We start from the raw sequence: 55061 nt of genomic DNA on the forward strand, positions 1-55061 counted from the left end.
CGCCGACCTTGGGCAATTTCTTCGCCGAGTGGTGTCAAAAACTTCGCATTACTTGGTAAAGCTATATGCCGTCTTCACGCCGGAATTTTTAGGCCTTTTTAGATAACAAAAAACACCTACGCCTTCCAGTGTTATGCTTTAAGCGACCAAACTAAAAGATAAACGAGGTAGGAATAGATGTCTCAACTAGATAGTACACTCAAATTGCTTGGAATTACAGATACAAATATTCATGCACAAGATGTTCGCGAAGAGTTTCACGGCAAGGGCTCGGGTCGTAAGAAATACTTGGTGGTGCACGCTGATCTGACCTATATGCTCACAAAGTGTCCGCGGTGCGGATTTTCTGATCTCCACAAGAATGGACATAAACTCACCCGTATCCACGTTGAAGGGCCTTCAGACCAACCGGTTATCCTTGAGTTGAACAAGCAGCGCTGGCGTTGCGCACATTGTCACCGCACCTGCACAGCGACGACTTCTGTTGTCAAAGCCAATCACTCAATAGGAAACAAATTGGCGATGCACGCACTTAAGCTTTCAGGAAGATCACTGACCCTGACGAATACAGCACTTCTCACGGGAATCTCTACGACCTCGGTTCAACGAATCCTGACCGCCAACATTCATCCGCACGCCAGCCGGAATCTCCCAGTGAATCTTTGTTTCGATGAGTTCCGTTCAACCAAGTCGGCGATGTCTTTCATTTGTATTGACGCCGATACTCACAAGGCCGTCAAAGTCCTCGGTGGACGGCTTAATAAGGACATCAAGGAGTTCTTCATTAATCAGTATAGCGTCACGCAACGCGCGGCCGTTAAGCGCGTTGTGATGGATATGAATGCCGCATACCAGCTGATTGTTCATGAGCTCTTCCCAAATGCCGAGATCGTCATCGACCGCTTCCACATCGTGCAAATGATCGGGCGTGCGATGGACCAGATCCGTGTTTCGGTGCTCAAGCAATTAGATGGGAAGTCCCGCGAGTACAAGGTGTTTAAGTCGCTTTGGCGTCTATTCCATTTGGCCCATCCCGACGCCAAGAAGTCGCGCTATTTGTTCGGCCTCAATGAATACTCGACCCAACAAAATGCCATCGATCTTGGGACCGCGGTATCACCAGAATTCAAAGCTGCCTACGAGACTTACCTTGCCATCCATGAAGCGTTGATGGGTGGTCATCCTCGTGTCCTCAAACGACTGATCACTGAGTACCAGCCAAATAGTTCTGTCATGGACACTGCCATCGCCACCTTGCGAAAGAATCTTCAATGGATCATTAACGCCGCCAAGTCTCCATACTCCAACGGCCCAATCAAAGACATCAACCGCAAGATCAAGGAGCTTAAACGTACCTGTTATGGCTTCGCCAACCAAGCCAACATGTTCGTTCGGATCTATCAGCTCGTCGCCTAAGACTCCTGAAACAAAGTCCCAGTTCCAGCCATTCGTCGAAACGCCTTCACCATTGAGTTCTCCTCAGCTTCTTAAACAATTAAACAATAAAAAGGCCTCCCATGGTCGGGGAGACCTTCAAAGGATAAAAACTATCCTTCAACACCAGTTGACAAATTTCCTGTTTTTGACAATATTATTTGTCCCGAATTTCTGTGTGCCTTGCCACATTTCAATCAAATCCACACAGCCTGAACTCATTACAATCGCCAGGCTGTGAATGGGTAAGCATCGAAGTCAAGTACTACATGATACTTTTATTCTTGGCTTTGATAGCTAAATGTAACGTCAGAACAGCTGGCGACCCGAACGAGTTCATAGTACAACGCAGCTAAGTCACGATCCTTCAACGTCTGGAGATAATCGTTCAAGGCATCGGCCCTGAGGGTTGTCAACTTACCGGCCAAATCATTTTTGAAATCGTAGCCGTTAATTGGGCGCTTGATTCGCTCGTCAAGCATTGATGCCATCGCAGTTTCAGCTGCTTCCGAAGTGGTTCGCGGCAAGTCAACCAAGCTACCGTCTCTAATCGTACATGCTATCTGAACGCCACGATCAATGACAATAATTCGGTGTTTCCTTTGGGCGGGTATAATCTCCGTGTCTCCTGAAACGGAGAGCCTTGCCTGGTTGGTTTTTGCATCCACGTGCAGCGTTGATATCACTCGCTTATCACCGTCATCCTCAACCATTTCAAAAGTATTATCTGCACCTGGATATACCCACCAATCAATTGTGCCTGGTAAGGCAGTACCGAAGTCTTCGGATTGATCAGCCCCAACCATTGGAATGATTGCCCCTGCCCGAACAAAGACCGGGTATTCCTCCAACCGACGATTAACGATCATTTCCGTATTACCTGGATAGTGCCATCCTGTTGTCATATCACGCCAATCGCCTTCCGGAAACCACATCTCTGCGGTGCCGTATTGTAAGGCTACCGATTCAGGTGCAGTTATTGGCATGACCATCATCTGGGTTCCAAATCGGTACTGGTTACGATACTGGTAGGCACGATCATCGCGTGGATAAGTGTAATACATCGGTTCAATCAGTGGGCTACCCTGCTCATGAGCTCGTACGTTCATCGTGTAAAGGTATGGAACTAAGCGATGCCGAAGTCGCAAGAACTCGGTCATTATCTGTTGGTAGCGCGAATCATATTTCCACGGCTCTTTGCCAGAGTATCGATTATTTGAACTGTGCAATCGGTTGATTGGGCTGAAGACCCCAAGCTGCATCCAGCGTGTCGTAAGCTCAGCATCCCGGACTCCGCCCATGTGACCACCAATGTCGTGACTCCACCAACCATAGCCAATATTGGAGGCAGTTGCAGTGAAATATGGTTGAAATGCCAAGGATCGCCAGCTGATAATTGTATCACCGGAAAAGCCGATTGGATAACGATGACTACCCGGACCAGCGTACCGGGAGAGTATCAACCCCTTAGCATGGTGCAATTGATGATCTAAATAATGGTAGTGGTTAAGTAACCATAGCGGGTCAACACCTGCAGAGCGTGACACAGTCCCTTGTTGCCAATCGATCCACCAGAAATCAACCCCTTCTTCTTCAAGTGGACGATGCACCAATTCAAAATAGGCACGTCGGAAATTAAGGTTCATCAAATCAAAAGACGCAGGTTCACCCTTCGACTGATCCAACTTTAACGCCTTGGCTACCGTCTGATACGCCGCTTCAAAAGGCCGAATTCCTTCAGCTGGGTGCACGTTGAGACTGGTTTGTAACCTCAGCGTGTGTAATTTAGTCAGGAAACGCTCCGGATCTGGGAATAACTGCTTATTCCACGTATAGCCCGTCCAGCTGCTCCCGTATTGCTTAGGTGTATCCGTCAGATGCCAGTCCATGTCGATCATGCCAACGGATAGCGGAATCTGTTCGGCGCGGAACCGCTCCATCAGCTTCAGGTAACTCGCCTCAGTATACGGCCAGTAGCGACTCCACCAGTTGCCCAAGGTAAACCGCGGCAGCAGCGGCGTTGCGCCGCTCAGCCGATAAAAATCATGCAGCGCTGTCTTGTAGTGATGGTTGTAGCCAAAGAAATACAGATCTGTTGACTGAGTCGCCTTGGCGCTCAAGGTCTGGTCGTCAGCCAACAGCATAGTCTCGGAGTCATCCAGCAGCGCGAACCCGTCCCGGGAAATGATGCCATCCTGCAGCGGGGTCTCACCGTCACAGCCGTCCAACGTCCGGGCGGTCCCTTTCAACGTGTTCGGGTGATCGCCGTACCGATACGTCCCGCCGTAACGCTCGTCAGCCGGGGTCATCTGGATCACCAAGCCGCTCGGCGAGAAGGGCTGCTTGTCATAGAAAAGATGCAGTTCCTTCGTGATGATCTCAAGCTGGTCGGCTTTGTCGATCACCGTGTAGTCAAAGACTGGAAAACTCCGGTTGGTGACCTGAATCGTGCGCTGGTCAACGAACTGGCCCTGCGTTGAATATTCCAAGCGCAGCAAGCCATCGGTCAAGGCGGTGATGCGATAGTGGCCATCCGTCAATACGTTGTTTTTCATTTTCATCCCTCACTCGGTTAGTTTCGAGGCGATTCCCACTCTAGTCAAAAGCAGGCCCTCAAAAGGACCCACTTTTGCCCATCAAAGCATCGTCTACGCCTTCACCTCAACCACGAATGCCTCATACGGCCGCAACTGCCGCTCGCCGCCAGTCAGCGCGGTGTCCGCATAATTGCTGATGATCAGCCGTTCAGCCTGATCCGTCAACGTGAACGCATTCGACTTTGCTGAGACGTTGGCAACAATCATCCACCGGCGGTTTTGGTCCGTCCGGTAATAGGCAAACACGTCATCGGCGGTGTCTTCAAGCAAGGTATAATCGCCCCAAACCACCAAGTTATTCTGCTTACGCAAGGCAATCAGCTGCTGATATGTGGCCCAAACCGAATCCGGATCAGCCACCTCGTCCGCCACGTTATACTGCACGTGGTTAGGGTTGATGTGCAGCCACGGCTTGCCGGTGGTGAAGCCCGCCCCGTCAGCACTATCCCACTGCATTGGCGTGCGCGCGTTGTCGCGCCCTTTGACATTAATGGAGTGGATCACATCCGCCGGGTTATAACCCGCCTCAACCCGTTCGTTGTAGAGATTGATGCTTTCAATATCGTCAATTTCTGCAACCGAAGTGATCGGGTAGTTCGTCATACCGATTTCTTCACCTTGATAGATGTACGGCGTCCCCTTCATCATGTGCAGCAGGATCGCAAATAACTTCGCACTCTGATCATGATAATTCTGATCATCCCCCCAGCGCGAGACGATGCGCGGTAAGTCGTGATTGTTCCAGAACAAGCTGTTCCACCCCTGATCACCTAACGCCGTCTGCCACTTGGAAAGCACCCGTTTCAAGTCAGGAACTGCCAGCGGTTGGAGGTCCCACTTATCCTTACCCGGCTGCTGGTCAAGCCCGCTGTGCTCGAATTGGAACACCATCGACAGTTCGTGCCGCGCAGGGTCTGAGAACAGCTTAGCAATCTCAGGTGTTGCACCCCAAGTCTCGCCTACGGTCATCAAGTCTTGACCCTTGCCGCCGAAGGTCGTCTGATTCATCTCCTGCAGGTAGTCGTGGAGCTTCGGCCCGTTGCCCGTGATCATCTTATCGGGCTCCTTGCCGATCAGATCGATCACATCCATGCGGAACCCGCCGATCCCCTTGGCAATCCAGAAGTTCATCATGTCATAGACGGCGTGTCGAACCGCTGGATTGGCCCAATTCAGATCTGGCTGTTTCGGGCTGAACAGATGCAGATAGTACTGGCCAACCGTTGGGTCATATGTCCAAGCTGGACCGCTAAACGTCGAACGCAGACCGTTCGGTACATCCTGTCCTTCAACTGGATCGCGCCAGACGTAAAAATCGTGATACGGTGCATCTTTGGCTTTTCGGCCCTCCACGAACCAGCGATGCTCATCGCTGGTGTGGTTCACGACCAGATCCATCACGATCCGGATCCCGCGCGCCTTGGCTTCCGCAATCAGTCGTTCCATATCCGCCATTGTGCCGAATTCCGGCAAGATCGCTTCGTAATCCGAGATGTCGTACCCATTGTCATCGTTAGGCGACGCGTAGACCGGGCTAAGCCAGATGCCTCCGATACCCAACTGCTGCAGGTAGTCTAGGCGTGAGATGATCCCTGGGATATCACCGATTCCATCCCCATTGCTGTCTTGAAAGGAGCGCGGGTAGATCTGATACATGACAACGTTTTGCCACCATTTTCCAGTAGTCATTCAATTACCTCTTTTTTATTCAATGCGCAGTATTGCTGTTTATCCAAAACGAATTTTTGCTGAATATGACCAACATGTACCCGGATCTCACGGTAGAACGCTACCGCATCCCCGGCATGGGTGACCGTTACCGCCGCAACCCCTGCAGACACAGTAATCTGGTAGAGGTTATACGCGCCATCACGGTAGGCGAAGCTGCTACCGTCATCTTGATAGTGGCGGTACGTCCCATGATCGCCAAAACACCGAAAGTCCATCTCCTGATCTGGCGCGTCGGTCAGATACTCCTGCTTCGGCCCCATCGGTACCATTGTCCCCACTCGGCCGAAGAGCGGTAACGCATCAAGTGGAACTTCGACTCGGATCTCCTGACCGCCGGCCAAGTGCTCACCGGTCCAAAAATCGATCCACTCCCCCGCCGGTAAATAAACCAGGCGGCTGGTTTTACCCTTCTCCAGCACCGGGGCGACCATTAGCGCATCACCGACCATATACTGGTCGCCGATCTCGACCACGGCTGGGTCTTGATCGAAGGCATACACTAGCGGCCGCATCACCGGTTCCCCGGTCTGCTCACCGGTGGCAAACAGATCGTACAGGTACGGAATCAAGCGGTAACGCAATTCGAGATACTTGCGGTAAACCGACAGTGTCGGTTCACCAAAGGACCAAGGCTCCTGCCGCCGATTCCCCATTGCGCTGTGGTTGCGCAATAACGGGCTGAAGATCGCACCTTCGATCCACCGAATCAGCAACTCAGGTGTCGTATCCGCCCCGAAGCCGCCGATATCCGTTCCGGCGAAGCTGAACCCACTCAGCGCCAGGTTGCACAGCTGCGGCACCATCATCTGAAGGTGCACCCAGAGGCTCTGATTATCCCCTGTCCACACCGTCGCATAGCGTTGCGTGCCAGCATAGGCGGCCCGTGTAATTACGAACGGGCGCCGACCAGTTTGCTGCTGCAACCCTTCATAGGTCGCCCGTGCCATGTTATGGCCAAATAAATTATGCATCTTCGCATGTGTGCTTTGCTTCGCCTCATCGGTAAAGACAAGATCATCTGGCAACGGCCCGTCGAATCCTGCCGGCTCGTTCATATCGTTCCAGATGCCGTCCACTCCGATGGCAGTCAAGCGTGTATGGTAGTCTCCCCACCATTGACGCACTCGGGGAGCGCCAAAGTCAGGATAAACCGCTTGCCCTGGCCAGACGCGGTTCGTGTACACTTGCCCCACCGGTGTTTTGACAAAACAATCGTTACCGACGCCATCGTCATAAACCGAGTAACCCGGTTCGGCTTTTACGCCTGGATCAATGATTGTCACGAGCTTGAAGCCCTGTTGATGGAGTGCCTTAACAAACGTTGCCGGTTGCGGATAGCGGATTGAGTTCCAGGTGAATACCCGATAACCGTCCATGTAATCAATGTCTAGATGTAACACATCACAAGGCAGGTGATATCGCCGCATATTGTTTGCAATCTCGCCCACTTCAGCGGCGTCCTGCCAGCCGAACCGCGACTGCTGATAGCCCAGCGTCCAGCGCTGCGGTAGCGGGGTTGGCCCGGTCAGCTGCGCATACTGCTGAACAACACTGGCCAACGTCGGCCCACCGATCACATAGTAATCCAGCGGCCCCTCCGCCACAGAATAGTAGTAATACCCCGAATTCTCTTTTCCGAGGTCAAAGTGACTCCGGGCAGCATTGTCGAAGAACAAGCCATATGGCCGGCCCTCGCGCAGACCGTAGAGAATCGGTACTGACTTATACAACTTGGTGTAATGCTCCAGATGCGGTGACGCGTCATCCGTGTTCCAATTGTCATACTCATAGCCGCGCTTATCGATAAACCCGGTTTTATCGCCTAAGCCATAAAAATGTTCGTCCGGCGAAAGCGCCTTAATGACCTGAGATGATACCGCATTGACGGCACTATCACGTCCTGCATGGCCTTCTTCCTCTAGGACGGAATGGCTGTCTTCTGGCAGATCTAGGTTCAACGGAACCCGTTGCCCGCGATAATCGAGCACGAGCGCCAGGTCATTCGCGTCATACACATCGACATGCCCTGAAGCATCAATATGTAAGTGCAATGCTGACGTCTGAAGGCGCACGCCGCCAGCATTGTCACGATCAACGGTGAACGGCGCCTGACTTGGCGTTGCAATCACCGCATGAGACGTCAACGATAACGCCTCGGGTGCACAGACCCGAATGATCTGCGCGGAAAAAACCTGCAAGCTAACGGCGGGGTGCGCCGTAAAGTCGATGTGAACCGTCTGATCGGCTGTCGTTATCGCTTTGATTGTCATATCAACCCTCATCACTGCTTTGTGAGCACCGCCCGTGCCAAAGTCTTCACGTAAACATGGTAGACCCAGGCGCCAACGAGGCTAGGACCGGCAAGGCACACGAGCGGAAACATTGGTGTGTGAAAACTCACCACCAGAAGTACGGCCGAACCACCACCAACAAGCAATGCGATAATCCCGTTACTGAGCGTCATCAAGACTCCATTTTTGAGATAGTCTTGCCACGTCTGCTCTCGCAGCGTCACAAAGGTTAAACTCATCAGGTAGGCAACGCAGACCAGAACGCATAACAGCAAGTGAACTCCCATCAAGAATACTGAATGGTGACTGTAATATAGGGCCGCATTCAACACTATTGCAAGCATCACTGCTGCCACAGCACTCACCTTGACCGTCATCCGATAGCTCTGCCGTACTGTTCGCCAGCTACGTTGCCAAATATGATTCGGTACCGACTCATCTGCTTCACTGAAGGTAGCCAGGGTACGAAACACTGCGACCATCGCCGGCGATAGGACAAATGGTAGCAGCGCCAAGGCAACCAATACTAGTGACCGTATCTCATCCATTGATCGTGCATACGATAAGGCCAATGCGACAAACAGGTACGGCCAACCAAGCACAATCCATTGCACACTCGCGACCATATACCGATAGAAAAAACGAACCAGCCCATCCGTTAGCTTCACCAAGTTCATTTCGTTACTCCTTCACGGACCCAATCGTCATCCCAGTGACAAAGTACTTCTGCAGGAATGGATAGATCAGTAGCAATGGTACCGTTGAAACCACAATCTTTGCCGCATTTAGCGTTTTGTTGGAGATCGATGTCAATGCGTGCAGTTGAGAAACATCTGTAACTTTCGTGATATCAATATTGAGCTGCTGAATATAGGTCTGCAGCGGGTAGTTCGCCGCACGATTCATGTACAGCAGTCCACTGAAGTAATCGTTCCAATGGCCAACAATCGCAAACAGTGACACCGTGGCTAGACCTGGCAACGACAGTGGTAAGTAAATCTTCAACAAAACGGTCATCTTTGAGGCCCCATCCATGATTGCGGCTTCCTCAAGGGCATTTGGTAGCCCTTTGAAGAAGTTCATCATCAGAATAACGTTGAAGATTGGCACTGCACCTGGTAGCACCAGCGCCCAGATCGTGTCCATCAGGCCTAAGCTCTTGATCACGATAAAGGATGGAATCATCCCACCGTTAAATAACATTGCAAAGATAATCAAGTTCATATAAACGTTACGCGCATGGAAGTCCCGCTTGTTCTTAGATAGCGGATACGCCATCAAAACAATCAAGACTAAGTTAATTAACGTACCAAGCACAACCCGTTCAATAGAAATCCCGAATGACAGCCAGAACTGGTGATCCTCTAAAATCATTCGATATGAGCTGAGATTAAAGTGAACTGGAATCAGTCCGACTTGGTTTGCCGCCGCCGATGCACTGTCACTAAACGAGATTGCAACCATATTCACCAGTGGGAGCAGGCAAGAGGCGGTCAGTGCCAAGACAATCAGCCAGATAAAGAAATTAGCAACTTTATTCGTATGCTTCTTCACGCTGCATACCTCCTAGAAAATCTGCATGTTGGCGAACTTCTTGGACGCCTCGTTGGCTGAGATCATCAATGTGGCACCAACCAAGGACTTCAATAGTCCAATCGCCGTACCAAGACTATATTGTTGTCCCAACAATCCAACGCGATAAACATACGTATCGATGATATCGCCAGTCTGATAAACAATCGGGTTATACATGTTGAAGATCTGATCGAACCCGGCGTTCAAGATGTTGCTCAGGTTTAACGCCGTCATCATCATGATGGTCGGAAGCATCCCCGGAAGGGTCACATGTAGTAGTTGACTCCACCGACTGGCACCATCCATTTCGGCTGCTTCATATAGCCCTGGATCGATTCCAGTCAGCGCAGCAAGATAAATAATCGAACCGTAACCAAATCCTTTCCAGACATCGGATCCAATCATGATTGAACGGAACCAATCATTACTTCCCATAAAAAGGATTGGCTTAACCCCAAAGGTCTGCAAGAACGTATTAACTGGGCCATGGTAATCAAACAGGTTGATGACCACCGTTGCTAGCACAACCCAGGACAGAAAGTTAGGCAGGTAAACGACAGTTTGAATCGTTCGCTTAGCCCAGTTGACTCGAATTTCGTTCAGCAGTAGGGCAAAGACCACTGGCACAATCGTGTTAAAAACGATCTTCCAGCCGGCAATAATCACCGTGTTCGCGAGAATCTGCATGCTGTCCGGAATCTGGAACATATACTTAAAATTAGCGAGGCCAACCCAGTCAGAGCCAAGAATGCCTTTTGCTGGGATGTAATTTTGAAAAGCCATTACGATCCCCGCCATTGGCACGAAGCTAAATACTAACAGGAACAGCATTCCCGGGAGCATCATGAGGTGATACATGAGTTGGGAGTCTTTATGTTGCTTGTTTTGAGTGCGTGCTAATTGCATTGTCTCTCCCCTTCCGCCTAGCGTTGTGACCCGTTCTCAGCACTAGTTCTGTGACTTAATCTCCTGTTTGACCTCTTTGGTAATTTCATCGCCACCAAGTTTGTGCCAGCTCTTAACAAAGTCATCGAACTTATCAACGCTCTCTTGGTTCGTCACAATCTTCAAGAAGGTGGCATCTTCCATCTTGCTCAAGTTAGCCCACTTCTGTTTCATAGTTGCGGTTTGGCCAAAGAAGACAGGGTGAACTTCTTCAATCTTGGACAACGTATCTTTCATCTTACCGGTAGAGACATCGCGAGTGATGTGGCCACTCCAAGCGTTGTTATCAGCGTTAGCAGGGTCTGCGTTATAGGCCTTGATCTTCTTATAGTTCTGGTAATCGTCTAGAATCAGCGTCTTAGGATCTTTCTTTCCATTGATTGCTTTCATGATATTATCATGCATGTCGGTCGTTGCTGTCGCGTAGTTAATCAGCAGATCAACTGGCTTGCCACCATCGTAACCCTTCAGACCGTAGTTAACGATTGGCTTGTATGCGTAATCTTTATAAACCAGCTTGTCGTTCAAAAGACTAGCAATTTTTGCTAGGAGTTCAGGGTGCTTGAACCCTTTGCGTACAACGAAGTATGAACCAGCTGTGTTCTGAGTGTACGCCTTGACCTTACCGTATTTGTCGGTGATGACATACGGTTGCCAGTCAGCCTTTGGGTTATTCTTGTAAGCATCGGTCAGCGGATAGTCCCCAGACCACCACGGCCCAAAGAACGCACCACATTGACCGCTGGTAATGACAGATTCAATCTTGTCTCGCACGCTCATCTGCGGATCAATCAAGCCCTTCTTAAACCAGCCTTGCAGGTAACCCAACGCCTTCTTAGTTTCTGGCGTCGTAGATCCATAAACGACCTTGCCGTCTTGCTTAATCCACTGACGTGGGAAGGAGTTGAACTTGGACATCACGTCATCAGCTTGGAATAAAGAGGCATAACTGCCACCGACCGTCTTGGACAGTCCCAGGCCAATGGTCTTGCCCTTACCGTTGTTACCGGGATCCTTGGCCACAAACTGTTCAAGAATGTTTTCAACATCATCGATATTCTTTGGCGCCGCAAGTCCCAACTTATCCATCCAGTCCTTGCGTACCCACAGCATGGTTGGTAGGTTGTTCGTTTGTGTCGTTGGCAGCGCCATCAACTTGCCGTTGAAAGTAGCCTGTTTCAGTGGCCGCCCTCCGTACGAGTCGTACATCTTCTTGATCGACTTAGTGGTACTGGTCTTATATACCGTAGACAGGTCCTGGATCAGGTCGTTGTCCACCAACTGCTGAAGCTGGCTTTGATTGACTGCCATAATGTCAGGTAGGTCACCCGTTGAGATCGCCATCGCAACTTTCTGATCGTAGTTATCGCCGTTTTCAGCCTCAAACTTATCAACACTGACCGCGTTCAGATTCTTCTTAATGTAACGGGTATAGACATTATTTTCGTAACTATCACCTTTAGGTAATTTCGGTGCACCAGGAATTGATTTACCTACAGTATACTTAACAGTATTCTTGTACTTTGCGAATGGCTTCTTTTCTGCGGCAGTAGCCGCAACGTTATCTTTATCAGAACTCGACTCGCCTTTGCTCATGCATGCGGTTAATAATAGAGGTACTGCGCATAATAATATCGTTGAAGCAATTATCTTTGCATTAATCTTCATCACTGTTCTCCCCCTGCAATTCACATGTTTTAATTTTCCATCAGCGTAAACGTTTACGTTGATGCTAAAAAATTTCCTATACTGATCGTCGTTCAAAAATACGATGCTTTAAAATTTCCGACTCAATCACCTGTCCAGAGTCGATTGCTGTCGTGAGCTTCTGAACGGCCTTGGCGCCCATTTGGAAAAAAGGTTGACTGACCGCTGTCAACGCTGGATTTGCCATTTCAGCAACGCGCGTATTATCGTACCCAATCACAGCAATATCGTCTGGCACACGTAATCCTAGATCCCCTGCCGTGTTCATAATTCCTAGTGCAGTATCATCAGAAACTGCAAAAACCGCATCCGGCCGATGCACGAGTCGAAAGAACGCGTGCATTGCTTCAATTCCGGACTCGAAAGAAAAGGTTCCAGAATGAATCCACTCGGATTCAACTGGTAGATTGTGATCCAGCATTGCTTGGCGATAACCCGCCACCCGTGGCAAGCCTGCTATTGTGTCTTGCATATTAGGACCTGCAATCGCAACCGCACGGTGTCCGTGTTTAATTAGGTAGGTGGTTGCGTCGTAAGCAGCAGTCTGATCATCCACCTTGATATAAGGAATCCCACTATTACTCTTCGTTGAGACGAGAACAACTGGAAATACCAAATTTTGAATTTGATTTTCTACCGCCTCATCCAACGATATCGAAGCAATGATGAGCCCTTCGACCCGACGTTCCGCCATTAAGCTGACACAGTCCATCAAATTTGTTCCGTCTTCACCTGCGTGCGTAATAATTACGCTATAATTATTACGGCTCGCGACAGTTTCGATTCCTTCCACAATATCACCGTAAAAAAGTGTAGGAGCGTTGGGCATGATTAAGCCGATAATTCGAGCTGAACTCTTCTTCAAGCTTGCCGCCATTTTGTTGCGATAGTAATTAATTTCACGAGCCGCGCTCTCGATTTTTTCTCTGGTCTCTTCGCTGTACCCCCCTTGGTTGTTAAGTACGCGTGAAACAGTTGCGATCGATACACCTGTCATCGTAGCAACATCTTTAATCGTTGGCATATTCGGCCTCCATGTAAACGTTTACTCAGCTAATATAGCACACGTGTTTACGAGCGGCAATAGTAAGCGCGTAAAAAGCCGAAAAAAGCCAAGCATTTAGTTAATCGCTTTCGGCATTTGCCACACAAGTCAATCAAAGCGAGCTAGCCGGCACAAACAACTTAGCGCAACTCGCAGCCCTCATTCAAGCAACCCAAACTGCCATTAACCAAATGCAGTCAGCAGCCAGTCAAACCAGTACTGCTACCAGCGAAAATGTTGCCAAAGCAGCCGCCGAGCTCAACCTGACACCCAATCAAATGAAGGCCTTAACGGATGCAGTGACCAACACTTATACAGCCAGCAACAATCGCCAGCAAGCTGGCTTGGAACCCCTTCTGAATAAACTGCAAAGTGCTCTGAACTCACTGCAAACCGCTACGAGCCATCAAGATCAAACAGCAAGCACCGTTAGCAGCGCCTTATCCCAGCTCACTAACGCTTCAAGCCAGCTTGCACAAGGTAACGCCCGGCTATCAAGTGCTTCTGAAACCCAGCTTGCGCCCGGTGCCGTTTCTCTAGCCACTGGTTCAGCCACACTGAATAGCGGGATCAATCGCCTTGAGGCTGCGCAAAGAAATTGGACGCCGGACTGGAAACATTATCTGCTAGTGGGCCAACCCTTGTCAGCGGTAATCAGCAGCTATCCGCAGGGGCTCAGAAATTGCTCGCAGGCGGACAAAAGCTTTCTACCGCAGATAACCAGCTTACCGCGGGTATTACAACAATTTCTAAAGGTAACCAGCAGCTTTCTACTCGCCTAGCCAACGGCACTAAACAACTGCCGAAATTACACTTTACCAGCGCGACGGCACACACGATCGCCAGCCCAACCAAGGTCACCGATCACAATCGCGATTCAGTGCCAAATAACGGCACAGCAATGATGCCGTATATGGCCGGTGTTGCTTTATACGTTAGCGGCATGGTCTTAAACATGTTACTGGACACCGTCACACCAAGGAAAAAGCCCAAGCGAGTCGTTGATTGGTGGGCAAGTAAAGCGGTTATGATCAACGGCACTGCAATCGCCGCGGCAACAGTTGAGTTACTGACGCTAATCGGTATTGCTGGCTTACGGCCAACTAACATTTTTTCCACTTGGATAACACTATCGTTAGCCAACCTAGCGATGACCAATATGACTACTTGGCTTAATCTTTCAATAGGAAAACTTGGTTCACTGGTCGCCATGATCCTGCTACCCTTCCAACTAGGCAGCGCAGGTGGTACGTATCCGATTGAACTCAGTAATGCTTTCTTTGAGGCCATTCACCCGTTTCTACCGATGAGTTATGTTGTCGATGGGTTCGCCATACTGTAATGATGAATAGCTGGCCGGCTGCTGATTTACTGATACTAGCTGGATTCTTCGTCGGGTTCTCAGCACTTAATTTTCTGAATTATGTTCGCAGATCGCTGCGGACAAACGAGCTTTAATTTGATTCATTGAGTGAGACCGGTACCCACGAATCATAAATTCATGTTTCGCCATCGATCGCCTAACGTTAGTTTGATGAATTTTTCGCGAATATCGATTAACGCCGTTGGCAATACCGTCAGCGGCGTTTTTGTGTGCTTTTCCGATTGAAATAAAAAATCGCTTCTCGGTTTCATTTCAGGTGACAAATCTTGTCTGTATATGTGTACCGAAAAATGACAGGAGGTCAGCGTCATGAGTAATGAACGCGAAATGTCAAAAATGTTTATTCGTTACATGCAACAGGTGCTCAGAAATGAGCGCATCAATATCTACCAAGCCAACTCGAAACGTATCAAAGAAATACCTCTCGAAGATTGGCTGTTAGAAGAAATCACTGATCCGGGTCATCTCGAAGACTTTTCTCTCACTGTTGACGAGATTGCCCATCTCGAATCCTTCATCGAAAATGAACGTCTTGCCACGGCGGTTGCGACCCTTTTCACAGCTGATAAGATGGTCTTATACCAGTATTATTTTTCGGAGTTGAATGATGTAGAAATCGGCATCCGCTCTGGCAAGAGCAGTCAGGGGGGTGAATAAAAGGCGGCGAAGGGCACTTTTGCGAATTAAGGATGCTTACACAAACATGTAGAGAATACAAGGAGGGGTATTCAATGCATTATACAGAGATCGATAACCTAGTAGCGGTTATCTTGGCAGCGCAGGATGGAGACGATGAAGCAATGTCCAAACTACTCGATATGTTCAGCCAAGATTTTGATCGTGAAGCTGCATTCGGAAGAAGCTATGTCGATCCCGATTTGAGGCAGGAACTTCAAATTAAGTTTGTATTCAGCGTTCAGCGCTTCAACGTCGCTGAACATTTATCGCGACCGTCCACTCAATCAGGTTCACAACTAACTCGCACGTAATCAATTTCAACTTTTTCAACTTTTTTCTGATTTTGGTTTCATTTAGACCCGCTCCCGCTGTCTGTATATGCATAGGCGGGATTTTCTTTTCCCCGCTAGTTCTTTGACAACTGAATACCATCATTCAGCAACGAAGGCTCCACAACGCCATGACCTCCCACGAGCGAGCGATTAACCCAGTGGGCCGGATACTTGCACGTCACCCTGACGAAACGAGGGAGAGAGGCTCTTATTAAGACCCTCACTAGCCGGTTGGAACCGGGTTGAATGATGAGTTGCTCGTTACAACATCAGTTTCGCCAACACCGTGAGGAAGGAGGTATGTCATATTTCAGCGCAAGCAACGGAAGCGTCAATCGATTTTCCAATGGACGATCAGAACGTGATTGCGATTCGTAACGCTCTGTCGACTTTATTTATCGATGAAGTTCACAGGGCTCGCGAAGAACAAGCACAGCATGATCGGTACCTGTTGAAGATGGAATTGTGCGCATACCTGAAAATTTCTAACAACACCTTAGACAAGTGGATTGAGCTTGGCTTACCACGGATCAACATCTGTGGCGTTGTTCGCTACGATCGCGATGCAGTTGATCAATGGCTTCGCAAACACGTTGAAGGATGGTAATATGTCGATGTAGCTTTACGTCCTGTTCAAGCTCGTTGACAAACAACAGGAGGTAAATATCATGTCTATTACTAAAACTAATGCAGGCACTTACTTTGTGGAGGTGTTCTACCCTAAAGATATTCGCGGTGTTCTTGGTGTGAAGGTTCCCCGCTACCGTAAAACCGTAGCGACGAAACTAGAGGCAAAGACGCTGCAAAAACAAGTAGATGCAAAGATCAAGGAAGCTCAAAAAACGCAATCTGCGGGTACTATCAAGAAGAACGGTGAAATGCTATTCAAGGACTTCTACCGTGAAATCTGGTGGCCGCTATACGCTGCTGGCGCAACCGGACGCATTCGCATTATTCCTTCCGAGGAAACCCAAGCGAATACACGTAATATTTTCCGGCTGCACTTGCTTCCGATGTTCGGCGAGTATTCCATGACTTACTTGAATCTCAATAAACAGTTCGTTATGCAAGAGCTAGCAATTCTGTCAGAGAAGTACGCAAATATTCGCACGGTCAAGTCTTACGTCAGTCAGATGTTTGATACCGCCGAAATGGTAGACTTCATCGACGTGAACCGGCTAGAAAAAGCCATCGCCTCCATCGGCAGTCCCAAGAAGGAACGGCTCGCCACTCGTCGCAAGATGACTGGTGAATCACTTTCTGCTGATGAAATGGTGGCTTGGCTCGACGCTGCCAACACAGATCACGAAAACGGTAAGTTGAGTGATCAAGATTATCTGTTACTTCTCCTCACGCTCCATCTCGGAGATCGTAAGGGTGAATCATACGGATTACAGTGGAAGCACGTTGACTTCAACACCGGCTATGTTCTGATTGTTCAGGCACTCAAGAAAAGCGGCAAGGTTGGGCCAACCAAGGCCAAGAAGGAAACTTCTCACGCCTTACCACCAGTTCTGATTCCAATGTTGAAAGAATGGCGCGACAAACAAGCTATTGAACTCGCAGAAGTGAACCTAGAATCTGGACCAAACCAGTTTCTGTTTACCTACACGAACTTCAAAGGCGGGATCAACCAACCGCTGCACGCCGACTATCTTAACTATCGCTTGAATTCGATCTACAAACGCCACCCTGACCTCGTTCGGGTCACACCACACAAACTGCGGCATACTTTCTCAACGCTTGCACGACAAGGTGGCGCCAGCTTACAGCTGATTTCAGAAGCGCTGTCACATTCTAGCATCAAGACTACGCGCGTGTATGTCAACACGCCTGATATTGTGGGTCTGGATGTTCATGACAAGTTCGCTGAACGGATCGCAGAAGCTAGAAAGAATTCACTCGCACAAGAAATGAAACTCAACGAAACTCATTAAAACTGACGTACAAAAGAACGTAAGACTAGGACACACGCCCTAAAAGTTCTTGAACCCAAGGCGCCTCAAATGAAAGACGCGCACAAATCACGCCCTAATTTGAGGATAAAAAAAGTGGCCCGCCCTAATTGGGAGAACCACTTTCGATGTTCGAGACTTACTTGAAACGTTGTCGTACCAACGTTTCCATCTCGATAGCATAACGCTATTAACGTTTGCTAAATTGAGATGCCTTACGAGCCTTCTTCAGACCTGGCTTCTTACGTTCCTTCATACGAGGGTCACGTGTCAGCATGCCGGCGCGCTTGAGCGGGCCGCGGAAGTCTGGGTCAACGGTGAGTAGCGCACGGGAAATGCCGTGACGGGTTGCGCCGGCTTGGCCGGAGAAACCGCCGCCGTTAACGTTTACCAGAACATCGTACTGGCCGGTCGTTTCGGTGATGCCGAATGGCTGGGTCAGATCGAGGATCAGGTTTTCATATGGCAGGTAGTCGTGGACATCCTTGCCGTTCATCGTGATTTTGCCGGAGCCGGGCACCAAACGGACGCGGGCAACGGAGTTTTTGCGGCGACCAGTGCCGCTGTAAGATACTTGAGCCACAGTTGTATCCTCCTTAGATTAGGTTGGTGATGTCGAGTACTTCTGGCTTCTGCGCTTCGTGTGGGTGTTCCTCACCCGCATAAACGTGAAGCTTCATGAATTGCTGGTGACCAAGCGTGTTCTTGGTTGGCAGCATCTTCTTGACAGCGTATTCGACCAAGCGTGCTGGGTCATTCTTCAAAAGATCGCCAGCAACTTCATGCTTCAAACCACCTGGATGTTGGCTGTGACGGTAGTAGATCTTGTCGCTTGCCTTGTTACCGGTTAATTTCAGCTTAGAAGCGTTGATGACGATGACATTGTCACCGGTATCAACGTGTGGGGTGTAGGTCGGCTTGTTCTTGCCGCGCAGGATGGTCGCAACAACGGAAGCCAAACGGCCGAGGCTGATGTCCGTTGCGTCGATGACAACCCATTTACGTTCAATTTCGCCTGGCTTAGCCATAAATGTTGTACGCACGATTTGTTTCCTCCAATGTTCTGTGGTGTTTGACACGTAATAAGTTTCCGGGGCTTATCGTGGGGCAAACAATACCAGCTACTAACATACCAAAAATAGCGCAGTAAGTCAATTTAGCTCAGCAGCTTTCACGCATTATTTTCGTGTGGTGATCATCCGCCCGTGCAGAATGGCCCAACCGCACCCGCCAAGCACGAAGCTCAGGCCCAACCACACCCAAACTAACCCGAGCCAGCCGATGTGGGCCACCATGAGGCCACAGCTGACCGGCCCCATGGCCGCCAGCCAGTAGCCGCCAGCCTGCGCCATACCAGAAAGGGCGGCCGTGGCTGCCACGGTGTCCGCCTTTTTTTGAAAAAAGACGATGCACACTGAAAACGCTGCGCCACTGGCCACGCCCATCAACACCGCCAACAACACGTTCAGGCCAAAGCTCGACGGGCCCAAAAGCAGGCCCACCAACCCGAGAGCAAAGCCGCCGAACACCAGCCCCACGATCATCGCTAACCCGTGTCGCCGCTCCGCAAGACTGGGGGTGATCAGGCTCATCGGCAGGCCCGCAAGCTGAAAGCACGTCGCCAAGGTGCCGGCGTTGACAGTTGAAAAGCCGCCGGTTTGCCAAAATGTGGGCAACCAGGTCAATAGCGAGTAATACAGGATCGACTGAAGCCCAAAAAACAGCATCACCAGCCAGGCCATCGATTGGCGCCCGATCTTTGGCGCCTGCGTCCGTGTCATCGCGTGGTGCGTTTTCATCTGCGGTAAGGCGAACAGCCAGCAGCCAGCAGCCGCAATGCTGAACAGGCCCAATCCGCCCATCGCCAGATTCGGGCCCCCCGCCTGCGCCAACAGGCCGGCCGTGCCGGTGCCAAGGCTGGCCACCAACCCCATCATGGTCGTGTACAGGGTCGTCATCAGCGCGATCCGCTGCGGGAACTCATCTTTAATCAGCGCAGGTAGCAGCACGTTGCCATTGGCAATGCCCAGCCCGATCAACACGGTCCCCCCGAGCAGCGCCACTGAACTCGGCAGCAGGCGCAGGTAGCTACCGGCAACCAGCATGATCGTCGCGGCCAGCAACACCCGTGCGTTCCCAAACCGGGTGCCAAGGCGGCCGAGAAACGGCGAGGCGCAGGCGAACATCACCAAGGGAATGCTGGTCAGCCACCCCGCCGCGCTTTGCGACAGGCGCCCGCTTTGGGCCAAGGCGCTCAATAGCGGTGGCATCATCGTGATCGGCAGGCGCAAGTTTGCCCCGATCAGACACAGCCCCAGCACGATCAATCCTCGCCGTTTAGTCATAGTCCACTTCCTTGAGGTATAACCCTGAAGCCGGCGCGGTGCCGCGGGCCTGCTGGCGGTCTTTGACCGTATACAGCCGCAGGAAGTCGTGCACCGGCCGGCGCCGGCTGCCGATCTCCAGCAGCGTGGCGACCAGGATGCGCACCATGTTGTAGAGAAAGCCGTTGCCGTAGAATTCAAAAATCACTTCGTTCGTCGCGGGGTCCTCGCGCACCGTGGCCTCATAGATGGTGCGCACCTTGTTTTCGATCACCCCACCGCTAGCCGCGAAGCTGGTGAAGTCGTGCGTGCCCATCACATCCGGCAGCGCCGCGCGGATGAGGTCAAGGTCCAGTGGGTACGGGTAGTGGCCGGTGTACAGGCGGTTGAACGGGTTCGTGAAGCGCCCGCGCGCCACGCGGTACAGGTACCGCTTCCCGTGCGCGGAGTAGCGCGCGTGAAAATCCGCCGGCACGATCTCCGCCTTGAGGATCTCAATGTCCAGCGGCATCAGCGAATTCATCGCCCGCAGCATGGATTCTTCAGGGATCATCCCCGGGTAGTCGAAGGAGATGACTTGGCCCAGCGCGTGCACGCCGGAGTCGGTCCGCCCGGAGCCATCCACGTGAATAGCGGGCACCTTGGCCATTTTGCCGAGCGCTTTTTGCAACACGCCTTGCACGGTGCGCTGGTGCGGCTGCACTTGGTAACCGGCAAAGTTGGTGCCATCATAGGCGAGGGTCAGTTTGTAGTGGGTCATGGGGCCTTCCTTTTTTCAAATAAACGAGGCTAAGACAAAATACGGTTTTAGCCCAGCGTATAAGCGAGATGGCCTGTAAAACCCGAACTTAGGTTTGACAGGTCATCTCGCTTATACGGCACGGGTGTCACATTTTGGCTTGTACTGTTCTGGAATCGTCGTACGGCCACAGGCAGTTTTTAATTTTGTCTCATCCTGGTCTCGAACTAGGCGCGCAGGAACACGAGCCCGAGGGTCAAAATCACCATCCAGCCGCCGGCATAGACGTCACGTGGATGGTACTGCAGGATGCGGTACTTGGTGCGCCCATCGCCGCCTTGGTAACCGCGCGCGTCCATCGCCGTGGCGAGGTCCTCCGCGATCCCAAACGAATCCACGAACAGCGGGATCAACAGCGGCACCACGGCCTTCATCTGTTGGAACAGGTTCCCACTGCCGAAGTCCACGCCGCGGGCGCGCTGCGCGTTCATGATCTTGGTGGTTTGGTCCATCAGCGTCGGCACAAAGCGTAGCGCGATCTGAAGCACCAACGCGAGTTCCGTGACCGGCACACCAATTTTGCGCAGTGGGTGCAGCAGCGACTCCACCGCATCGGCCAAGGCCAACGGCGGCGTGGTCAGCGTGAGCAGCGTTGAAACGAAGATGATCAGCACGAAGCGCATGAAGATGAACGCCCCGTTGGTCAGCCCGTACTGCGTGATGGCCAGCCAGCCCCAGGACCAGTACACTGCCCCGCCCTTGGTGAAGAACACCTGCAAGGCAACGGTGAACAGGATGAGCCAAAGCATCGGCCGCACGCCGCGCATGAAGAAGCCGAGGCGAATTTTTGACGCGGCGACCATGATCATCGTGGCGACGAACATCATCAGGTACGACTGCCAGTTGTTGGCGAGGAAAATGATGGCGATGTAGTAAAAGCTCGCCATCAGCTTCGTGCGGGGATCCAATTTGTGCAGCCAGGAGTCCCCAGGCAGGTAGCGCCCGAGCAGCAGCTTATTCATGCGCGCCCCCTCCAATCTGCGGAAGAAGCTGGGTCGCCAGCTCTTCTGCCGTCAGCGGTAGCGGGTCAAAGTGAAAGCCGCGCTGCGCCAGTCGTTCCGCCATCGCCGCGGTTTTGGGCAGCCCCAGCGAGTTGGCGCGCAGCCAGTCGGTGTCCGCGAACACCTCGCGCGGCGTGCCCTGCTTGATCAGCGCGCCTTGCGCCATCACCAGCACATGGTCGGCGTAATCGGCCACGTCATCCATCTGGTGCGTCACCAGCACGATGGTCAGGTGCTCGGTGTCATGGAGCTTGGCAAACATCGCCATCATCTCCGCGCGCCCGGCCGGGTCCAACCCCGCCGTGGGTTCGTCGAGCACCAGCACCTCCGGCTGCATCGCCAGCACCCCGGCGATCGCCACGCGGCGCATCTGCCCGCCGGACAGGTCAAACGGGGACTGTTCCAGCACCGACTGCGGCAGCCCCACCAGCTCAACCATGCGCTTGGCCAAGGCCAGGGCCTCATCCTCGGGCACCCCAAAGTTCTTGGGGCCAAAAGCGATGTCCTTGGCCACGGTTTGCTCAAACAGCTGGTTTTCCGCAAACTGGAAAACCATGCCGACCTTTTGCCGCAGCGGCTTCAGGTTCTTGTTGGACGTCTCGCTGGTGATCTGAAAATCGCCGATCGACACGGTGCCCGCAGTCGGTTTTAAGAGCGCGTTCAGGTGCTGCAACAACGTCGACTTGCCGCTCCCGGTGTGGCCGATAATGGCCGTGTAGCTGCCGTCTTTGATCGTTGCCGACACATCCTTGAGGCCGTCGCCTTCAAACGGCGTGCCGGCCTGGTATGTGAAACTCACATGGTCGAATGTAATGTCCATAGGTACGCTACCAAGCCTTCCTCATCAAGATAGGTCTGCGGCATGGCTACGCCGCGGGCGGTCAGCGCCGCCTTGAGTTTTTCGGGGTACGGCACATCGAGCCCCAACGCCAGCAACTCCGGTCCGTAGGCAAAAATCTCGGCTGGGGTGCCGGTGGTTTTGATCTGCCCATCGTTCAGCAGAATGACGCGGTCGGCCTTGGCCGCCTCGTCGATATCATGCGTGATGGACAGCACCGTCAGCTGCGTGGTGGCGCGCAACTGCTGGATCAAGCGAATGATCTCTGTGCGCCCAGCCGGGTCGAGCATCGAGGTCGCCTCGTCCAGGATGATGATGTCTGGACGCTGCGCGATGATGCCGGCAATGGCGACGCGCTGTTTTTGGCCGCCGGACAGCCGGGCGGGTTCACGCGAGGCGAAATCGCTCATCTCAACGGCTTCCAGCGCTTCTTGCACGCGCACGAGCATTTCCGCGCGCGGAATGCCACGGTTTTCCAGGCCGAACGCGACATCATCAGCCACGGTGGCGCCAACGAACTGGTTGTCCGGATTCTGAAACACGATGCCCACCTTAGCGCGAATGGCCCAGACGGTTTCTTCTGCCAGCGTCATGCCCGCGATGTCAACCACGCCCGAGTCCGGCGCCAACAGTCCGTTCAGGTTCTTGGCCAGCGTCGACTTGCCGCTACCATTGTGTCCGATGATGGCGACCCACTCGCCGGCGCCCACCTCAAAGGAGACGTCCTGCAACGCGGGATGGTCTGCGTCTGGATAATGAAAATTCAGGTGCGAAACTGCGATAGCCGGTGTCATGGGACCCCTTCTTTCCGTCAATGCATATCAGAAACATGATAGCATATTTGCCTCTGTCATGCCGGATAAACGCTATCTGTATCAGGATTGACCACAAATTTCGACTTATCTCCACTCTAGCTGTGCCAAGCCACGCAAAAAGCGGCTTCCCACCTTCGGAAAACCGCTTTTCTTTCGCTGCTCAGGCCATATACGAGCGCCGGCCCCGACGGTACAAGTCGTCGCCGTCGTAGTCGGTGTGATTGACCGAAAACGTGTTATCATCGCGGATGGCGATGGCGTTAGCCCCAACGTAATTCGCCGGGCTCACCTGCATCATGCCACCCCAGGTTTTCTTCGACACCTGCCGCGACACGCCAACGGCCATCTGCTCGTTCACGGCGCTGCGCACATAGCGCGTCTGGCCGTCTTCAAACGTCACCCGCAAAAACAGATTCGGCAGCATCTGCACCGTGTCGATGCGTGGAATGGGTTGGTCAGTCATTGAAACTGCCACCTTTCACCTTATTATCAAATCAGCGTTAGCCTTAATCTAACTTTATGCGAGCGCGGTTTCACACGTCAACCAATCAAATCTGTAGACCCACTGATAAAAAGAGCCCTTCCGTGGAAGAACTCCCTAAAAATGTTCAAACGATACCTGAATAGCAGTCGACGTAGATCTCAGTTATCGCCGAAACAATTCTTGATTCACATGTGTTTGTGCAACTCCCACAGCTTAAGTGGTCGCCAAAATGGCGTCATCCTACAACCTGCCCAATTTCTTGACCTGCTTGAACCGTTTTTGTCGTATAGCTTAATGCCCGGTCATCAAGATTCGTAATTGCAACAATCACATCCGACTGTTTTCCTGCCCCAGTCAGTACGTCCAGATCAACGCTGGCCACTAGTTGGCCAGCTATAACTGACTCGCCATTAGTTACAACAACTTTAAAACCGTGACCGTTTAGCTCAACGGTATCAATGCCAATATGAAGAATAACCTCCAGGCCCTGCTTTGTTGTCAGACCAATTGCATGCATCGTCGGAAACACTGTTGTGATCGTTCCGGCTACGGGTGACACAATCTCCCCAGAAACCGGCTCAACCGCGAAGCCATCGCCCATCATCTTAGTCGAGAAAACTTCATCTGGCACCTCAGTGATCGGCTTTAGCTCACCGGTTGCTGGTGCAAAGAGCTTCACCGCCTTCTTTGTAAAAAACATCTGTTCCACCTCCTATCTCTGAATGATTTTTATGACTTGAGCGGCAGTCGTTGATAGCCCTTGGGCTGCTTTGCTCGGCTGCATTGCCTCTTCCAAGCACAGCGGCTCTTGCTGGATTGAAAATGCAGCGATCATGTGCTGCTCAAGTTCACCAAGATCACGATCCCGTCGACCACATAAGGCAACGACAGGTACATGCTGTATCTCAGCCTCTCTTGCAATTCCATAGGGCACCTTTCCCATCACCGACTGGCCGTCTAGACTACCTTCACCGGTAATGACCAAGCTTGCCTCAGCGAGTCGAGATTTCATCCGGCAAGATTGACTTACCAAGTTGAACCCATTGCACATTTTGCCACCCAACATATAAATTGCTCCGCCAATGCCTCCCGCGGCGCCAAGTCCTGGCACTTTATCCAAGTTCTCCATCTCCGCAACTTGTCTAAGTTGCTTATCTAGCCGGCTAATTTGCACCTTATCCAGCCCTTTTTGTGCGCCAAATGTGACCGCTGCACCGCGTTCACCCGCATATGTCGCATTAACGTCATACGCGCCAATCAAGCGTACATGACGCAACAGTTGACGTGCCCGCGTTAGGTCTATCTTGCAAACGTCGATGAGTGGATTGCCCTTCACAATCTCCTTACCAGCGTGATCATAGATATTAGCCCCTAGCGCCCTCAGGAGCCCCAGACCACCATCCGTGGTAGCCGATCCCCCTAAGGTCAGGATGATCTGCTGAACACCTCGGTTTACCGCATCTCTTATGAGAATGCCAATACCATCGGTCGATGCTAAGAATGTACTTAATCCCTTTTTTTGCATTGCCGGTAGGCCAACCACCTGTGCAACTTCAATCACTGCTGTACGAAGTTCCAGAAAATCAGTTATCAAGTACCGTGTATTCTGGGGTTGCATCAATGGGTTCAGCGAGACACATGCAACGAGCTCGCCGCCAAGGTTCACCTTCAAAGCTTCCAGTGTCCCTTCGCCGCCATCAGCGATTGCAACAACGGTGGTCTGAACTTCCTTCGCCACTTGAGTTATTCCTGCAGCAACTGCGTTTCCGGCTTCTAATGAGGACAAGCTACCTTTAAAAGAATCAATCGCAATTAGAACTGACTTAACTTCCATAAGGCTGCCTATAACTTCGGAACCTGACCATAAGTGATAAGGTCGACATTCTGATCCCGCAGAAAATCGCCGAACGTCTGACCCGTCAGAAAATCGAGTTCGCCTGCGCGCTGGGTATTATATGAGGAGTGATCCAATAAGTACTGATCGACGTAGCCCGGATGCGTCATAATTTCAACGTACTCGCTCTGCGTAATATCTTCAAAGCGATCGTAGATATAGTCCAAATCCGGTGCCAAATCGTAGGTATGGTGACTGATAAACGTGACGGGTGAATATTTCCCGATCCGATGATGGCGTAGCGGCAAATCGACTTCTTCCGCTAACTCAATTGCAGCCTGTTTAATCTCTGGCACCTCATCCGTAGAGAACAGATGTGAATCGATATGATCAGGTTTCTCGCCGACTAAGTCTAAGTACCGCTGATATTGTGCATGTACTTCTTCCCGCAGTTCATTCAAATCATAATGATGATCTGCTGGGAGTTGCCGTGGCTTAATCATATCGCCGCTTGCGCTCACCAGCGTCTTTCCTGTGGTCATCGGCCGCCCCAAACTGAGGTTGAGATGCAACCCGACACCCAAATCAGGATACTGTTCCTTTAATTTTACGGCATCTTCAGTTCCTGGCATCGTCACCATTAAAGTAGTTGAGGTTAAGACACCCATTCGGAACGCATCGATAATACCAAGATTAATTCCGCGATCGTATCCAAAATCATCTCCATTGATAATCAATTTCATTCTCGCAAACCTCCTAACGCAATTCTGGCCAGTAATCACCATTTGCTTCAATAAGCGCGTCCAGAACCTGCTTAGCTTTGCGTGCAGAAGTAAAGGTTTGGTTCAGTGTAAATGCTTCTAGCGCTTTCTGATATGAGTGATCGAAGTACGCATCCACTAGCAACTTCTCGGCGGCAACCTGTGCTTCCATCATCCCCTTATGCATATCCGGAATTGGCTGCCGTAATGAAATTGGCTCTGCGCCTGTTGCCCCGACATATGCTGGCACTTCTACCACCGCATCCTGGCGAAGGTTTGGGATAGCGCCCATGTTAGGGAAAATCAGCATAAATCGACGGTGGAGGTTGTTTAGAATAGACACGGCCATGTCCACGATGTATTGCCCGTGCGCGCCGAAGTCATGGTTTAGCTCACCATTGCGCCCAGTTTCACGAATTCGCTGCGCGGTTTCCTTGATTTCCTTCTCACGCCCCAGTTCCACAGCATCCGCTCGCGTAAATTCAATATCAGACTGTTCAACGACAGCATCCGGATACAGGTAATACTCCAGGTAATTATTCGGAATGTTGTCCGGAAAGTCCGTCACAATTGTACTCATCATCGCATAGGCTTCTGCCCAAAACTTATCGCCACGATGGAACTCTGGCTCCTTAAGCGGCGCGGCCTTGAGCTTGTCAAGAATTTCCGGCATTACATCGCGCCCTAAAGACGTGTCAAAGATAGATTTATACCAGCCAAAGTGATTCAGGCCATAGTAGGTTTGAATCCAGTTTTTACGATCATACCCATAGTTCTCACACAGGGTTGTTTCAATGGAAATCGTCATATCACAAGCATTCAGCATTTTCGCCTTCGGATACGTGCGGCGAATTGTCTCGGCAACGATCGATTCCGGATTCGTGTAATTGAGAATCCACGCGTCCGGCGCGTATCTTTGCACGAATCCAACTAACTCGATCATCGGTCCAATAGTACGAAGACCGTAAGAAAAGCCCCCAAGTCCACATGTCTCTTGCCCAACCAAGCCATACTTGAGCGGAACCTTCTCGTCAACCTTACGCATTTCAATGCCGCCAACCCGAATCTGCGAAAAGACGAAGTCCGCACCTGTAAAGGCGACCTCAGGGTCATTAGTCTGCGTCAGCCCAATGTTGAAGCGCTGCTTGTTCAGCATCCATTTGATGATCGTATACATGTCATCGTTGCGCTGGGCATCTATGTCGTAAAGTCGAAATTCGCTAACTGCGAAATCGTTCTGATTATCAAGAATCGCTTGAATAATCCCTGGTGTGTAAGAACTCCCACCGCCTGCAATCGTCACTACTTGTTGTTTCACTCTTCTTACCTCCACATACTGCATCACTTAAACTGTCTTCAGATAGTCCTTAACGTCCGTTGCAATCTGATCGACTTGCAATCCATACACAACCTGAACATTATGTTCTGACGGTTTTACAAGCCCACTGGCCCCGGTCTGCTTAAGCACCTGATCTTGAACCTTGGTCATGTCTTTAACCGTTACGCGTAACCGCGTCATACAATTCGTCACACTATCAATGTTAGTTGCGCCACCCAATGCCGCAACAATGGTCTGCGCCATCGCCGATCCAGTACCACCGATTGCGTTATCCTTGGTGACAGAAGATTCCACACCTTCTTCAACAACTTCACGACCTGGTGTTGCGATGTTGAACCGCTTGATGAGATACATAAACCCAAAGTAGTAAATAACGGAGAAAATCAATCCGACCAGAACAACCAGATACCACTTACTTTGCGCACCACGGAAAATACCAAAGATCGTAAAGTCGATAAGCCCCGCTTGAACGCCACCAACACTCGTCCCGAGGAGAGATAATAGGAAGTAACCTAAGCCCCCCATCAGTGCATGAAACCCAAACAAAATTGGGGAAACAAACATGAAAGCAAATTCGATCGGCTCAGTAATCCCGGTCAGCAGAGCGGCGGACATCCCACCGAACATCATTGCCTTAACCCGCTTCTTTTCAGTTGGACGAGCCATCTTAATCATGGCTAGCGCAGCGGCTGGAAGTCCAAAGACCGCAATCAATGTCTGCCCTTGGCCAATATACTTCGCACCAAGTTGGAAAACAGAATTTGAAACGTGCTGTGATGAGCCAATCGCTGCATTGAAGATATTCAGCGCACCACTGACAGTATCACCGCCAACAACAGCTGTTCCACCAATTGGCGTGAAGCGGACTAACTGATTCAAAATGTGATGGAGCCCTGTTGGAATTAAGAGTCGGTTAGCCGTCCCATAGATGAACGGGCCAAATGCACCGGACTTTGAAATACTCATCCCGATAAGACTGATCAGCTGATTGAAGAGCGGCCAGATGAAGTACGATACAACCGCAACGAGTGGGATCGTCACAATCGTAATCAGCGGGATAAATCGCTTGCCCCCATAAAAGTTAATGGCACTCGGTAACTTGATTTTGTAGAATCGGTTATGCAAAGCGCCAACAACAAGCCCAACGATGATCCCACCGAAGACGTTCATTCTAAGCGTGTAGAATCCAAGAACCGTCTCATACTTCGCGTTTTCAATCGTTGCATCAACAACGCTCATACCGCCCTTTGTGAGCGCCTCGATTGAGGTCGATAAGGCCGTGATGCCATTCTGTGCCAAAATGTAGCTCAGCGTTAGGTGAAAGACTAGAAACCCGATAATTGCTGCAAATGCTGCGGTTGACTTCTCCTCTTTTGCAAGCCCCACGGTTACGGACAAGGCGAAGAATATTGGTAGATTGCCAAAGATCAGGTTGGCCAACGCACGAATAAATCCAATGAAGACCTGTACATTATGGGCATTCGCAAAACCAGCGCCAACAATTGACGGATTCTGTAATGCAGCGGCTAAACCAAGAAAAATCCCGGCTGCCGCTATCGTTGAGATCGGCAGGAGCAAGGATTTACCAAACTTCTGAATTGCTTCTTTCATATTTATTCCCTCCTTTACGAACATAATGGTATAGGATGAACAGAACCGGGTAAAGCGCCTTCACTAACTCTGGCAATGGAACCGCATTCGAAACTCAAACACATTCGGTGTATAATTACACAAAAGGATTCTTACTACGATCTCGGAGGCATCTATGTTCAATCAGCGCGTCGCTAAACACATTCAAAAGCTCAGCCCTTCCGAAGAAAAGATACTCGCCTATATAACCGAGCACTATAACCAGATTCCCAGCAAACGAATTGGTACGATTGCTAACGATCTCTATATGTCGCCAAATGCACTTGTTCGCTTTGCCAAAAAGTTGCAATATAGCGGTTTTAGCGAGCTCAAATTTGACATTTCCGCCGACCTTTCCGAACATCCCAACAAAATGACGCCCACCGCAGCCATCGGGCCCGATGGCTACTACGATATCGGCGAGAACATTATTGGTAACCTTCGACAAACGCTAGACATCAACCGCGAAGCATATTTCGTTGAAGCGGCTGACCTCGTTGCCACCTACAACAAAATTGCTTTCGTTGCACTCGGGCTCTCTAACAGTAGTTTATCTTCCTTCACGCGGCGACTGGAGGTTCTCAATAAGGTCTGCCTTGTCTCAAAAGACCGGGACAATGCCTTAACGTTATCCCGATCCTTAGACGATACCTTCTTGGTCTTTATTGTGTCGCTGTCTGGTGAAACGGATGTCCTCTCAGAATGCCTTACGTCATTCAAAGAGCAGCACTGTAAAATCATTACTATCACTGGGCTCAACAACAACCCGCTTCATCATCATAGTGATTTAAGCTTCTATGTGCCCTATGAGCGCCAATCAATACACGGTATCGATATGAGCTCTCGTATTTGTATCACGTTCTTCTTGGACATTATGGTTCAGTATATTTATCAAAACCTGAGTATTAGGTAAAGACAAAATTTAATACCGATTATAAGTTGTCGCTCTGAGTACTGCCCTTTTCGTCAGTCGCGCAACTCAGCAAATGATTTCAAGCTGTATCTTCAAGCTTCCAGTTTTGCTTACTCGCCAAGGCCAGCGCTAAAATATGGGCCTTTTCAGGATGGTTCAGTGCATTTCGTCAATCGTAGCGAACAAGACTCACTGGCGAGTATGCTGAATGCATCCCCGTGCTCCAGCAGTCCTTCTATCAAATTGAACAAAAAAACTTGACATGTAGGGCTTGGCCGGCTAGACTAAGGCCAATTAAATTAAACTGTAATTAAAAACCGATGAGGTGGAGATCAAACCAGTTGTGCACGCACAGAGAGTCACGGGGCTGAGAGGTGACCGAACGCAGGCTGGCAAATGGACCACCGAGGGCTTTGCCGAAAGATTCGTCGAGTACGCAAAGACGTCAGGCATACGTCAGTTGCCGGAAGAGTGTTGGCTCTTCGCTAAGCGTGACCCTTATTTGGGGTCCTCTGCGCAAAGAGCCCGCCGGATCAATTGATCCGGCGGGCTTTGTGTTTGAGGCCGAAAGATGCGGGTCGAATCAAGGTGGCACCGCGGGAAATCCGTCCTTGGTCTAAGTCAATTGTGACTTAGACCAAGGACGGATTTTTTGCGATTAGGAGGCTCTTATGTTAACCCCATACACAACGTTCAATGCCGTGATGGCTCAGGCCACCTTCACCACGCCGCAAGCGGTGATCACGCAGACCGGCCGCTTGCTGGAGCGCGGCGGCTACGCCAGCGCCGCCTACACCGAGGCGATGCGCGCCAGCTTTGCGCTCAACGGTGCCTACTTCGTGATCGCGCCCGGCATCGCGCTGCCCCACGCCCGTCCGGAAGCGGGCGCTCTTGCCAACGGCCTCAGCGTCTTGACCTTGGCCCACCCCGTCGACTTCGGCAACCGCGCCAACGGCCCCGTCCGGCTGGTGATCGGCCTGTCTGCCACCGGGGCCGGGGACCATCTGGCGATGCTACAAGCCGTGGTGGCCACGCTCGGGGACCGATGGCGGGTGCGCCAACTCCTTGACTGCACCACCTCAGCGGACTTATTTCAGGCACTCCAGGTCACCGATCGGCCGTGAGCCGACAGGAAGGGAACGATATGCGCATTCTAACCGTTTGTGGGGCAGGCGTCGGCACCAGCCTCATGGAAAAAATGTTTGCCGAACAAATTCTGACTGCGGCGGGCATCCCCGCGGTAGTCGACAACGCGGACATCGGTAGCGCCACGCCGAATGGCTACGATGTGGTCCTCACCACCTCGCTGTTCGCGGACCTGCTGCCAGCAACCACCGCGCAGGTCATCATTCACGATAACCTCATGGATCAGGCCGGCCTGCGCGAGAAGCTGCTGGCGGCCGTAGCCAAGGAGGCCTGAAGATGACGGGACTCCTGTACTTCATCACCAATGTCCTCAGCCAGCCCATTTTCATTCTCGGACTGGTGGTCGTCGTCGGTATGCTGGCGGAGCACAAGCCCGGTAGCCAAATTCTCCCGAGCGCGCTGAAGGCCGTGATCGGCTTCACCATGATCAACGTCGGCGGCCAAACCCTCGGCACGGCGCTGCTACCGTTGCAGCAGCTGATCGCGCACATTTTCAAGATGACCCCACCGGCCAGCACGGATATCGGGGCCACCCAGGCCAGCAGTCTCACCGCAGTGGGCGCTGACATGGCGATCATCTTTGCCGCCGGGTTTGCCGTCAACCTGCTGCTCGCCCGCTTCACGCGGTTCAAGTTCGTGTACCTCTCCCCGCATGTGGCCTTCTTCTTCTCGGGGCTACTGGCCGCTCTGCTCAAGTTCGGCACCGATTTGAACACGCCGGTGCGCCTAGTCATCGGCAGCCTCCTGCTGGGCGCGTACATGACGTTCACCTGCGCGTATGTCAACGTACTCATTCGCCCGGTGCGCGGCGCAACAGGTTTCACGCTGGCGCACTCGAGCTCGTCCGGGCTGCTGGTGGCGGCGTTGCTCGGCCGTCTGTTCGGGGACAAGACGCACGACTTGGAAGACCTGAAGCTGCCGCGCCAGCTCAACTTCCTGCGGGACATGACCGTGGCTTTGACCCTGGTGATGATGCTGCTGTTCTTGGCGCTGGGGCTTATCGCCGGGCCGCGGTTCACGATGACCCACCTCACCGGTGGCAAAGACATCGTAATTTTCGCCATCACCAAGGGCGTTGAGTTCGGGATGTGGATCACCGTGATCCTGGCCGGCGTGCGCCTGATGCTGGCCGAGATCATCCCCGCCTTTCACGGCATCGCCCAGCGGCTTATCCCCAACGCCAAGCCGGGGCTGGACATCCCCCTGCTGTTCCCACAGTACCCCACCAGCGTCATCGTCGGCTTTTTGACCAGCCTGACCACCGGCATCATCGGGATGCTGATCCTGGCGCCCGCCCATTACCCGATCATCGTGTTTCCGGCGCTGATCCCGACCTTTTTCACCGGGGCCGCCACCGCCATCTTCGGAGACGCCCACGGGGGCCGGCGCGGTGCACTACTCGGCGCCGGCGCCAACGGGTTTTTGCTCATCTTCGGGCAGGCGTTCCTACTGCCGATGGTGGGCAGCTTCGCCCCCATCATGCGCATCTTGAGCGAAACCGACTACTGCGTGTACGGCCCGCTCTTGGGGATCGTGCTCAAACTGCTTCATCTCAACTGATAAGGAGCTCACTATGACAATCACCAACGAAACCACTCCCGGCCGCTACCTGGACTACGGCGGTCAATACCTCCCGGAACTGCTGATGCCGGAGATCCAGCGCGTCGCTGCGGCCTATGCCCACTACAAAGACGACCCCGCCTTTCGCCGTGAGTTTCACACCTTGCTTGAAGAATACGCTGGGCGTCCGTCGCTGCTTTACTACGCGAAAAACATGACCGCTGACCTCGGCGGCGCGCAGATCTACCTCAAGCGCGAGGACCTCAACCACACCGGCGCCCACAAGATCAACAATGTGATCGGCCAGGCGCTACTCGCCAAGCGCATGGGCAAAACGCGGCTGATCGCCGAAACCGGCGCCGGCCAGCACGGCGTGGCCACCGCCACGATCGCCGCCCTGTTCGGCATGGCCTGCGAGATCTTCATGGGGCGCCTGGACACCGAACGCCAGCGCCTCAACGTCTACCGCATGGAACTGCTGGGGGCCAAGGTGCACGCCGTCACCACCGGCTCGATGGTGCTCAAGGACGCGGTCAATGCCGCGTTGCAGGATTACGCCGCGCGCAGCCACGACACGTTTTACGTGATGGGCTCGGCGGTGGGACCACACCCGTTTCCGGTCATGGTGCACGATTTTCAAAGCGTCATCAGCACCGAGTCTAAGGCGCAGCTCCAAACCGTGGCCGGCCAGCTGCCCGACTACGTGATCGCCTGCGTCGGCGGCGGCAGCAACGCCATCGGCAGCTTTGCCGCTTACCTCGAGGACCCCACCGTGCACCTGATCGGTTGCGAGGCCGCCGGCAAGGGCGTGACCACCAGCCAAACCGCCGCCACCATGGCGCTCGGCTCTACCGGCATTTTCCACGGCATGAAGTCGCGCTTCCTGCAAAATGCGGACGGCCAGATCGACGCGGTGTACTCCATCTCTGCCGGCCTCGATTACCCCGGCATCGGCCCCGAGCACGCCGCCTTGATGGACAGCGGCCGCGCGCAGTACGTGCCGATCACCGACGACGAGGCGGTGGCCGCGTTCGAATACATCGCCAAGCAAGAAGGCATCATCGCCGCAATCGAAAGTTGTCACGCGGTCGCGGCGGTACAAAAGCTCGCCCCGACCCTACCCAAGTCGCAGATCATCATCTGCACACTGTCCGGGCGCGGCGACAAGGACGTGGCCGCGATCGCCAAGTACCGCGGCATTCAGCTCAGCGAAGACTAGGAAAGAAGGTCATCTGATGATCAAAGACGCCATTATCAAAATTGCGACCCACACCGACCTCACCTTTGAAGAGGCCCAAGCCGTTATCAACGAAATCATGGACGGCACCACCAGCAACACCCAGATCGCGGCCCTGCTCACGGGGCTGGCGATGAAAGGCGAGACCGTGCCCGAGATCGCCGGCGCCGCCAGCGCCATGCGCGCCCATGCCCGCCCGTTTACCGCCGAGGCGCGCGTGCTTGAGATCGTGGGCACCGGTGGCGACCACGCCAACACATTCAACGTCTCCACCACCGCCAGCCTCATCGTCGCCGCCGCGGGCACCCCCGTAGCCAAGCACGGCAACCGCGCCGCCTCGTCCAAAAGTGGGGCCGCCGATGTCCGCGAGGCGCTTGGCGTGAACATCACGGTCGACCCGCAGACCAGCGCCGCGATGCTACAGGCCACAAACTTCTGCTTCCTGTTTGCCCAGGCCTACCATCAGGCGATGCGCTTCGTGGGCCCCGTGCGTCAAGAGCTGGGGATCCGCACGATTTTTAACCTCCTCGGCCCGCTGGCCAACCCGGCCCACGCCACCGCACAGCTGCTCGGCGTTTACGACGCGCAACTGCTCGCCCCCATGGCGCACGTCCTCGCCACGCTTGGCGTGACCGATGCCATGGTGGTGCACGGTGAAGACGGCCGGGACGAAGTTACCACCGTCGCTCCCACCGACATCGTGGTGGTGCGCGATGGCCAGTTCACGCGCACCCACGTGACGCCGGCCGACTTCGGCCTACCGCTGGCGCACCCTGCCGACCTGGTCGGGGGCACGCCGGCCGCCAATGCCCGCATCACACGCGCGGTTTTGGCCGGCGCGCCGGGCCCGCAGCTGGACACCGTGCTCCTCAACGCGGCCTGCGCACTGCACACCAGGCATCGCGCACTCAGCCTGCCCGACGCCCTGCAACTCGCGCGGCAAACCGTTGCCAGCGGCGCAGCGACCGCAACGCTCGACGCGGTGATCGCCCAGAGCCAAAAGGCGGTGTCCGCGTGATCCTCGATGACCTGGTCGCAGCCACCCGCCGACGCCTCAACCGCCACCAGCAGCAGGTTCCGCTGGCCACCCTGCAGGCCCGCGTGGCGGCCCTGTCGCCGCAAAGTGCTGTGCCCGTTTACACCGCCCTGAAAGGCCCGCAACTCAAATTGATCGCCGAGGTCAAGGCCGCCTCGCCGTCCAAGGGCGCCATTGCCACCACCTTTGACCCCGGCGCCATCGCCGAAGCCTACGCCCGCGGCGGCGCGGACGCCATCTCGGTGCTGACCGAGCCCGACTACTTCCACGGCCAGCTCGCTGATCTCACCGCCGTGCGCCAGCGGGTCCCCTTGCCCCTGCTGCGCAAGGACTTCACGATCGATCCGTACATGCTTTATGAGGCGCGGCTGGCCGGCGCCAACCTGATCCTGCTGATCGTGGCCGTGCTGACCGACACGCAGCTGCGCGCGTTCCTAACATTAGCGCACCAGCTGGGGCTGGCGGCCCTGGTCGAGGTGCACGACCACCCGGAGCTGCAGCGCGCCTTGGCCGCTGGTGCCCGGATGATCGGCGTGAACAACCGCGACCTGCGCGACTTCTCCGTTGATCTGACCCGCAGCCTGGCGCTGCGCCCCGCGGTGCCCGACACAGTGGTTTTCGTCGCCGAAAGTGGCATTCGCACGCCGGCGGACACGGCGCGGCTGCAGGTAGCCGGCGTCGATGCGGTGCTTGTTGGTGAAACCCTGATGCGCGCCGCCGACAAAAGCGCCATGATCCAAGCCCTGAAAGGCGGTTCACCGCATGACTAAGGTGAAGCTGTGCGGGCTGATGACCCTGGCCGATGTGGCCGTCATCAACGCCGCCCGGCCCGATTTTGCCGGCTTCGTCTTCGCCGCCGGGCGCCATCAGGTCACCCTGGCGCAAGCCCAGCAACTGCGCGCCGCGCTGGCACCCGCCATCGTGAGCGTCGGCGTCTTCGTCAATGCGCCGCTGGAAGCGATGCTGGCCGCGGTCGCAAGCGGTGCAGTGACGATGATCCAACTGCACGGCCACGCCTCTGCGGTCACGGTCGCCGCCTTGCACCGGCACCGCATTCCGGTCATCCAAGTCGTGCAAGGCGCCCCCACCGCTTGGCCGGTGACCCAAGTGACGTACCTGATGGCCGACGCCGGCGCAGGCAGCGGTCGCACCCTCCCGTGGGCCCAACTCCCGCCCGCCCCTAAGCCGCTCTTCCTGGCCGGCGGACTGACCCCACGCAACGTTCAACAGGCGATTCAGGTCGTGCATCCGTTCGCGGTGGATGTGTCCAGCGGCATCGAAACCGCGGCGGGCAAGAACGCCGAGCTGACCGCGGCCTTCATGGCACAAGTGCGCGCCGCAACGCACCCAATTGAGAAAGGACCCTCATTATGAGCCAATTAACTGACGCCTTTGCAACAGGCAAAGCATTCATTCCCTTTATTGTCGCTGGCGACCCCGATGCCGCCAGCACCGTGGCTAACGCGGTCGCGTTAGCCGAAGCCGGCGCCGACATCATCGAACTCGGCATTCCGTTCTCAGATCCCGTCGCGGACGGCCCCGTGATCCAGGCCGGCGACCTGCGCGCCTTCAATGGCGGCATCACTGTTGACACCGTGTTTGCCATCGTGGCCGCCATTCGTGAAAAAGTCCAGACGCCGTTGGTGTTTCTGACCTATGCCAACGTGCCATTCAAATACGGCTACGACCGCTTTTGTGCCCAGTGTCAGGCGCTGGGCGTGGCCGGCCTCGTCATTCCCGACCTGCCGTACGAGGCGCAAGGCGAAATTCGCCCGTTCACGCGCAAATACGGGCTTGATCTCATTACCCTGATCACCCTGAACTCGCAGGACCGTCTGCCGGCCCTCGCCAAGGCCGCAGAAGGGTTCATCTACGTGGTCAGCACGGAAGGCATCACCGGCGCACGCGATAACTTCGATCAGCGGCTGGCCACCCTCTTCGCCCAGATTCGTCAATACACCACCGTCCCTGCCGCCCTGGGCTTTGGCATCCACACGCCGGAACAAGCCCAGACCCTGGCCCGCTTCGCGGATGGCATCATCGTCGGCTCCGCGATCGTGGCCCTCGCGGCAACCCATGGCACCCAGGCCGCTCCGGTGATTGGGGCCTACGCCAAGGAAATGATCGCCGCCATTCGCTGACGGGACCCCGAGCCGCATCAAAAACAAACAGGCGCCAATGCCACTGCCCAAGTCGGGTCGTTGGCGTTGGCGCCTGTTTGGGTGACGATCGCGTGCCGGATAGCGTGGCTAGACTGGTGTTAATTGTTCTAAACCCTTTTAACGAGACGGTTCAGGCGCCGGCCCTGTCCCCTCGCTGACCGCTTTCCACGTTTTGCTAAGCACCGCAGCGCAAACCTGGCTTGCTCGTGCTCGACGCTTTGGATCAAAGCATAGGCCACTCACAAACGGGGGGCTGGAGTAGCGGACACTCAACGTCACTTGACGAAGCGCCAGGAACCAAAACGGGCCTCCGCAGATGCGGGGGCCCAATATGTAAAAAATCATTTGAGATGGAGACACCGGTCGCCCGGTGCTCGCAAGCTAGACTCGGCAGGCCGAGGCCTGGGGCGGTTGCCCATACCAAAAGGTAGCCAACATCATAACGCTCCATCGATCAAATGATCAAAGTGAACTGGCCGCAAGGGTCAGCTCGGTTTTGAAAATGGTGAACCGTCTAACGAATTAAACGAGTTCGATGATGACCATCTGCGCTGCGTCGCCGCGACGTGCCGCGGTCTTCATGATGCGGGTGTAACCCCCGTTGCGTTCTGCGTAGCGTGGCGCAACATCAGAGAACAACTTTTGCAGTGCGGACTGAACGACAACGTTGTCGCCCTCTTCCTTAACACTCGCAATTTCGTTGCGCAGGAATGCTGCGGCCTGACGGCGTGCGTGCAAGTCGCCGCGCTTACCCAAGGTGATCATCTTTTCCGTTGTGGAGCGGATTTCCTTGGCGCGTGCTTCGGTGGTGGTGATCCGTTCGTTGATGATCAGATCAGTCGTCAGATCGCGAAGCAATGCTTTACGTTGAGAGCTCGTGCGCCCTAATTTCCGGTAACTCATGGATTGGCCTCCTTTTCGAGATTAATCTTCTTTACGCAGACCCAGACCCAAGTCGGACAACTTGTTCTTCACTTCTTCAAGTGATTTGCGGCCTAAGTTGCGTACCTTCATCATATCGGCTTCTGTTTTGTTGGTCAGCTCTTGAACCGTGTTGATACCAGCGCGCTTCAAGCAGTTGTAGGAGCGAACACTCAAGTCGAGCTCTTCGATGGTCATCTCAAGCATCTTCTCTTTGTGTGTCTCTTCCTTCTCAACCATAATCTCAGCGTTCTTGGCTTCATCGGTCAAGTTGACGAAGATGTCGAGATGTTCGGTCAAAATCTTCGCTGCCAAGCTGATCGCTTCGCGCGGTGAGATCGAACCGTTCGTCCAAACATCCAAAGTCAACTTATCAAAGTCGTTGCGTCGACCAACGCGAGCACTTTCAACTTGGTAGTTGACCCGACTGATTGGGGTGAAAATCGAGTCGACAGGCAATACCCCAATCGGCATGTCGTCGCTCTTGTTTTGGTCAGCTGGCACGTAACCACGGCCAGTGCGGACCGTCATGCGGACATGGAACCGGCCACCTTCTGCAACGGTACAGATGTACTGTTCAGGGTTGAGCACTTCCACATCACTGTCGGTCACGATGTCGGCAGCGGTCACGGTCGCAGGACCGGCCACGTCGATTTCGACGGTTTTATCCTCATCCGTGTTCATCTTCAAAGCAAGCTTCTTGATGTTCAGGATGATCTGGGTGACGTCTTCCAAGACCCCATCGATCGTGGAGAACTCATGGAGAACGCCATCGATCTGGATGTTGGAAACCGCAGCACCAGGCAAAGAGGATAACAGGATGCGACGCAGCGAGTTACCTAACGTGGTGCCGTAGCCGCGTTCAAGCGGTTCGACCACAAACTTGCCGTAGTTGGTGCTTTCGTCAACTTTGGTGATGTTCGGCTTTTCAAATTCGATCATCTAGTCTGTACCCCTTTCAAAACGAGAAGTGAACCTTGTCCCTCCGACACAAGTCGACGGTGACAATTACACACGACGACGCTTTGGAGGACGGGAACCGTTGTGCGGAACAGGTGTAACGTCGCGAATCGCGGTCACTTCAAGCCCAGTTGCTTGGAGGGAACGAATCGCAGCTTCACGACCAGAACCAGGGCCCTTAACGGTCACTTCAACAGACTTCATCCCATGTTCCATGGATTCCTTTGCGGCTGCTTCAGCTGCCATTTGGGCGGCGAAAGGCGTGGACTTACGGGAGCCCTTGAAGCCCAAGCTACCAGCGGAAGACCAAGCAATCGCGTTACCGCGAGGGTCGGTGATCATGACGATCGTGTTGTTGAACGTTGAGTGGATGTGAGCCACACCGGACTCAATGTTCTTCTTTACACGACGCTTACGAGTTGTTTTGCGTGCTGCCATCGAAATTTACCTCCTTCTTAATTATTTCTTCTTACCGGCAATGGTAACTTTCTTACCTTTGCGGGTCCGGGCGTTGTTCTTGGTGTTTTGACCGCGAACAGGCAGACCACGACGGTGGCGGATCCCACGGTAGGAGCCAATTTCCTGGAGCCGCTTGATGTTCAAGCTAACTTCACGGCGCAGGTCGCCTTCAACTTTAACGTTGTCAACGGCTGCACGGATCTTGTCTTCCTGCTCTGGAGTCAGGTCTTCTTGGCGGACGTTTTCAGGAACGCCTGCTTCTTTCAGAATCTTCTGAGCGGTGGTCTTGCCGATCCCAAAAATGTAGGTCAGGGCAATAACGATTTGCTTACCACGGGGTAAGTCGACACCAGCGATACGAGCCATACGATGGACACCTCCTATTTGTGTATTGGGTATTAGCCTTGGCGTTGCTTGTGCTTCGGGTTAGCAGGGCAAATGATCATGACGCGGCCTTTACGGCGGATCACTTTGCAGTGCTCGCACATCTTTTTAACAGATGGACGTACTTTCATGATTTGATAGCCTCCTCTTAAACGTGCTCACTGGGGCTGACCCGCGCGTCTAGCGTCAACGCGCGGCACCAGACGAAAACCGTCTGGTTGGCGCGTCGACCGCTAGCCGACCGGGTCACCCGCCCCAGCTCGCACTCTGGCAAACTACTTGAAACGGTAGGTGATACGGCCCTTTGTCAGGTCGTATGGTGACAGTTCCACGGTCACCCGGTCACCGGGCAGGATGCGGATGTAGTGCATCCGGATCTTGCCGGAAACGTGGGCCAGGATCGTCGCCCCGTTTTCAAGCTCGACTTTAAACATCGCGTTCGGTAAAGTATCGACCACGGTGCCTTGAATTTCAATTACATCGTCTTTTGCCACGAAGTTATTCCTCCTAAATGTCTGGTTCTAACGCGCGAAAAGGGTGAGGCCACTGGCACTCACCGCACATACCGCGATATTGTACCATAATTCAATGACTTTGAAAACCGTCAGGAGTGTGGCAAAGGCAAGGTATCTACTTTGCAACAGTGGCCAGGATCTTTTTGATTTCTGCAAATACCAAGTCGATGTCTTGGTCCCCGTTGACGTTGAACAGCAAATTGCGTTGCTTGTAGAAGTCAAGCAGTGGGGTGTTCATTTCGATGTTTACTTTGAGGCGGTTCTTCACAGTCTCAGGCTTGTCATCTTCGCGTTGGAAGAATTCGTGGCCGCCGCAGCGGTCGCACGTGCCTTCAACCTTGGTCGGGTTGTAGAGCTTGTGGTAGGTCGCCCCACAGGTCTTGCAGATGTAGCGACCGGACAGCCGTTCAACCAGAACACTCGGTTCAACGTCGATGTTGATCACCGCGTCGATCGGCTTGTTCAGGTCGGCGGTGATGGCTTCAAGCGCTTCGGCTTGGGCAATCGTCCGCGGGAAGCCGTCCAGCATGTAGCCGGCGTCCGTGTCGGGTTCCGCCAGGCGGTCCTTCACGATCCCGTTCGTCACTTCGTCTGGTACCAGCGAGCCGGCGTCCATGTAGGACTTGGCCTTGTTCCCAAGCTCCGTCCCAGCTGCCATGGCAGCGCGGAACATATCCCCCGTACTGATGTGGGCAATTGGATACTCGGCCTCGATCCGTTCGGCCTGTGTCCCCTTACCTGCGCCGGGAAGTCCCATTAAGATGAGATTCACGTTGCATCCTCCTCAATATTGTTAGTCTTTGACGAGATCATCACGGATAAAGCCGATGTACTCCCGCTTCATCAGCAACCCGTTCAACTGCCGCACCAGCTCGATGGCCGTCATCACGACGATCAGCAGGCTTGTGCCGCCCAGCCCGATGGATTGTGGCAGGCCCCAGATGTTCGCGGCCAGCTGCGGCAGCAGCGCCACGAAGCCGAGGAAAAGCGCCCCAACGGTGGACAAGCGCATCAGCAACCCAGACAGGTACTTTTCGGTTTCCTTACCTGGCCAAACGCCTGGGATGTAACTCCCCTGCTTGGTGAGGTTTTCGGCCACCTTTTCCGGGTTGACTTGAACGAATGCGTAAAAGAAGGTGAAGAGCACGATCAGGAGCGTGTAGATCGCGGTCCCGGCCGGCTTTTGCATGTTGAAGATGTTCGTCATGACTTGGTACCAGCCCGCGTCACTGTGCTTGGCCGCAAACGCCATCAAGATGGTCTGCGGGGTCACGATGAAGGAACTGGCGAAGATCACAGGAATCACCCCTGCGACGTTGACTTTCAGTGGCAGGTAGCTATTGCTGCCGGCCGCCGTCACGCGCCGAGTGTACTGAATCGGAATTTTCCGGTTCGCCTGTTGAACCCAGGTGACGAACGTGATCACGAGGATCAAGATCAAAGCGAGTGCCACCAGGAAGAGCACGCCCTTCCAGCGGTCGCTTGGATCGTTGTTGGTCCAGTTATCGGTGAACAGCGACTGGAGGCCGCTTGGCAGGCGGGCGATGATCCCTGCGAAGATGATCATCGACACGCCGTTACCGATCCCCTTATCCGTGATCTGCTCACCCATCCAGGTCAGAAGCATCGTCCCACCCGTGAGGATGATCCCGATGACAACATAGGTCTGGATCGTTGGGTTCTTGACCAATCCGTAGACGGACAGCGTCTGGAAGCCAGCGGTGATCCCAACGGCCTGGAAGAACCCAAGCACGATGGTCAGGTAGCGCGTGACTTGATTCAGCTTACGCCGACCGACTTCCCCTTGCTTGCTCCATTCAACAAATTTGGGCACGATGTCCATCTGTAGCAGCTGAACAACGATCTGAGCCGTGATGTATGGTGAAACCCCCATGGAGAAAATCGAATAGTTCGCTAATCCACCACCACTGACGGTGTCGAGCAGTGGAATCAAGCCAGTCTCACTGATTTTGGTCAACGCGGACGCGTCAACCCCTGGAACCGAGATTTGAGCACCTAACCGATAAACCAGTAAAACGCCTAACGTGAAGAGGATCTTGTTGCGGATCTCCTTCACCTTCAGCGCGTTTATGAGGGTTTTCAGCATTAGATCACCTCAATCGAACCGCCTGCAGCGTTGACAGCGTTAACCGCTGCTTCAGATGCCTTGCTGACCTTGATCGTCAGCTTCTTGTCGAGTTGACCGTTCGCCAGCAACTTGATGCCGTCTTTTTCGTCCTTGATCAGGCCGCTTTCGACGAGCAGTGCTGGGGTGATGGCCGTACCATCATCGAACTTGTTGAGGTCCTGCAGGTTGATGATTGCGTAGACTTTGCGGTTGATGTTCTTGAAACCGCGCTTTGGCATACGCCGGAACAGTGGCATCTGGCCACCTTCGAACCCGAGACGGGTCTTGCCGCCCTGACGTGCCAGTTGGCCTTTTTGACCCTTACCGGCAGTCTTACCTTGACCGCTGGAAGTACCGCGGCCCAGACGCTTGCCATGGTGACGGGAACCTTCGCTTGGCTTTAATTCATGCAACTTCATACTCTAGGACACCTCCGTTTCTGGTTAGTTTTTTAGTCCTTGATTTCTTCAACGGAAACCAAGTGGGAAATTTGGAAAATCGCACCACGAGTGGCTGCGTTGTCAGGCTTCACAACAGAGCTGTTCACCCGACCAAGACCGAGTTCCTTCACAATCGTACGTTGCTTAGGCAACCGGTGAGCAGCACTGCGGGTCAACGTGATCTTTAATTGAGCCATTTTTGTGCCCTCCTAGTCTTGTAAGTGGGAAACGGACACGCCGCGAAGTTCAGCAACTTCTTGGACGGTCTTGAGCTGTTCAAGGCCGGCGATCGTTGCGCGGATCATGTTGATCGGCGTGTTACGACCGAGGGACTTACTGGTAACGTCTGCGATACCGGCGAGTTCCATGACGGCACGAACTGCACCACCAGCGGCAACCCCGGACCCTTCAACGGCAGGCTTCAGCAGAACTTCACCGGCGCCGAAGTGACCAATTACTTCGTGAGGGATCGTGGTCCCAACGATCGGCACTTCGATCAGGTTCTTCTTGGCGTCTTCGACCGCTTTGCGGATCGCTTCAGGCACTTCCTGCGCCTTACCGGTCCCGAAGCCGACGTGACCGTGCTTGTCGCCGACGATCGCGATGGTTGCAAAACGCAGCCGGCGACCACCCTTGACAACTTTGGTGACCCGGTTGATCGCAACGACGCGGTCTTCTAAGTCAAGTTGGTTTGGATCAATGTATGATGCCATGTGTTGGTTATCCTCCTTTGATTAGAATTCGAGGCCGTTTTCACGCGCAGCTTCAGCCAAAGCTTGCACGCGACCATGATAGAGGTAACCACCACGGTCAAAGACCACAACTTTGTGACCCGCAGCAACGGCACGTTGGGCAACCAAGGCACCAACGGCAGCAGCGGCTGCGGTTTTGCTGTCGGAAGCAGCAATTTCTTTATCAAGAGTGGAGGCACTTGCTAGCGTCACACCCGCTACGTCATCAATTAATTGCGCGTAGATGTTTTTGTTAGAACGGAAAATGTTCAAGCGTGGGCGCTCGCTCGTACCAGAAATCTTACCCCGGACACGCGCGTGACGCCGTTGCCGAGTTTTGTTTTTATCTGGCTTAGAAATCACAATGTTCACCTCTTGTTTTCTTGTTTAGGAATTGTCTAACGACTACTTACCAGTCTTACCTTCCTTACGCCGAACGTATTCATCAACGTAGCGAATACCCTTGCCTTTGTAAGGTTCTGGGGCGCGAACGGCACGGATCTCAGCAGCAAATTGACCAACAACCTGCTTGGAAATCCCGGAAACGTTGATCTCGGTGTTGCTTGGCACGTCGAATTCAACGCCGGCCGGTGCAGCCATCTCAACTGGGTGAGAGTAGCCGACGGACAGGACCAGCTTTGCCCCTTGCTTCTGGGCACGGTAGCCGACCCCGACCAGCTTCAGCTTCTTGACGAAGCCTTCGGTCACACCAACGATCATGTTGTTCAGGTTAGCACGCATAGTCCCGTGCATGGCCTTCCAAGAATCGTCTGGGCGCGTGAAAGTAATTTCAGCGCCGTCCTGGTGCATTTCGATTTCAGGGGCAAAGTGACGGGTCAATTCGCCCTTTGGCCCTTTAACGGTGATGTTTTCGCCATCCTGCTTGATCGTAACGCCAGCAGGCACGGTGATAGCTTTATTACCAATACGACTCACTTGTGGGCACCTCCTTTTAGATGTGTTTGATTACCAGATGTAAGCGAGCACTTCGCCGCCAACGTTCTTCGCGCGGGCTTCTTTGTCGGTGATCACGCCTTCTGGAGTGGAAAGGATCGCGATGCCTAAGCCGTTGAGTACCTTTGGCACGTCGTTAGACTTCACGTAAGAACGCAAGCCTGGCTTAGAGATACGCTTCAAACCGGAGATGACCCGTTCGTTGTTCTTCCCATACTTGAGGAAGAGACGGATCATGCCCTGCTTGTCGTCTTCGATGACTTCAAAGTCACGGATGAAGCCTTCAGACTTTAAGATCTCGGAAATGCTGATTTTCATCTTTGATGCAGGTACGACCAGGGATTCGTGACGAACCATGTTGGCGTTACGGATCCGGGTCAAGTAATCTGCGATTGGATCGGTCAAGACCATTGATTTAACCTCCTTTGACTGAGTAGTGGTTTACCAGCTAGCTTTGCGCATGCCTGGAATTTGACCGGCATGTGCTAATTCACGAAGGCAAATCCGGCAGAGTTTGAACTTGCGGTAAACAGAGTGCGGACGACCACAACGTTGGCAGCGTGTGTATTCTTGCACTGCGAACTTTGCAGGCCGGTTGTTCTTCACGATCATTGACTTCTTAGCCAAGTAGTGGACCCCCTTTATTTAGCGAATGGCATCCCGATTTGCGTCAGCAATTCGAGTGCTTCTTCATCAGTGTTAGCAGTTGTAACGATAACAACGTCCAACCCACGAACGCGGTTTACCTTATCGTAATCCACTTCAGGGAAGATCAGTTGTTCCTTGACACCCAGGGTGTAGTTCCCACGCCCGTCGAAGGACTTGGCGGAGATCCCGTGGAAGTCACGCACACGTGGCAAGGACACGTTGATCAACTTGTCCAAAAAGTCATACATGCGTTCGCCACGAAGGGTGACCTTGGCCCCGATTGGCATGCCTTCACGCAGGCGGAAGTTCGCGATGGACTTCTTAGCCTTGGTGATGAGCGGTTGCTGACCGGAGATCTGCTTCAGTTCTTCAACGGCTTCGTCAAGGTTCTTGGCGTTTTGCGTTGCGTCACCGACACCCATGTTCAAAACGATCTTTTCGACCTTTGGGGTCTGCATCGTGCTCTTGTAGCTGAACTTCTCTACCATCGCCGGTGCAATTTCTTTGGTGTAACGTTCTTGTAAACGGTTAGTCATGCGAGATTAGTCCTCCTTTCTGATTATTTTTCGAGCGCGGAACCAGACTTCTTGGCGATCCGCACTTTTTTGCCGTCTTTGATTTCAGAGCCGATACGGCTAGGCTTGTTGGATTCAGGATCGAGCAGCATCACGTTGGAAACGTGAATGGCTGCTTCTTGATCGACAATGCCGCCCTGTGGGTTGGCGTTGCTTGGCTTTTGGTGCTTCTTGATCATGTTGACGCCTTCGACGATAACCTTGTCTGCGCTAAGCAGAACCTTGGTCACTGTGCCTTCTTTGCCGGCGTCTTTACCGCGCATGACACGCACTTTATCACCAGTTTTGATTTTCATGTTTCGCACCTCCTATAGGTCAGATTACAGAACTTCGGGCGCTAAGGAAACGATCTTCATGAAATCGCCGTCACGCAGTTCACGTGCGACTGGTCCAAAGATACGAGTCCCCTTTGGGCTCTTGTCGGCGTTGATGATGACAGCCGCGTTCTCATCGAACTTGATGTAGGAACCGTCTGCACGATGCGCACCAGACTTGGTACGAACGATAACGGCCTTCACAACATCAGCCTTCTTGACAACGCCACCTGGTGTAGCTTGTTTTACAGTTGCCACGACGATGTCACCGATGTTACCAGTCTTGCGGTAGGAACCGCCAAGCACTTTAATCACCAGTAATTCGCGGGCGCCAGAGTTGTCCGCCACTTTAAGACGACTTTCTTGTTGAATCACGGATGGGTCCTCCTTTCGTCACGATATCGATTTAGATACGAACTGCCTTTTCGACAACGTTCAATAAACGGAAACGCTTGTTGCGAGACATCGGACGAGTTTCCATGATGCGGACAAGATCGCCGGTCTGTGCGGTGTTTTCCTCATCGTGTGCGTAGTACTTCTTGGAGTACTTAACGCGCTTGCCATATACCGGGTGGGTCTTGTAAGTGTTGACTTCGACGGTAATGGTCTTGTCCATTTTGTCTGAAACGACGCGGCCTTGATAAACTTTACGAGAATTACGTTCTTCCAAGGTGATTGTCTCCTTTCCGATTATTTGTTGAGTTCTTGCTGCCGAAGGACCGTCTTGATCCGCGCAATATTCTTCCGAACTTGCTTCAAGCGAGCGGTGTTTTCCAACTGGCCAGTAGCTTGTTGGAAGCGCAGGTTGAAGAGCTCTTCCTTGTATTGCTTTTCTTTGTCGAGCATCTCAGCAGTGGTCAATGCAGTGATTTCTTTAGCCTTCATTAGATTCGCCACCTACTTCCTCGCGTTTCACGATCTTTGTGCGAACAGGGAGTTTGTTCGATGCCAGGCGAAGGGCTTCTTTCGCAACTTCTTCAGAGACGCCGGCAATTTCGAACATGATCTTTTCGCGCTTAACAACAGCGACCGAGCCGGATGGCGCACCCTTACCATTACCCATCCGGACCCCAACGCCCTTAGATGTGTAAGACTTTTGAGGGAAAATGCGAATCCAGACTTTCCCGCCACGCTTCATGTAACGGGTCATCGCAATACGGGCAGCTTCGATCTGACGGTTAGAGATCCAGTGAGATTCCAACGCCTGCAGACCGTATTCACCGAAGTTAACTTCCTTGCCACCCTTAGCGGCACCACGCATCTTGCCACGGAATTCGCGGCGGTGCTTAACACGCTTAGGTACTAACATCGATTATTTCCCTCCTTTCGCTTGGGGACGGTTTGGCTTGTCCGGGAGAATTTCGCCCCGGTTGATCCAAGTCTTGATCCCGATCTGACCGTAGGTGGTCGTTGCTTCTTCCCATGCGTAGTCGATATCGGCACGCAGGGTGTGCAAAGGAACGGTCCCTTCGGTATAGTGCTCACGACGCGCAATGTCGGCACCGTTCAAACGGCCAGCGGCTTGGGTCTTGATCCCCTTAGCACCGGCACGCATGGTGCGTTGCATTGCTTGCTTCATCGCACGGCGGAACGCAACACGCTGTTCGAGCTGAGCTGCGATGTTTTCGCCGACGAGCTTTGCATCAAGATCAGGCTTCTTGATCTCGACGATGTTGATGTGAACCTTGCGGCCCGTCAGGTCGTTGAGCTCTTTGCGGAGCGCTTCAACTTGGGCGCCACCCTTACCAATGACCATCCCTGGCTTGGCGGTGTGGATGGAAATGTTCACACGGTTAGCAGCACGTTCGATTTCGATAACGGAAACGGACGCTTCTGCCAGCTTTTCGTTGATGAATTTCCGGATTTTGATATCTTCGTGAAGGTAGTTCGCAAAGTCTTTGTCTGCGTACCACTTGGATTCCCAGTCACGAATGACACCGACACGGAAACCTTTTGGATTGATTTTCTGACCCACGCGTTATCCCTCCTTATGCTTCTTTTTCGGCAACAACCACGGTGATGTGGCTGGTGCGCTTGTTGATCGGTGATGCAGAACCCTTGGCGCGCGGACGGAACCGCTTCAAGGTTGGGCCTTCGTTAACGTAGGCTTCCTTGACGTAAAGGTTTTGGGCATCTAAGTCAAAGTTATGTTCTGCGTTTGCAATGGCAGACTTCAGAACTTTAGCGATAATTGGAGAACCCGCGCGTGGCGTGAAGTCCAAGATTGCCAATGCTTCAGCAACATCGCGGTCACGGATCAGGTCGATTACCAAACGCGCTTTGCGAGCAGCAATCCGAACTGTCTTGGCCGTTGCGGTTGCAGACGTAATTTGTTCAGCCATGAATCATGTGCTCCTTTCTAGCGTCCTTTGGTCTTCTTGTCGTCCTTGATGTGACCACGGAAGGTGCGAGTTGGGACGAATTCGCCCAGCTTGTGCCCTACCATGTCTTCGGAAACATAAACTGGGACGTGCTTGCGACCATCGTAAACGGCGATGGTGTAGCCGATGAAACTAGGGAAAATGGTTGAGCGACGAGACCAGGTCTTGATGACCGTCTTCTTATCGCTATCTGCCTGCGCTTCGATCTTCTTCATCAGATGAGCGTCGGCGAAAGGTCCTTTTTTAAGACTGCGACCCATGGTGTGACCTCCTTTATTCGATGTAATTCAATGAATGGATTACTTGTTCTTCCGGTGACGAACGATGAACTTCTCGGACTTGGCCTTGTGGCTCCGGGTCTTCTTGCCGAGGGTCTTCTTGCCCCATGGAGAAAGTGGAGATGGACGGCCGATAGGTGCCTTACCTTCACCACCACCATGCGGGTGATCGTTAGGGTTCATGACAGACCCACGAACGGTCGGACGGAAGCCCAACCAGCGCTTGCGGCCGGCCTTACCGATGCTGATCAGTTCGTGCTGTTCGTTGCCGACAGCGCCGATGGTCGCACGGTTGACCGCCAGGATCATGCGCACTTCGCCGGATGCGAGACGAACCGTGACGTACTTGCCGTCATCGTTCTTACCCAGAAGCTGAGCGGAGGCACCAGCGGAACGGGCGATTTGGCCGCCCTTGCCAGGCTTGAGCTCGATGTTGTGGATGGTCGTCCCATCAGGGATGTTCTTCAGTGGCATTGCGTTGCCGACTTTGATGTCGACCGCTTCGCCGGAGACGATCTTGTCGCCCACGTTCAGGCCCTTAGGTGCCAGAATGTAGGTCTTGACCCCGTCTTCATAGTGAAGCAATGCGATGTTTGCGGTCCGGTTTGGATCGTATTCGATTGCCTTAACCGTTGCGACGACGCCGTCTTTTTGACGCTTGAAGTCGATCGTCCGGTAGAATTGCTTGTGGCCGCCGCCACGGTGACGGACCGTGATGTGGCCATGCGCGTTACGGCCTGCGGTGTGGCTCTGGCTTTCAAGCAACGTCTTTTCAGGACGCGTCTTGGTGATTTCTGCGAAATCGGAGCCAGACATGTTACGCCGACCGTTGGTGGTTGGTTTGTACTTAATAATCCCCACGCTTGTTCCCTCCTATACTTATTATTGAAACTAGTCTTCGAAGATCTTGATGTCTTTGGAATCGGCAGTCAAGGTAACGATCGCCTTACGACGCTTGCGGGTGTAACCCACGAAGTTACCTTGGCGCTTCTTTTTGCCGCGAACGTTGGCAATGTTGACGCTGGCCACTTTGACGTCGAAGATTTCTTCAACGGCGCGGCGAACAGCGGTCTTTTCCACGTGGAGGGCAACTTCGAAGGTGTACTTCTTGTCGTCCATCGCTGCCATGGATTGCTCGGTCACGATCGGGCGTAAAATGATGTCGCGTGCTTCCATTATGCAAGCACCTCCTCAATCTTTTGGAGCGCAGATTGGGTCACGATCAGCTTGCTGTAGTTCACAACATCCAATACGTTAACACCGTCTGCTGGGATGACCTTGACGTTCGGTAAGTTGCGCGCAGCCAGGGCTGCGTTGTCATTACCGGCTTCAAGAACGACCAGCGCTTTTTCGTTTACCTTCAAGGCGGAAAGCGCAGCTGCGAAGTCCTTGGTCTTTGGTGCGTCGAAGCTCAGGCCGTCAACGACAACCAGTTCAGCGTCCGTGACCTTTTGGGACAGAACAGACTTGATTGCCAGGCGGTAAGCCTTCTTGTTGATGCGGTATGCGTAGGAACGTGGGTGTGGCCCGAAGACGATCCCACCGCCACGCCATTGTGGGCTCCGGATGGAACCCTGACGTGCGCGGCCAGTCCCCTTCTGGCGCCATGGCTTGCGGCCACCGCCGGAAACTTCGTGGCGGTTCTTGACCTTAGATGTACCTTGACGAAGGGAAGCGCGTTGCATCAGAACTGCGTCAAAGATCACATTTTCGTTTGGTTCGATCGCCCAGATCGCGTCGTTGAGTTCAACGGAGCCGTTTTCTGAACCATCTTGCTTGTATAAAGTAACGTTTGCCATTAGTTAATGTCCTCCCTTCTGAATTACTTGTTTGCTGCTTTAACAGCGGAGCGGATCGTCACGAACGACTTGTTGGCCCCTGGAACGTTACCCTTGATAAGGATGACGTTGTGTTCCAGGTCAGTCGAGATAACGGTCAGGTTTTGCATGGTCCGGGTGTTGTTACCCATCCGACCAGGCAGCTTCTTGCCCTTGAACACCTTGTTGATGATGGCGCCAAGAGAACCTGGGCGACGGTGGTAACGCGAACCGTGGGCCATAGGACCGCGGGATTGGCCATCCTTCTTGATGTTACCTTGGTAACCGTGGCCTTTGGAAGTACCGGTGACATCCACGATGTCGCCAGCGGCAAATTCTTCAGCGTTGATTTCTTTGCCGACTTCGTATTCGCTAAGCGCTACATCACGGATTTCCTTAATGAAGCGCTTAGGGGTCGTGTCCGCCTTCTTGGCGTGACCGACGCTTGGCTTGTTGCTAAGTACTTCGCGCTTGTCGCCGAAGCCCAGCTGAACTGCTTCGTAACCGTCAGATTCAACAGTCTTAACTTGCAGGACAACGTTAGGCGTTACGTCGATCACGGTAACGGGAACAAGTTCGCCGTTGTCGGTGAAGACTTGCGTCATGCCAATTTTCTTACCTAAGATTCCTTTACGTGTCATGGGTACACCTCCAATACTATGAATTATAATTTGATTTCAATGTCAACGCCGCTTGGCAGATCGAGCTTCATCAGCGCGTCAACAGTCTTTGGCGTCGGGTTAACGATGTCGATGAGACGCTTGTGCGTCCGCATTTCGAACTGTTCCCGAGAATCCTTGTACTTATGCGGGGAACGAAGCACCGTGTAAAGTGTGCGTTCCGTTGGCAGAGGGATCGGACCAGAGATAGCAGCACCTGTGCGCTTAGCCGTCTCAACGATCTTGTCTGCGGATTGATCTAGGATGCGGTGTTCGTAAGCCTTCAACCGGATCCGAATCTTTTGTTTTGCCATTGTGTGACCTCCTTCGTCTATTATCATTAGTAGACTAGCTCCGTGAAAATTTCCGCCACGCCGCCGTGGCAAAGCGGCCGGGCGTGTCGCAACCTCTCACATCCACGCTACCGTGGCCCAACACGAGCCAGAAGTGCATAGTAACCCACTCGGATTACACAGCACTCTTGATAGTATATAAAATCACGGGGGAAAAGGCAAGCTTTTGCGATTAATTTTCAAAACTTTCTCCCCCAGTTAAAAGCCGCGCCACCGGCTTTTGTGTGACCTTTCACGACCACCCGACCGGGCGTTTTCATACCACGCCGCAAGTGTCTTGACACGTTATCCTAAACTGGTTAGAGTACCCCTAGGAGGTGCTTTTATGACAAAAGCCTTACTGATCATCGATTACACCAATGACTTCGTGGCCCCAACCGGTGCCCTGACGGCCGGCGCGCCGGCACAGGCCATCAGCGCGCGCATCACCCAGCTGGCGGCGCAGTTTTACGCGGCCGGTGACTTCGTGTTCCTGCCAACTGACGTGCACACCCCAGGCGACCCGTTCCACCCTGAGACCAAGCTGTTCCCGCCGCATAACGTGCGCGGCAGCTGGGGCCGGGCCCTTTACGGCGAGCTGGCCGACTGGTACACCGCCCACGCCGATGAGGCCAACGTGACACTGTTTGACAAGACGCGCTACTCAAGTTTTGCCGGCACCCCACTGGACCTGTGGCTGCGCGAGCGCGGCGTGGATGACTTGCACCTCGTTGGCGTCTGCACGGACATCTGCGTCCTGCACACGGCGGTGGATGCGTACAACCTGAACTATCCGCTGACGATCCACCAAGACGCCGTGGCCACGTTCAAGCCAGGCGGTCAGGAATGGGCGCTAGATCACTTCAAAACCGTGCTCAACGCGACCATTGTCTGACGCGGCGATCTCAGAAGCGTCCTCAGTTCAGTCGCCCTTACCCATAATGGCGGTTCCACGCGATGGCAGCCTCATCGCGCGGAACCGCCATTGTGCGTTCAGCTTCAGCCCACCGCACCTTGACGCCTGGTCGGCTATGTTTTGAGCCAACTCTGTGCTATTCTGGGCGCAACCCAAATTTAACCGAAAGCCCTGACGCCCATGCACCTTCATCTGATCACGGCGGCCGATGATGCCGCCATCGCCGCCATCATCCGTGCCTGTCTGGCCGACGCTGGCCTCGACCGGCCCGGCACCGCCTATTTTGATCCCGAACTTGACCACCTGAGCCGCTACTATCAGGCGGCGGCCGACCGCGACTACTACATCGCTACGCACCGGGGCACCGTCATCGGCGGCTGCGGCTTTGCCGAGTACGATCGCGCGGCTGGGATCGCGGAGTTACAGAAGCTCTACCTACTGCCCGCGGCGCGCGGTCATCACTACGGGCACCAGCTTCTCACGCGAGTCGAAACCGCCGCCGCAGCGGCCGGTTGGCAACAGCTGTACCTGGAGACCCACACCGCGCTGGCCGTGGCCATTCAGCTTTACGCACACGCCGGCTACACCCGGCTCCCGGGGCCGCTTCACGCCGGTCCGCACACCAGTATGGATCACTTTTACCTGAAGCCACTCGCCCCTTGACCGCCGCCAGTCATCGCCCAATTCGCACCAAAAAAGCCTTCCGCGGCCGCGGAAGGCTTTTATTGACCAAGCAAATCGGCTTACTTGCCGCCGTTTTTCTTGATGATTTCTTCTTGGATGGACTTCGGGGTTGCTTCGTAGTGGTCGAAGGTCATCGTGAAGGTCCCACGGCCCTGGGTCGCGGAACGCAAGGTAGTCGCGTAACCGAACATTTCGGCCAGTGGCACCATCGCGTTCACCACTTGGGCGTTCCCGCGGGCTTCCATGGCTTCAACGCGACCACGACGCGCGGTCACTTGGCCCATGATGTCGCCGAGGTAGTCTTCAGGCGCAACCACTTCAACGTGCATGATCGGTTCAAGGATCACCGCACCCGCTTTGGCAGCTGCCGCTTTCAAGGACATCGATGCCGCAACCTTGAACGCCGTTTCGTTAGAATCGACTTCGTGGTAAGACCCATCATAAAGCTTGGCCTTGACGTCGATCAGTGGGTAACCGGCAAGGACACCGTTAGCCATTGCGTCTTTCAAACCAGCTTCAACGGCTGGGATGTATTCACGCGGAACCACCCCACCGACAATGGCATCTTCGAATTCGAAGCCAGCGCCTTCTTCGTTCGGGGTGAATTCAACCCAAACATCACCGTATTGCCCTTTACCACCAGACTGGCGAACAAACTTACCTTGTGCGCTTGCGGTCTTGGTGAAGGTTTCACGGTAAGCCACTTGAGGTTCGCCGACCTTAGCTTCAACCTTGAACTCACGCTTCATCCGGTCAACCATGATGTCCAAGTGCAGTTCGCCCATCCCAGCGATCAGCGTTTCGCCGGTTTCTGGGTTGGTTTCAGCACGGAACGTCGGATCTTCTTCGGAGAGCTTCTGAAGCGCAACGTCCAGCTTATCGCGGTCTTCCTTCGAGTTTGGCTCGATGGAAACCTGGATAACCGGTTCTGGCACTTCGAGCGATTCGAGGATCAGCGGGTGATCCACGCTGGTCAAGGAGTCCCCGGTCGTCGTGTTCTTCAGGCCGATCGCAGCCGCGATATCACCGGAGAAGACTTCTGGGATTTCCTGACGGGTGTTACTGTGCATCTGCAACAGACGCCCAACACGTTCGCGGGTGTCCTTGGTTGCGTTCAGCACGTAAGAGCCCGCCTGCAGCGTGCCCGTGTAAACACGGATGAAGGTCAGACGGCCCACGAATGGGTCGGTGGCGATCTTGAAGGCTAAAGCCGCGAAGTCTTTGTCATCGCCGGCGGTCAGCTCAACGGATTCACCGGTCTCAGGATCGGTGGCGTTGTATGGCTTAACGTCCAGTGGGGATGGCAGGTAGTCCACGACACCGTCAAGCATCATCTGAACCCCTTTGTTCTTGAAGGCGGAACCCGCAAAAACAGGGAAGAATTCAAGGGCCAGGGTCGCCTTACGGATGGCA

68 protein-coding genes and 1 pseudogene (1 of these 69 running past the window's edge) are annotated in these 55061 nt (G+C 53.5%); 18 read left to right on the top strand and 51 right to left on the bottom strand.

The window, feature by feature from the left end:
• The first annotated feature begins 177 nt into the window (after positions 1-177).
• The gene (locus EKM88_RS10470; RefSeq protein ID WP_125705958.1) at positions 178-1416 is read left to right on the top strand and encodes an ISL3 family transposase; all 1239 of its coding nucleotides are present in this window, start codon (positions 178-180) and stop codon (positions 1414-1416) included.
• Positions 1417-1712: 296 nt separating this feature from the next.
• On the opposite strand, the gene EKM88_RS10475 is transcribed toward EKM88_RS10470, so the two are convergent.
• The 8 genes from EKM88_RS10475 to EKM88_RS10510 form a co-directional block, all read right to left on the bottom strand.
• On the bottom strand, positions 1713-3989 hold the full coding sequence (locus EKM88_RS10475; RefSeq protein ID WP_164512080.1) for a glycoside hydrolase family 31 protein: 2277 nt from the start codon (positions 3987-3989) through the stop codon (positions 1713-1715).
• A 93-nt stretch (positions 3990-4082) separates the two neighbouring features.
• A complete protein-coding gene (locus tag EKM88_RS10480; protein WP_125705962.1) occupies positions 4083-5720 on the bottom strand; it encodes a glycoside hydrolase family 13 protein in 1638 nt (545 codons plus the stop codon).
• The gene (locus EKM88_RS10485; protein WP_164512081.1) at positions 5717-8032 is read right to left on the bottom strand and encodes a glycoside hydrolase family 31 protein; all 2316 of its coding nucleotides are present in this window, start codon (positions 8030-8032) and stop codon (positions 5717-5719) included. Before EKM88_RS10485 ends, EKM88_RS10480 begins: the two co-directional genes overlap by 4 nt.
• Before the next feature lie 11 nt (positions 8033-8043).
• Positions 8044-8730 (bottom strand): hypothetical protein, encoded by a 687-nt coding sequence (locus tag EKM88_RS10490; RefSeq protein WP_125705966.1) that lies wholly within the window; start codon positions 8728-8730, stop codon positions 8044-8046.
• Positions 8731-8734: 4 nt separating this feature from the next.
• Positions 8735-9607 (bottom strand): carbohydrate ABC transporter permease, encoded by an 873-nt coding sequence (locus EKM88_RS10495; RefSeq protein WP_225418474.1) that lies wholly within the window; start codon positions 9605-9607, stop codon positions 8735-8737.
• 12 nt (positions 9608-9619) lie between these two features.
• Positions 9620-10534, bottom strand: a complete 915-nt coding sequence (locus EKM88_RS10500) for an ABC transporter permease (RefSeq protein WP_125705968.1) — start codon at positions 10532-10534, stop codon at positions 9620-9622.
• 42 nt (positions 10535-10576) lie between these two features.
• On the bottom strand, positions 10577-12241 hold the full coding sequence (locus tag EKM88_RS10505; RefSeq protein ID WP_125705971.1) for a type 2 periplasmic-binding domain-containing protein: 1665 nt from the start codon (positions 12239-12241) through the stop codon (positions 10577-10579).
• A 76-nt stretch (positions 12242-12317) separates the two neighbouring features.
• Positions 12318-13304, bottom strand: a complete 987-nt coding sequence (locus EKM88_RS10510) for a LacI family DNA-binding transcriptional regulator (RefSeq protein ID WP_125705973.1) — start codon at positions 13302-13304, stop codon at positions 12318-12320.
• A gap of 212 nt (positions 13305-13516) precedes the next feature.
• On the opposite strand from EKM88_RS10510, the gene EKM88_RS10515 reads away from it, so the two are divergent.
• The 6 genes and pseudogenes from EKM88_RS10515 (at position 13517) to EKM88_RS10540 (ending at position 17656) form a co-directional block, all read left to right on the top strand.
• Positions 13517-14107, top strand: coding sequence for a hypothetical protein (locus tag EKM88_RS10515; protein ID WP_125705975.1), 591 nt, complete (start codon positions 13517-13519; stop codon positions 14105-14107).
• A complete protein-coding gene (locus tag EKM88_RS10520; protein ID WP_164512082.1) occupies positions 14008-14667 on the top strand; it encodes a YhgE/Pip family protein in 660 nt (219 codons plus the stop codon). Before EKM88_RS10515 ends, EKM88_RS10520 begins: the two co-directional genes overlap by 100 nt.
• A gap of 351 nt (positions 14668-15018) precedes the next feature.
• Positions 15019-15418 (top strand): annotated as a pseudogene (locus EKM88_RS10525) (sigma-70 family RNA polymerase sigma factor).
• Between the two features lie 22 nt (positions 15419-15440).
• A complete protein-coding gene (locus tag EKM88_RS10530; RefSeq protein ID WP_125705979.1) occupies positions 15441-15698 on the top strand; it encodes a helix-turn-helix domain-containing protein in 258 nt (85 codons plus the stop codon).
• Between the two features lie 367 nt (positions 15699-16065).
• Entirely contained in the window at positions 16066-16326 is a 261-nt protein-coding gene (locus EKM88_RS10535; protein ID WP_125705981.1) for a helix-turn-helix domain-containing protein, read from the top strand.
• Between the two features lie 61 nt (positions 16327-16387).
• Complete coding sequence (locus tag EKM88_RS10540; RefSeq protein ID WP_125705983.1) at positions 16388-17656, top strand: site-specific integrase; 1269 nt, start codon at positions 16388-16390, stop codon at positions 17654-17656.
• A gap of 208 nt (positions 17657-17864) precedes the next feature.
• Here EKM88_RS10540 and rpsI read toward each other — a convergent pair whose 3' ends face one another.
• The 13 genes from rpsI to EKM88_RS10605 all read right to left on the bottom strand — a co-directional run bounded on the left by rpsI (position 17865) and on the right by EKM88_RS10605 (position 29480).
• The gene (rpsI, locus tag EKM88_RS10545) at positions 17865-18257 is read right to left on the bottom strand and encodes a 30S ribosomal protein S9 (RefSeq protein WP_125705985.1); all 393 of its coding nucleotides are present in this window, start codon (positions 18255-18257) and stop codon (positions 17865-17867) included.
• 13 nt (positions 18258-18270) lie between these two features.
• Complete coding sequence (gene rplM / locus EKM88_RS10550) at positions 18271-18717, bottom strand: 50S ribosomal protein L13 (protein WP_125705987.1); 447 nt, start codon at positions 18715-18717, stop codon at positions 18271-18273.
• A gap of 135 nt (positions 18718-18852) precedes the next feature.
• On the bottom strand, positions 18853-20019 hold the full coding sequence (locus EKM88_RS10555; RefSeq protein WP_125705989.1) for an MFS transporter: 1167 nt from the start codon (positions 20017-20019) through the stop codon (positions 18853-18855).
• The gene (truA, locus tag EKM88_RS10560; protein WP_125705991.1) at positions 20012-20758 is read right to left on the bottom strand and encodes a tRNA pseudouridine(38-40) synthase TruA; all 747 of its coding nucleotides are present in this window, start codon (positions 20756-20758) and stop codon (positions 20012-20014) included. Before truA ends, EKM88_RS10555 begins: the two co-directional genes overlap by 8 nt.
• Positions 20759-20964: 206 nt before the next feature.
• On the bottom strand, positions 20965-21759 hold the full coding sequence (locus tag EKM88_RS10565) for an energy-coupling factor transporter transmembrane component T family protein (protein ID WP_125705993.1): 795 nt from the start codon (positions 21757-21759) through the stop codon (positions 20965-20967).
• The gene (locus EKM88_RS10570) at positions 21752-22618 is read right to left on the bottom strand and encodes an energy-coupling factor ABC transporter ATP-binding protein (RefSeq protein WP_125705995.1); all 867 of its coding nucleotides are present in this window, start codon (positions 22616-22618) and stop codon (positions 21752-21754) included. Before EKM88_RS10570 ends, EKM88_RS10565 begins: the two co-directional genes overlap by 8 nt.
• Positions 22594-23430: an energy-coupling factor ABC transporter ATP-binding protein gene (locus EKM88_RS10575; protein ID WP_125705997.1), complete on the bottom strand. Its 837-nt coding sequence runs from the start codon at positions 23428-23430 to the stop codon at positions 22594-22596. The genes EKM88_RS10570 and EKM88_RS10575 overlap by 25 nt, the downstream gene beginning before the upstream one ends.
• A gap of 181 nt (positions 23431-23611) precedes the next feature.
• Entirely contained in the window at positions 23612-23914 is a 303-nt protein-coding gene (locus EKM88_RS10580) for a hypothetical protein (RefSeq protein WP_125705999.1), read from the bottom strand.
• A gap of 256 nt (positions 23915-24170) precedes the next feature.
• Positions 24171-24635, bottom strand: coding sequence for a PTS sugar transporter subunit IIA (locus EKM88_RS10585; protein WP_125706001.1), 465 nt, complete (start codon positions 24633-24635; stop codon positions 24171-24173).
• 12 nt (positions 24636-24647) lie between these two features.
• Positions 24648-25769, bottom strand: coding sequence for a glycerate kinase family protein (locus EKM88_RS10590; protein WP_125706003.1), 1122 nt, complete (start codon positions 25767-25769; stop codon positions 24648-24650).
• A gap of 8 nt (positions 25770-25777) precedes the next feature.
• Positions 25778-26512 (bottom strand): ChbG/HpnK family deacetylase, encoded by a 735-nt coding sequence (locus tag EKM88_RS10595; protein ID WP_125706006.1) that lies wholly within the window; start codon positions 26510-26512, stop codon positions 25778-25780.
• Positions 26513-26525: 13 nt separating this feature from the next.
• Positions 26526-27848, bottom strand: a complete 1323-nt coding sequence (locus EKM88_RS10600; RefSeq protein WP_164512083.1) for a family 4 glycosyl hydrolase — start codon at positions 27846-27848, stop codon at positions 26526-26528.
• Positions 27849-27875: 27 nt separating this feature from the next.
• Positions 27876-29480: a PTS transporter subunit EIIC gene (locus tag EKM88_RS10605; protein ID WP_125706008.1), complete on the bottom strand. Its 1605-nt coding sequence runs from the start codon at positions 29478-29480 to the stop codon at positions 27876-27878.
• A 154-nt stretch (positions 29481-29634) separates the two neighbouring features.
• Between EKM88_RS10605 and EKM88_RS10610 the strand changes: the two genes are divergently transcribed.
• The 9 genes from EKM88_RS10610 to trpA all read left to right on the top strand — a co-directional run bounded on the left by EKM88_RS10610 (position 29635) and on the right by trpA (position 37531).
• Positions 29635-30411 carry a MurR/RpiR family transcriptional regulator gene (locus EKM88_RS10610; RefSeq protein ID WP_125706010.1) on the top strand — a complete coding sequence of 259 codons (777 nt, stop codon included), beginning with the start codon at positions 29635-29637 and terminating at the stop codon, positions 30409-30411.
• Between the two features lie 671 nt (positions 30412-31082).
• The gene (locus EKM88_RS10615) at positions 31083-31535 is read left to right on the top strand and encodes a PTS sugar transporter subunit IIA (RefSeq protein WP_125706012.1); all 453 of its coding nucleotides are present in this window, start codon (positions 31083-31085) and stop codon (positions 31533-31535) included.
• A gap of 20 nt (positions 31536-31555) precedes the next feature.
• Entirely contained in the window at positions 31556-31831 is a 276-nt protein-coding gene (locus EKM88_RS10620; protein ID WP_125706014.1) for a PTS sugar transporter subunit IIB, read from the top strand.
• 2 nt (positions 31832-31833) lie between these two features.
• Complete coding sequence (locus EKM88_RS10625; protein ID WP_125706016.1) at positions 31834-33117, top strand: PTS ascorbate transporter subunit IIC; 1284 nt, start codon at positions 31834-31836, stop codon at positions 33115-33117.
• 13 nt (positions 33118-33130) lie between these two features.
• Positions 33131-34336, top strand: a complete 1206-nt coding sequence (gene trpB, locus EKM88_RS10630) for a tryptophan synthase subunit beta (protein WP_125706018.1) — start codon at positions 33131-33133, stop codon at positions 34334-34336.
• Positions 34337-34352: 16 nt separating this feature from the next.
• Positions 34353-35372 (top strand): anthranilate phosphoribosyltransferase, encoded by a 1020-nt coding sequence (trpD, locus tag EKM88_RS10635; protein WP_125706020.1) that lies wholly within the window; start codon positions 34353-34355, stop codon positions 35370-35372.
• Entirely contained in the window at positions 35369-36160 is a 792-nt protein-coding gene (trpC, locus tag EKM88_RS10640) for an indole-3-glycerol phosphate synthase TrpC (RefSeq protein WP_125706022.1), read from the top strand. The genes trpD and trpC overlap by 4 nt, the downstream gene beginning before the upstream one ends.
• The gene (locus tag EKM88_RS10645) at positions 36153-36764 is read left to right on the top strand and encodes a phosphoribosylanthranilate isomerase (protein ID WP_125706024.1); all 612 of its coding nucleotides are present in this window, start codon (positions 36153-36155) and stop codon (positions 36762-36764) included. The genes trpC and EKM88_RS10645 overlap by 8 nt, the downstream gene beginning before the upstream one ends.
• The gene (gene trpA, locus EKM88_RS10650; protein ID WP_125706027.1) at positions 36761-37531 is read left to right on the top strand and encodes a tryptophan synthase subunit alpha; all 771 of its coding nucleotides are present in this window, start codon (positions 36761-36763) and stop codon (positions 37529-37531) included. The genes EKM88_RS10645 and trpA overlap by 4 nt, the downstream gene beginning before the upstream one ends.
• A gap of 543 nt (positions 37532-38074) precedes the next feature.
• Here the strand turns inward: trpA and rplQ are convergent.
• From rplQ to rpsJ, 29 genes are all read right to left on the bottom strand, one after another.
• Positions 38075-38455, bottom strand: a complete 381-nt coding sequence (rplQ, locus tag EKM88_RS10655; RefSeq protein ID WP_125706029.1) for a 50S ribosomal protein L17 — start codon at positions 38453-38455, stop codon at positions 38075-38077.
• 21 nt (positions 38456-38476) lie between these two features.
• Positions 38477-39415, bottom strand: coding sequence for a DNA-directed RNA polymerase subunit alpha (locus EKM88_RS10660; protein WP_125706031.1), 939 nt, complete (start codon positions 39413-39415; stop codon positions 38477-38479).
• Positions 39416-39481: 66 nt separating this feature from the next.
• Positions 39482-39871, bottom strand: coding sequence for a 30S ribosomal protein S11 (gene rpsK, locus EKM88_RS10665; protein WP_125706033.1), 390 nt, complete (start codon positions 39869-39871; stop codon positions 39482-39484).
• Positions 39872-39892: 21 nt separating this feature from the next.
• On the bottom strand, positions 39893-40258 hold the full coding sequence (gene rpsM / locus EKM88_RS10670; protein ID WP_125706035.1) for a 30S ribosomal protein S13: 366 nt from the start codon (positions 40256-40258) through the stop codon (positions 39893-39895).
• Positions 40259-40290: 32 nt separating this feature from the next.
• Entirely contained in the window at positions 40291-40407 is a 117-nt protein-coding gene (rpmJ, locus tag EKM88_RS10675; RefSeq protein WP_125706037.1) for a 50S ribosomal protein L36, read from the bottom strand.
• A 144-nt stretch (positions 40408-40551) separates the two neighbouring features.
• The gene (gene infA, locus EKM88_RS10680) at positions 40552-40770 is read right to left on the bottom strand and encodes a translation initiation factor IF-1 (RefSeq protein WP_054717703.1); all 219 of its coding nucleotides are present in this window, start codon (positions 40768-40770) and stop codon (positions 40552-40554) included.
• A 136-nt stretch (positions 40771-40906) separates the two neighbouring features.
• Complete coding sequence (locus EKM88_RS10685; RefSeq protein ID WP_125706039.1) at positions 40907-41563, bottom strand: adenylate kinase; 657 nt, start codon at positions 41561-41563, stop codon at positions 40907-40909.
• A gap of 21 nt (positions 41564-41584) precedes the next feature.
• Positions 41585-42898 (bottom strand): preprotein translocase subunit SecY, encoded by a 1314-nt coding sequence (gene secY / locus EKM88_RS10690; protein WP_125706041.1) that lies wholly within the window; start codon positions 42896-42898, stop codon positions 41585-41587.
• Positions 42898-43338 carry a 50S ribosomal protein L15 gene (gene rplO / locus EKM88_RS10695; protein ID WP_125706043.1) on the bottom strand — a complete coding sequence of 147 codons (441 nt, stop codon included), beginning with the start codon at positions 43336-43338 and terminating at the stop codon, positions 42898-42900. Before rplO ends, secY begins: the two co-directional genes overlap by 1 nt.
• 32 nt (positions 43339-43370) lie before the next feature.
• Positions 43371-43556: a 50S ribosomal protein L30 gene (gene rpmD / locus EKM88_RS10700; RefSeq protein WP_125706045.1), complete on the bottom strand. Its 186-nt coding sequence runs from the start codon at positions 43554-43556 to the stop codon at positions 43371-43373.
• A 12-nt stretch (positions 43557-43568) separates the two neighbouring features.
• Positions 43569-44072 (bottom strand): 30S ribosomal protein S5, encoded by a 504-nt coding sequence (gene rpsE / locus EKM88_RS10705; protein ID WP_125706046.1) that lies wholly within the window; start codon positions 44070-44072, stop codon positions 43569-43571.
• Positions 44073-44093: 21 nt separating this feature from the next.
• Positions 44094-44453: a 50S ribosomal protein L18 gene (gene rplR, locus EKM88_RS10710; RefSeq protein WP_125706108.1), complete on the bottom strand. Its 360-nt coding sequence runs from the start codon at positions 44451-44453 to the stop codon at positions 44094-44096.
• A gap of 42 nt (positions 44454-44495) precedes the next feature.
• Complete coding sequence (gene rplF / locus EKM88_RS10715) at positions 44496-45026, bottom strand: 50S ribosomal protein L6 (protein ID WP_125706048.1); 531 nt, start codon at positions 45024-45026, stop codon at positions 44496-44498.
• Positions 45027-45056: 30 nt separating this feature from the next.
• A complete protein-coding gene (gene rpsH / locus EKM88_RS10720; protein ID WP_125706050.1) occupies positions 45057-45455 on the bottom strand; it encodes a 30S ribosomal protein S8 in 399 nt (132 codons plus the stop codon).
• Between the two features lie 30 nt (positions 45456-45485).
• Positions 45486-45671 (bottom strand): type Z 30S ribosomal protein S14, encoded by a 186-nt coding sequence (locus EKM88_RS10725; RefSeq protein WP_054717680.1) that lies wholly within the window; start codon positions 45669-45671, stop codon positions 45486-45488.
• Positions 45672-45685: 14 nt separating this feature from the next.
• Complete coding sequence (rplE, locus tag EKM88_RS10730; RefSeq protein WP_125706052.1) at positions 45686-46228, bottom strand: 50S ribosomal protein L5; 543 nt, start codon at positions 46226-46228, stop codon at positions 45686-45688.
• A 23-nt stretch (positions 46229-46251) separates the two neighbouring features.
• The gene (rplX, locus tag EKM88_RS10735) at positions 46252-46563 is read right to left on the bottom strand and encodes a 50S ribosomal protein L24 (protein ID WP_125706054.1); all 312 of its coding nucleotides are present in this window, start codon (positions 46561-46563) and stop codon (positions 46252-46254) included.
• Positions 46564-46587: 24 nt separating this feature from the next.
• On the bottom strand, positions 46588-46956 hold the full coding sequence (gene rplN, locus EKM88_RS10740) for a 50S ribosomal protein L14 (protein WP_125706056.1): 369 nt from the start codon (positions 46954-46956) through the stop codon (positions 46588-46590).
• Between the two features lie 31 nt (positions 46957-46987).
• Complete coding sequence (gene rpsQ, locus EKM88_RS10745) at positions 46988-47251, bottom strand: 30S ribosomal protein S17 (RefSeq protein WP_125706058.1); 264 nt, start codon at positions 47249-47251, stop codon at positions 46988-46990.
• 20 nt (positions 47252-47271) lie between these two features.
• On the bottom strand, positions 47272-47466 hold the full coding sequence (gene rpmC, locus EKM88_RS10750; RefSeq protein WP_005686721.1) for a 50S ribosomal protein L29: 195 nt from the start codon (positions 47464-47466) through the stop codon (positions 47272-47274).
• Positions 47456-47890, bottom strand: coding sequence for a 50S ribosomal protein L16 (rplP, locus tag EKM88_RS10755; protein ID WP_125706060.1), 435 nt, complete (start codon positions 47888-47890; stop codon positions 47456-47458). The genes rpmC and rplP overlap by 11 nt, the downstream gene beginning before the upstream one ends.
• A 3-nt stretch (positions 47891-47893) precedes the next feature.
• Positions 47894-48556, bottom strand: coding sequence for a 30S ribosomal protein S3 (gene rpsC / locus EKM88_RS10760; protein ID WP_125706062.1), 663 nt, complete (start codon positions 48554-48556; stop codon positions 47894-47896).
• Positions 48557-48569: 13 nt separating this feature from the next.
• Positions 48570-48923 carry a 50S ribosomal protein L22 gene (gene rplV / locus EKM88_RS10765; RefSeq protein ID WP_125706064.1) on the bottom strand — a complete coding sequence of 118 codons (354 nt, stop codon included), beginning with the start codon at positions 48921-48923 and terminating at the stop codon, positions 48570-48572.
• A 17-nt stretch (positions 48924-48940) separates the two neighbouring features.
• A complete protein-coding gene (gene rpsS / locus EKM88_RS10770; protein WP_125706066.1) occupies positions 48941-49222 on the bottom strand; it encodes a 30S ribosomal protein S19 in 282 nt (93 codons plus the stop codon).
• Between the two features lie 39 nt (positions 49223-49261).
• Entirely contained in the window at positions 49262-50101 is an 840-nt protein-coding gene (gene rplB / locus EKM88_RS10775) for a 50S ribosomal protein L2 (RefSeq protein ID WP_125706068.1), read from the bottom strand.
• A gap of 30 nt (positions 50102-50131) precedes the next feature.
• Complete coding sequence (gene rplW, locus EKM88_RS10780; RefSeq protein ID WP_125706070.1) at positions 50132-50416, bottom strand: 50S ribosomal protein L23; 285 nt, start codon at positions 50414-50416, stop codon at positions 50132-50134.
• Entirely contained in the window at positions 50416-51039 is a 624-nt protein-coding gene (gene rplD, locus EKM88_RS10785; protein WP_125706072.1) for a 50S ribosomal protein L4, read from the bottom strand. The genes rplW and rplD overlap by 1 nt, the downstream gene beginning before the upstream one ends.
• A 23-nt stretch (positions 51040-51062) precedes the next feature.
• Positions 51063-51698 carry a 50S ribosomal protein L3 gene (gene rplC / locus EKM88_RS10790; RefSeq protein WP_125706074.1) on the bottom strand — a complete coding sequence of 212 codons (636 nt, stop codon included), beginning with the start codon at positions 51696-51698 and terminating at the stop codon, positions 51063-51065.
• 23 nt (positions 51699-51721) lie between these two features.
• Positions 51722-52030 (bottom strand): 30S ribosomal protein S10, encoded by a 309-nt coding sequence (gene rpsJ, locus EKM88_RS10795; RefSeq protein ID WP_125706076.1) that lies wholly within the window; start codon positions 52028-52030, stop codon positions 51722-51724.
• Positions 52031-52394: 364 nt separating this feature from the next.
• Here rpsJ and EKM88_RS10800 point away from each other — a divergent pair, with 364 nt between their 5' ends.
• Positions 52395-52943: a cysteine hydrolase family protein gene (locus tag EKM88_RS10800; RefSeq protein WP_125706078.1), complete on the top strand. Its 549-nt coding sequence runs from the start codon at positions 52395-52397 to the stop codon at positions 52941-52943.
• 201 nt (positions 52944-53144) lie between these two features.
• Positions 53145-53627, top strand: a complete 483-nt coding sequence (locus EKM88_RS10805) for a GNAT family N-acetyltransferase (RefSeq protein ID WP_125706080.1) — start codon at positions 53145-53147, stop codon at positions 53625-53627.
• Positions 53628-53707: 80 nt separating this feature from the next.
• On the opposite strand, the gene fusA is transcribed toward EKM88_RS10805, so the two are convergent.
• Positions 53708-55061, bottom strand: partial view of an elongation factor G gene (gene fusA, locus EKM88_RS10810; protein ID WP_125706082.1) — the 3' portion only. The gene runs 734 nt beyond the window's last position; the window shows 1354 of its 2088 coding nt (coding positions 735-2088); its start codon lies off the right edge, out of view; its stop codon occupies positions 53708-53710.

Source organism: Lacticaseibacillus daqingensis, assembly GCF_003946115.1.
In the GTDB taxonomy this organism is placed as follows: Bacteria; Bacillota; Bacilli; order Lactobacillales; family Lactobacillaceae; genus Lacticaseibacillus; species Lacticaseibacillus daqingensis.

Excerpts from the sequence above, each read along its gene's own strand:
- EKM88_RS10470 (WP_125705958.1), top strand. The coding sequence starts at position 178 with ATGTCTCAACTAGATAGTACACTCAAATTGCTTGGAATTACAGATACA.
- EKM88_RS10475 (WP_164512080.1), bottom strand. The coding sequence starts at position 3,989 with ATGAAAAACAACGTATTGACGGATGGCCACTATCGCATCACCGCCTTG.
- EKM88_RS10480 (WP_125705962.1), bottom strand. The coding sequence starts at position 5,720 with ATGACTACTGGAAAATGGTGGCAAAACGTTGTCATGTATCAGATCTAC.
- EKM88_RS10485 (WP_164512081.1), bottom strand. The coding sequence starts at position 8,032 with ATGACAATCAAAGCGATAACGACAGCCGATCAGACGGTTCACATCGAC.
- EKM88_RS10490 (WP_125705966.1), bottom strand. The coding sequence starts at position 8,730 with ATGAACTTGGTGAAGCTAACGGATGGGCTGGTTCGTTTTTTCTATCGG.
- EKM88_RS10500 (WP_125705968.1), bottom strand. The coding sequence starts at position 10,534 with ATGCAATTAGCACGCACTCAAAACAAGCAACATAAAGACTCCCAACTC.
- EKM88_RS10505 (WP_125705971.1), bottom strand. The coding sequence starts at position 12,241 with ATGAAGATTAATGCAAAGATAATTGCTTCAACGATATTATTATGCGCA.
- EKM88_RS10510 (WP_125705973.1), bottom strand. The coding sequence starts at position 13,304 with ATGCCAACGATTAAAGATGTTGCTACGATGACAGGTGTATCGATCGCA.
- EKM88_RS10515 (WP_125705975.1), top strand. The coding sequence starts at position 13,517 with ATGCAGTCAGCAGCCAGTCAAACCAGTACTGCTACCAGCGAAAATGTT.
- EKM88_RS10530 (WP_125705979.1), top strand. The coding sequence starts at position 15,441 with ATGCATTATACAGAGATCGATAACCTAGTAGCGGTTATCTTGGCAGCG.
- EKM88_RS10535 (WP_125705981.1), top strand. The coding sequence starts at position 16,066 with ATGGACGATCAGAACGTGATTGCGATTCGTAACGCTCTGTCGACTTTA.
- EKM88_RS10540 (WP_125705983.1), top strand. The coding sequence starts at position 16,388 with ATGTCTATTACTAAAACTAATGCAGGCACTTACTTTGTGGAGGTGTTC.
- EKM88_RS10555 (WP_125705989.1), bottom strand. The coding sequence starts at position 20,019 with ATGACTAAACGGCGAGGATTGATCGTGCTGGGGCTGTGTCTGATCGGG.
- truA (WP_125705991.1), bottom strand. The coding sequence starts at position 20,758 with ATGACCCACTACAAACTGACCCTCGCCTATGATGGCACCAACTTTGCC.
- EKM88_RS10565 (WP_125705993.1), bottom strand. The coding sequence starts at position 21,759 with ATGAATAAGCTGCTGCTCGGGCGCTACCTGCCTGGGGACTCCTGGCTG.
- EKM88_RS10570 (WP_125705995.1), bottom strand. The coding sequence starts at position 22,618 with ATGGACATTACATTCGACCATGTGAGTTTCACATACCAGGCCGGCACG.
- EKM88_RS10575 (WP_125705997.1), bottom strand. The coding sequence starts at position 23,430 with ATGACACCGGCTATCGCAGTTTCGCACCTGAATTTTCATTATCCAGAC.
- EKM88_RS10580 (WP_125705999.1), bottom strand. The coding sequence starts at position 23,914 with ATGACTGACCAACCCATTCCACGCATCGACACGGTGCAGATGCTGCCG.
- EKM88_RS10585 (WP_125706001.1), bottom strand. The coding sequence starts at position 24,635 with ATGTTTTTTACAAAGAAGGCGGTGAAGCTCTTTGCACCAGCAACCGGT.
- EKM88_RS10590 (WP_125706003.1), bottom strand. The coding sequence starts at position 25,769 with ATGGAAGTTAAGTCAGTTCTAATTGCGATTGATTCTTTTAAAGGTAGC.
- EKM88_RS10595 (WP_125706006.1), bottom strand. The coding sequence starts at position 26,512 with ATGAAATTGATTATCAATGGAGATGATTTTGGATACGATCGCGGAATT.
- EKM88_RS10605 (WP_125706008.1), bottom strand. The coding sequence starts at position 29,480 with ATGAAAGAAGCAATTCAGAAGTTTGGTAAATCCTTGCTCCTGCCGATC.
- EKM88_RS10610 (WP_125706010.1), top strand. The coding sequence starts at position 29,635 with ATGTTCAATCAGCGCGTCGCTAAACACATTCAAAAGCTCAGCCCTTCC.
- EKM88_RS10615 (WP_125706012.1), top strand. The coding sequence starts at position 31,083 with ATGTTAACCCCATACACAACGTTCAATGCCGTGATGGCTCAGGCCACC.
- EKM88_RS10620 (WP_125706014.1), top strand. The coding sequence starts at position 31,556 with ATGCGCATTCTAACCGTTTGTGGGGCAGGCGTCGGCACCAGCCTCATG.
- EKM88_RS10625 (WP_125706016.1), top strand. The coding sequence starts at position 31,834 with ATGACGGGACTCCTGTACTTCATCACCAATGTCCTCAGCCAGCCCATT.
- trpB (WP_125706018.1), top strand. The coding sequence starts at position 33,131 with ATGACAATCACCAACGAAACCACTCCCGGCCGCTACCTGGACTACGGC.
- trpD (WP_125706020.1), top strand. The coding sequence starts at position 34,353 with ATGATCAAAGACGCCATTATCAAAATTGCGACCCACACCGACCTCACC.
- EKM88_RS10645 (WP_125706024.1), top strand. The coding sequence starts at position 36,153 with ATGACTAAGGTGAAGCTGTGCGGGCTGATGACCCTGGCCGATGTGGCC.
- trpA (WP_125706027.1), top strand. The coding sequence starts at position 36,761 with ATGAGCCAATTAACTGACGCCTTTGCAACAGGCAAAGCATTCATTCCC.
- rplQ (WP_125706029.1), bottom strand. The coding sequence starts at position 38,455 with ATGAGTTACCGGAAATTAGGGCGCACGAGCTCTCAACGTAAAGCATTG.
- EKM88_RS10660 (WP_125706031.1), bottom strand. The coding sequence starts at position 39,415 with ATGATCGAATTTGAAAAGCCGAACATCACCAAAGTTGACGAAAGCACC.
- rpsK (WP_125706033.1), bottom strand. The coding sequence starts at position 39,871 with ATGGCAGCACGCAAAACAACTCGTAAGCGTCGTGTAAAGAAGAACATT.
- rpsM (WP_125706035.1), bottom strand. The coding sequence starts at position 40,258 with ATGGCTCGTATCGCTGGTGTCGACTTACCCCGTGGTAAGCAAATCGTT.
- rpmJ (WP_125706037.1), bottom strand. The coding sequence starts at position 40,407 with ATGAAAGTACGTCCATCTGTTAAAAAGATGTGCGAGCACTGCAAAGTG.
- secY (WP_125706041.1), bottom strand. The coding sequence starts at position 42,898 with ATGCTGAAAACCCTCATAAACGCGCTGAAGGTGAAGGAGATCCGCAAC.
- rplO (WP_125706043.1), bottom strand. The coding sequence starts at position 43,338 with ATGAAGTTGCATGAATTAAAGCCAAGCGAAGGTTCCCGTCACCATGGC.
- rpmD (WP_125706045.1), bottom strand. The coding sequence starts at position 43,556 with ATGGCTCAATTAAAGATCACGTTGACCCGCAGTGCTGCTCACCGGTTG.
- rpsE (WP_125706046.1), bottom strand. The coding sequence starts at position 44,072 with ATGGCATCATACATTGATCCAAACCAACTTGACTTAGAAGACCGCGTC.
- rpsH (WP_125706050.1), bottom strand. The coding sequence starts at position 45,455 with ATGGTCTTGACCGATCCAATCGCAGATTACTTGACCCGGATCCGTAAC.
- rplE (WP_125706052.1), bottom strand. The coding sequence starts at position 46,228 with ATGACTAACCGTTTACAAGAACGTTACACCAAAGAAATTGCACCGGCG.
- rplX (WP_125706054.1), bottom strand. The coding sequence starts at position 46,563 with ATGAAAATCAAAACTGGTGATAAAGTGCGTGTCATGCGCGGTAAAGAC.
- rpmC (WP_005686721.1), bottom strand. The coding sequence starts at position 47,466 with ATGAAGGCTAAAGAAATCACTGCATTGACCACTGCTGAGATGCTCGAC.
- rplP (WP_125706060.1), bottom strand. The coding sequence starts at position 47,890 with ATGTTAGTACCTAAGCGTGTTAAGCACCGCCGCGAATTCCGTGGCAAG.
- rplV (WP_125706064.1), bottom strand. The coding sequence starts at position 48,923 with ATGGCTGAACAAATTACGTCTGCAACCGCAACGGCCAAGACAGTTCGG.
- rpsS (WP_125706066.1), bottom strand. The coding sequence starts at position 49,222 with ATGGGTCGCAGTCTTAAAAAAGGACCTTTCGCCGACGCTCATCTGATG.
- rplW (WP_125706070.1), bottom strand. The coding sequence starts at position 50,416 with ATGGAAGCACGCGACATCATTTTACGCCCGATCGTGACCGAGCAATCC.
- rplD (WP_125706072.1), bottom strand. The coding sequence starts at position 51,039 with ATGGCAAACGTTACTTTATACAAGCAAGATGGTTCAGAAAACGGCTCC.
- rplC (WP_125706074.1), bottom strand. The coding sequence starts at position 51,698 with ATGACACGTAAAGGAATCTTAGGTAAGAAAATTGGCATGACGCAAGTC.
- rpsJ (WP_125706076.1), bottom strand. The coding sequence starts at position 52,030 with ATGGCAAAACAAAAGATTCGGATCCGGTTGAAGGCTTACGAACACCGC.
- EKM88_RS10800 (WP_125706078.1), top strand. The coding sequence starts at position 52,395 with ATGACAAAAGCCTTACTGATCATCGATTACACCAATGACTTCGTGGCC.
- EKM88_RS10805 (WP_125706080.1), top strand. The coding sequence starts at position 53,145 with ATGCACCTTCATCTGATCACGGCGGCCGATGATGCCGCCATCGCCGCC.